67 protein-coding genes (1 of these 67 cut by a window edge) are annotated in these 53,660 nt (G+C 55.2%); 19 read left to right on the forward strand and 48 right to left on the reverse strand.

From position 1 onward, the window contains the following. Positions 1–274 precede the first annotated feature (274 nt). The 3 genes from BQ6873_RS06760 (at position 275) to BQ6873_RS06770 (ending at position 3,226) form a co-directional block, all read left to right on the forward strand. On the forward strand, positions 275–1,495 hold the full coding sequence (locus BQ6873_RS06760; protein WP_076591963.1) for an MFS transporter: 1,221 nt from the start codon (positions 275–277) through the stop codon (positions 1,493–1,495). Positions 1,496–1,580: 85 nt separating this feature from the next. Then, complete coding sequence (locus tag BQ6873_RS06765; RefSeq protein WP_076591964.1) at positions 1,581–2,045, forward strand: universal stress protein; 465 nt, start codon at positions 1,581–1,583, stop codon at positions 2,043–2,045. Between the two features lie 74 nt (positions 2,046–2,119). Beyond that, a complete protein-coding gene (locus tag BQ6873_RS06770; RefSeq protein ID WP_083664406.1) occupies positions 2,120–3,226 on the forward strand; it encodes a tyrosine-type recombinase/integrase in 1,107 nt (368 codons plus the stop codon). On the opposite strand, the gene BQ6873_RS06775 is transcribed toward BQ6873_RS06770, so the two are convergent. The 5 genes from BQ6873_RS06775 to BQ6873_RS06790 all read right to left on the reverse strand — a co-directional run bounded on the left by BQ6873_RS06775 (position 3,128) and on the right by BQ6873_RS06790 (position 5,618). Then, complete coding sequence (locus BQ6873_RS06775) at positions 3,128–4,255, reverse strand: GNAT family N-acetyltransferase (RefSeq protein ID WP_076591965.1); 1,128 nt, start codon at positions 4,253–4,255, stop codon at positions 3,128–3,130. The two genes, BQ6873_RS06770 and BQ6873_RS06775, sit on opposite strands and share 99 nt — an antisense overlap. After that, positions 4,252–4,404: a hypothetical protein gene (locus BQ6873_RS18110; RefSeq protein ID WP_173830587.1), complete on the reverse strand. Its 153-nt coding sequence runs from the start codon at positions 4,402–4,404 to the stop codon at positions 4,252–4,254. Before BQ6873_RS18110 ends, BQ6873_RS06775 begins: the two co-directional genes overlap by 4 nt. After that, complete coding sequence (locus BQ6873_RS06780) at positions 4,376–4,561, reverse strand: Com family DNA-binding transcriptional regulator (protein WP_076591966.1); 186 nt, start codon at positions 4,559–4,561, stop codon at positions 4,376–4,378. Before BQ6873_RS06780 ends, BQ6873_RS18110 begins: the two co-directional genes overlap by 29 nt. Before the next feature lie 306 nt (positions 4,562–4,867). Continuing rightward, a complete protein-coding gene (locus BQ6873_RS06785; RefSeq protein WP_076591967.1) occupies positions 4,868–5,167 on the reverse strand; it encodes a Gp49 family protein in 300 nt (99 codons plus the stop codon). A gap of 61 nt (positions 5,168–5,228) precedes the next feature. Continuing rightward, on the reverse strand, positions 5,229–5,618 hold the full coding sequence (locus BQ6873_RS06790; protein WP_076591968.1) for a hypothetical protein: 390 nt from the start codon (positions 5,616–5,618) through the stop codon (positions 5,229–5,231). Positions 5,619–6,170: 552 nt separating this feature from the next. Between BQ6873_RS06790 and BQ6873_RS18335 the strand changes: the two genes are divergently transcribed. Beyond that, positions 6,171–6,305, forward strand: a complete 135-nt coding sequence (locus BQ6873_RS18335) for a hypothetical protein (protein WP_269457233.1) — start codon at positions 6,171–6,173, stop codon at positions 6,303–6,305. A 1,147-nt stretch (positions 6,306–7,452) separates the two neighbouring features. On the opposite strand, the gene BQ6873_RS06800 is transcribed toward BQ6873_RS18335, so the two are convergent. From BQ6873_RS06800 to BQ6873_RS06975, 36 genes are all read right to left on the reverse strand, one after another. Beyond that, entirely contained in the window at positions 7,453–8,643 is a 1,191-nt protein-coding gene (locus BQ6873_RS06800) for a hypothetical protein (protein ID WP_076591970.1), read from the reverse strand. Between the two features lie 3 nt (positions 8,644–8,646). Continuing rightward, the gene (locus tag BQ6873_RS06805) at positions 8,647–9,222 is read right to left on the reverse strand and encodes a YmfQ family protein (protein WP_076591971.1); all 576 of its coding nucleotides are present in this window, start codon (positions 9,220–9,222) and stop codon (positions 8,647–8,649) included. Continuing rightward, positions 9,222–10,286 (reverse strand): baseplate J/gp47 family protein, encoded by a 1,065-nt coding sequence (locus BQ6873_RS06810; protein WP_076591972.1) that lies wholly within the window; start codon positions 10,284–10,286, stop codon positions 9,222–9,224. Before BQ6873_RS06810 ends, BQ6873_RS06805 begins: the two co-directional genes overlap by 1 nt. Next, a complete protein-coding gene (locus tag BQ6873_RS06815; protein ID WP_076591973.1) occupies positions 10,286–10,636 on the reverse strand; it encodes a phage GP46 family protein in 351 nt (116 codons plus the stop codon). The genes BQ6873_RS06810 and BQ6873_RS06815 overlap by 1 nt, the downstream gene beginning before the upstream one ends. 52 nt (positions 10,637–10,688) lie before the next feature. Continuing rightward, positions 10,689–11,309: a phage baseplate assembly protein domain-containing protein gene (locus tag BQ6873_RS06820; protein WP_076591974.1), complete on the reverse strand. Its 621-nt coding sequence runs from the start codon at positions 11,307–11,309 to the stop codon at positions 10,689–10,691. Continuing rightward, entirely contained in the window at positions 11,309–12,421 is a 1,113-nt protein-coding gene (locus BQ6873_RS06825) for a phage baseplate assembly protein (RefSeq protein ID WP_076591975.1), read from the reverse strand. Before BQ6873_RS06825 ends, BQ6873_RS06820 begins: the two co-directional genes overlap by 1 nt. Continuing rightward, positions 12,418–13,662: a DNA circularization protein gene (locus BQ6873_RS06830; RefSeq protein WP_076591976.1), complete on the reverse strand. Its 1,245-nt coding sequence runs from the start codon at positions 13,660–13,662 to the stop codon at positions 12,418–12,420. The genes BQ6873_RS06825 and BQ6873_RS06830 overlap by 4 nt, the downstream gene beginning before the upstream one ends. A 9-nt stretch (positions 13,663–13,671) precedes the next feature. Continuing rightward, positions 13,672–15,417, reverse strand: a complete 1,746-nt coding sequence (locus BQ6873_RS06835) for a phage tail tape measure protein (protein ID WP_157889140.1) — start codon at positions 15,415–15,417, stop codon at positions 13,672–13,674. A gap of 152 nt (positions 15,418–15,569) precedes the next feature. Continuing rightward, positions 15,570–16,163: a hypothetical protein gene (locus tag BQ6873_RS06840; protein ID WP_076591978.1), complete on the reverse strand. Its 594-nt coding sequence runs from the start codon at positions 16,161–16,163 to the stop codon at positions 15,570–15,572. A 2-nt stretch (positions 16,164–16,165) separates the two neighbouring features. Next, positions 16,166–16,552, reverse strand: a complete 387-nt coding sequence (locus BQ6873_RS06845; RefSeq protein WP_076591979.1) for a hypothetical protein — start codon at positions 16,550–16,552, stop codon at positions 16,166–16,168. A 53-nt stretch (positions 16,553–16,605) separates the two neighbouring features. Continuing rightward, the gene (locus tag BQ6873_RS06850; protein WP_076591980.1) at positions 16,606–18,024 is read right to left on the reverse strand and encodes a phage tail sheath subtilisin-like domain-containing protein; all 1,419 of its coding nucleotides are present in this window, start codon (positions 18,022–18,024) and stop codon (positions 16,606–16,608) included. Positions 18,025–18,079: 55 nt separating this feature from the next. Further along, complete coding sequence (locus BQ6873_RS06855; RefSeq protein WP_157889141.1) at positions 18,080–18,373, reverse strand: hypothetical protein; 294 nt, start codon at positions 18,371–18,373, stop codon at positions 18,080–18,082. Between the two features lie 8 nt (positions 18,374–18,381). Then, entirely contained in the window at positions 18,382–18,993 is a 612-nt protein-coding gene (locus BQ6873_RS06860; RefSeq protein ID WP_076591982.1) for a phage protein Gp37, read from the reverse strand. Beyond that, positions 18,990–19,475: a gp436 family protein gene (locus BQ6873_RS06865; RefSeq protein ID WP_076591983.1), complete on the reverse strand. Its 486-nt coding sequence runs from the start codon at positions 19,473–19,475 to the stop codon at positions 18,990–18,992. The genes BQ6873_RS06860 and BQ6873_RS06865 overlap by 4 nt, the downstream gene beginning before the upstream one ends. A gap of 124 nt (positions 19,476–19,599) precedes the next feature. Then, complete coding sequence (locus BQ6873_RS06870; protein WP_076591984.1) at positions 19,600–19,806, reverse strand: hypothetical protein; 207 nt, start codon at positions 19,804–19,806, stop codon at positions 19,600–19,602. 89 nt (positions 19,807–19,895) lie between these two features. After that, complete coding sequence (locus BQ6873_RS06875; RefSeq protein WP_076591985.1) at positions 19,896–20,819, reverse strand: major capsid protein; 924 nt, start codon at positions 20,817–20,819, stop codon at positions 19,896–19,898. Between the two features lie 60 nt (positions 20,820–20,879). Beyond that, complete coding sequence (locus tag BQ6873_RS06880) at positions 20,880–21,227, reverse strand: capsid cement protein (protein WP_076591986.1); 348 nt, start codon at positions 21,225–21,227, stop codon at positions 20,880–20,882. A gap of 43 nt (positions 21,228–21,270) precedes the next feature. Beyond that, positions 21,271–22,398, reverse strand: coding sequence for a hypothetical protein (locus tag BQ6873_RS06885; RefSeq protein WP_076591987.1), 1,128 nt, complete (start codon positions 22,396–22,398; stop codon positions 21,271–21,273). Positions 22,399–22,649: 251 nt separating this feature from the next. After that, complete coding sequence (locus BQ6873_RS06890) at positions 22,650–23,024, reverse strand: Mor transcription activator family protein (protein ID WP_076591988.1); 375 nt, start codon at positions 23,022–23,024, stop codon at positions 22,650–22,652. After that, positions 23,017–23,460, reverse strand: a complete 444-nt coding sequence (locus BQ6873_RS06895) for a gp16 family protein (protein WP_076591989.1) — start codon at positions 23,458–23,460, stop codon at positions 23,017–23,019. Before BQ6873_RS06895 ends, BQ6873_RS06890 begins: the two co-directional genes overlap by 8 nt. After that, positions 23,457–23,696: a hypothetical protein gene (locus BQ6873_RS06900; RefSeq protein WP_076591990.1), complete on the reverse strand. Its 240-nt coding sequence runs from the start codon at positions 23,694–23,696 to the stop codon at positions 23,457–23,459. The genes BQ6873_RS06895 and BQ6873_RS06900 overlap by 4 nt, the downstream gene beginning before the upstream one ends. Then, positions 23,693–24,382 carry a DUF2786 domain-containing protein gene (locus BQ6873_RS06905; RefSeq protein WP_076591991.1) on the reverse strand — a complete coding sequence of 230 codons (690 nt, stop codon included), beginning with the start codon at positions 24,380–24,382 and terminating at the stop codon, positions 23,693–23,695. The genes BQ6873_RS06900 and BQ6873_RS06905 overlap by 4 nt, the downstream gene beginning before the upstream one ends. Continuing rightward, entirely contained in the window at positions 24,375–24,818 is a 444-nt protein-coding gene (locus BQ6873_RS06910) for a hypothetical protein (protein WP_076591992.1), read from the reverse strand. The genes BQ6873_RS06905 and BQ6873_RS06910 overlap by 8 nt, the downstream gene beginning before the upstream one ends. 1 nt (position 24,819) lies before the next feature. Further along, entirely contained in the window at positions 24,820–25,221 is a 402-nt protein-coding gene (locus BQ6873_RS06915) for a hypothetical protein (protein WP_083664408.1), read from the reverse strand. After that, the gene (locus BQ6873_RS06920) at positions 25,218–25,478 is read right to left on the reverse strand and encodes a hypothetical protein (RefSeq protein ID WP_076591993.1); all 261 of its coding nucleotides are present in this window, start codon (positions 25,476–25,478) and stop codon (positions 25,218–25,220) included. Before BQ6873_RS06920 ends, BQ6873_RS06915 begins: the two co-directional genes overlap by 4 nt. Beyond that, positions 25,475–25,996, reverse strand: coding sequence for a host-nuclease inhibitor Gam family protein (locus BQ6873_RS06925; protein WP_076591994.1), 522 nt, complete (start codon positions 25,994–25,996; stop codon positions 25,475–25,477). The genes BQ6873_RS06920 and BQ6873_RS06925 overlap by 4 nt, the downstream gene beginning before the upstream one ends. Positions 25,997–26,028: 32 nt before the next feature. Further along, positions 26,029–26,484: a hypothetical protein gene (locus tag BQ6873_RS06930; protein ID WP_076591995.1), complete on the reverse strand. Its 456-nt coding sequence runs from the start codon at positions 26,482–26,484 to the stop codon at positions 26,029–26,031. Between the two features lie 9 nt (positions 26,485–26,493). Continuing rightward, positions 26,494–26,820 (reverse strand): hypothetical protein, encoded by a 327-nt coding sequence (locus BQ6873_RS06935; RefSeq protein ID WP_076591996.1) that lies wholly within the window; start codon positions 26,818–26,820, stop codon positions 26,494–26,496. Next, positions 26,820–27,128, reverse strand: a complete 309-nt coding sequence (locus tag BQ6873_RS06940; RefSeq protein WP_076591997.1) for a hypothetical protein — start codon at positions 27,126–27,128, stop codon at positions 26,820–26,822. The genes BQ6873_RS06935 and BQ6873_RS06940 overlap by 1 nt, the downstream gene beginning before the upstream one ends. Continuing rightward, entirely contained in the window at positions 27,109–27,321 is a 213-nt protein-coding gene (locus BQ6873_RS06945; protein WP_076591998.1) for a hypothetical protein, read from the reverse strand. Before BQ6873_RS06945 ends, BQ6873_RS06940 begins: the two co-directional genes overlap by 20 nt. A 97-nt stretch (positions 27,322–27,418) precedes the next feature. Then, positions 27,419–28,603, reverse strand: a complete 1,185-nt coding sequence (locus BQ6873_RS06950; protein WP_076591999.1) for an AAA family ATPase — start codon at positions 28,601–28,603, stop codon at positions 27,419–27,421. A 35-nt stretch (positions 28,604–28,638) separates the two neighbouring features. Next, positions 28,639–30,396: a DDE-type integrase/transposase/recombinase gene (locus tag BQ6873_RS06955; protein ID WP_076592000.1), complete on the reverse strand. Its 1,758-nt coding sequence runs from the start codon at positions 30,394–30,396 to the stop codon at positions 28,639–28,641. A 6-nt stretch (positions 30,397–30,402) separates the two neighbouring features. Then, complete coding sequence (locus BQ6873_RS06960; RefSeq protein WP_076592001.1) at positions 30,403–31,308, reverse strand: hypothetical protein; 906 nt, start codon at positions 31,306–31,308, stop codon at positions 30,403–30,405. 14 nt (positions 31,309–31,322) lie between these two features. Then, the gene (locus BQ6873_RS06965) at positions 31,323–31,634 is read right to left on the reverse strand and encodes an IclR family transcriptional regulator (protein WP_076592002.1); all 312 of its coding nucleotides are present in this window, start codon (positions 31,632–31,634) and stop codon (positions 31,323–31,325) included. Further along, positions 31,631–31,852, reverse strand: coding sequence for a hypothetical protein (locus tag BQ6873_RS06970; protein WP_076592003.1), 222 nt, complete (start codon positions 31,850–31,852; stop codon positions 31,631–31,633). Before BQ6873_RS06970 ends, BQ6873_RS06965 begins: the two co-directional genes overlap by 4 nt. Before the next feature lie 95 nt (positions 31,853–31,947). Further along, positions 31,948–32,136: a helix-turn-helix domain-containing protein gene (locus tag BQ6873_RS06975; protein ID WP_076592004.1), complete on the reverse strand. Its 189-nt coding sequence runs from the start codon at positions 32,134–32,136 to the stop codon at positions 31,948–31,950. A 116-nt stretch (positions 32,137–32,252) separates the two neighbouring features. Between BQ6873_RS06975 and BQ6873_RS06980 the strand changes: the two genes are divergently transcribed. From BQ6873_RS06980 to BQ6873_RS07050, 15 genes are all read left to right on the forward strand, one after another. Further along, positions 32,253–32,759, forward strand: a complete 507-nt coding sequence (locus tag BQ6873_RS06980) for a helix-turn-helix domain-containing protein (RefSeq protein WP_076592005.1) — start codon at positions 32,253–32,255, stop codon at positions 32,757–32,759. Between the two features lie 23 nt (positions 32,760–32,782). Continuing rightward, positions 32,783–33,187, forward strand: a complete 405-nt coding sequence (locus BQ6873_RS06985; RefSeq protein ID WP_076592006.1) for a hypothetical protein — start codon at positions 32,783–32,785, stop codon at positions 33,185–33,187. Between the two features lie 178 nt (positions 33,188–33,365). Beyond that, positions 33,366–33,893 (forward strand): lysozyme, encoded by a 528-nt coding sequence (locus BQ6873_RS06990; RefSeq protein ID WP_076593988.1) that lies wholly within the window; start codon positions 33,366–33,368, stop codon positions 33,891–33,893. Next, positions 33,886–34,152, forward strand: coding sequence for a hypothetical protein (locus BQ6873_RS06995; RefSeq protein WP_076592007.1), 267 nt, complete (start codon positions 33,886–33,888; stop codon positions 34,150–34,152). Before BQ6873_RS06990 ends, BQ6873_RS06995 begins: the two co-directional genes overlap by 8 nt. Further along, positions 34,149–34,370 carry a hypothetical protein gene (locus BQ6873_RS07000; protein ID WP_076592008.1) on the forward strand — a complete coding sequence of 74 codons (222 nt, stop codon included), beginning with the start codon at positions 34,149–34,151 and terminating at the stop codon, positions 34,368–34,370. The genes BQ6873_RS06995 and BQ6873_RS07000 overlap by 4 nt, the downstream gene beginning before the upstream one ends. Then, positions 34,367–34,981, forward strand: a complete 615-nt coding sequence (locus tag BQ6873_RS07005) for a hypothetical protein (protein ID WP_076592009.1) — start codon at positions 34,367–34,369, stop codon at positions 34,979–34,981. Before BQ6873_RS07000 ends, BQ6873_RS07005 begins: the two co-directional genes overlap by 4 nt. Beyond that, a complete protein-coding gene (locus tag BQ6873_RS07010) occupies positions 34,978–35,400 on the forward strand; it encodes a hypothetical protein (RefSeq protein ID WP_157889142.1) in 423 nt (140 codons plus the stop codon). The genes BQ6873_RS07005 and BQ6873_RS07010 overlap by 4 nt, the downstream gene beginning before the upstream one ends. Then, positions 35,393–35,701 carry a hypothetical protein gene (locus tag BQ6873_RS07015; RefSeq protein WP_076592011.1) on the forward strand — a complete coding sequence of 103 codons (309 nt, stop codon included), beginning with the start codon at positions 35,393–35,395 and terminating at the stop codon, positions 35,699–35,701. The genes BQ6873_RS07010 and BQ6873_RS07015 overlap by 8 nt, the downstream gene beginning before the upstream one ends. 5 nt (positions 35,702–35,706) lie before the next feature. Continuing rightward, complete coding sequence (locus BQ6873_RS07020) at positions 35,707–35,913, forward strand: hypothetical protein (RefSeq protein WP_076592012.1); 207 nt, start codon at positions 35,707–35,709, stop codon at positions 35,911–35,913. Further along, complete coding sequence (locus BQ6873_RS07025) at positions 35,913–36,431, forward strand: DUF3486 family protein (protein WP_076592013.1); 519 nt, start codon at positions 35,913–35,915, stop codon at positions 36,429–36,431. Before BQ6873_RS07020 ends, BQ6873_RS07025 begins: the two co-directional genes overlap by 1 nt. A gap of 100 nt (positions 36,432–36,531) precedes the next feature. Next, positions 36,532–38,088, forward strand: coding sequence for a hypothetical protein (locus BQ6873_RS07030; protein ID WP_197685173.1), 1,557 nt, complete (start codon positions 36,532–36,534; stop codon positions 38,086–38,088). Continuing rightward, a complete protein-coding gene (locus BQ6873_RS07035) occupies positions 38,085–39,650 on the forward strand; it encodes a DUF935 domain-containing protein (RefSeq protein WP_083664409.1) in 1,566 nt (521 codons plus the stop codon). The genes BQ6873_RS07030 and BQ6873_RS07035 overlap by 4 nt, the downstream gene beginning before the upstream one ends. Continuing rightward, a complete protein-coding gene (locus BQ6873_RS07040; protein ID WP_076592014.1) occupies positions 39,628–40,497 on the forward strand; it encodes a phage head morphogenesis protein in 870 nt (289 codons plus the stop codon). Before BQ6873_RS07035 ends, BQ6873_RS07040 begins: the two co-directional genes overlap by 23 nt. Beyond that, on the forward strand, positions 40,487–40,999 hold the full coding sequence (locus BQ6873_RS07045) for a phage virion morphogenesis protein (RefSeq protein ID WP_083664410.1): 513 nt from the start codon (positions 40,487–40,489) through the stop codon (positions 40,997–40,999). The genes BQ6873_RS07040 and BQ6873_RS07045 overlap by 11 nt, the downstream gene beginning before the upstream one ends. Before the next feature lie 592 nt (positions 41,000–41,591). Beyond that, complete coding sequence (locus BQ6873_RS07050; RefSeq protein WP_076592015.1) at positions 41,592–41,963, forward strand: hypothetical protein; 372 nt, start codon at positions 41,592–41,594, stop codon at positions 41,961–41,963. A gap of 132 nt (positions 41,964–42,095) precedes the next feature. On the opposite strand, the gene BQ6873_RS07055 is transcribed toward BQ6873_RS07050, so the two are convergent. The 7 genes from BQ6873_RS07055 to BQ6873_RS07085 form a co-directional block, all read right to left on the reverse strand. Then, positions 42,096–42,347, reverse strand: coding sequence for a hypothetical protein (locus BQ6873_RS07055; protein WP_076592016.1), 252 nt, complete (start codon positions 42,345–42,347; stop codon positions 42,096–42,098). Between the two features lie 183 nt (positions 42,348–42,530). After that, positions 42,531–42,926 (reverse strand): YMGG-like glycine zipper-containing protein, encoded by a 396-nt coding sequence (locus BQ6873_RS07060; RefSeq protein WP_076592017.1) that lies wholly within the window; start codon positions 42,924–42,926, stop codon positions 42,531–42,533. Between the two features lie 265 nt (positions 42,927–43,191). After that, positions 43,192–44,355: a L,D-transpeptidase family protein gene (locus BQ6873_RS07065; RefSeq protein WP_076593992.1), complete on the reverse strand. Its 1,164-nt coding sequence runs from the start codon at positions 44,353–44,355 to the stop codon at positions 43,192–43,194. A 95-nt stretch (positions 44,356–44,450) separates the two neighbouring features. Next, entirely contained in the window at positions 44,451–45,608 is a 1,158-nt protein-coding gene (locus tag BQ6873_RS07070) for a nuclear transport factor 2 family protein (protein WP_076592018.1), read from the reverse strand. Between the two features lie 287 nt (positions 45,609–45,895). Further along, positions 45,896–49,660, reverse strand: a complete 3,765-nt coding sequence (locus BQ6873_RS07075; RefSeq protein WP_076593993.1) for a hypothetical protein — start codon at positions 49,658–49,660, stop codon at positions 45,896–45,898. 172 nt (positions 49,661–49,832) lie between these two features. Beyond that, the gene (locus BQ6873_RS07080) at positions 49,833–51,944 is read right to left on the reverse strand and encodes a hybrid sensor histidine kinase/response regulator (protein WP_076592019.1); all 2,112 of its coding nucleotides are present in this window, start codon (positions 51,942–51,944) and stop codon (positions 49,833–49,835) included. 8 nt (positions 51,945–51,952) lie between these two features. Beyond that, on the reverse strand, positions 51,953–53,660 hold the 3' end of the coding sequence (locus BQ6873_RS07085) for a trifunctional serine/threonine-protein kinase/ATP-binding protein/sensor histidine kinase (protein WP_231949293.1). 3,302 nt of this gene lie beyond the right edge of the window; only the last 1,708 of its 5,010 coding nucleotides appear in the window; its start codon lies beyond the right edge, outside the window; the stop codon is at positions 51,953–51,955.

A 53,660-nucleotide genomic window follows, 5' to 3' on the forward strand; every position in this document is an offset into this window, starting at 1 on the left:
TCTCAAATTCCTTACTTATTCATGCAGCAAACAGCCAGTTTGAGCAGGATATTGGCATCGTAGCGGTACCGTGGAATCCGCCATATAGGACAGCAACGCAACTTCGTGTAGGAAAAGATGAAGAAATGCAAACATTTCCCATGAATACGGTATGTCCAAGATAGGATGGTCAGCTTAAGCGGAGCTTAAAAGAATGCCTTAATGTTGATTCCTGCAAATAATATGTATGAATTTCCTGTACGCTTCGTTCTTCAGGATTAAATTGAAATGCACCATGTCTGACGGCTCTTCTGCGCAATCCGCACCTTCCATCCCTGCACTCGCTATCCCTGCCTTATCGCTTGCCGCCTTCGGTAGCGCGATTTCGCTGCGTGTTACGGACCCCTTACTACCGCGACTGGCACAAGAATTCGGCATTTCCCTGGGGAATGTTTCTTATGTCATTACTGCTTTTTCCATCGCGTACGGCATCTCCCAATTGTTTTTTGGCCCGGTTGGTGACCGCTTCGGGAAGTACTTCGTCATTTCCTGCGCATGTGTAGCCTGCGCCTTGACCGCGCTGCTATGTGCACTCGCGCCCAGCTATCCCTTGCTTCTTGTCGCCCGTCTGCTGGCAGGAGCCACTGCAGCGGCCATCATTCCCTTGTCCATGGCCTGGATCGGCGACGTCGTTCCTTATGACGAACGCCAACCGGTACTTGCCCAGTTCCTGATCGGGCAAATTGTGGGCATTTCTGCCGGTGTATTGCTGGGTGGTCTGGCCGCCGATTATTTCAGCTGGCGTGTGCCGTTTTTCGGCATTTCACTGTGTTTTGTCTTGATCAGCCTGACACTGTTTTCCTTCAATCGACGTCTGCCAGCTTATGCACTGACCACGCACAAAGCTGAAGGCGCCGTAGTGCCGCGTATGATTAACGAGTTCCGACAGGTATTGTCGAAACCGTGGGCGCGCATCGTGCTGATCACCGTGTTCCTGGAAGGCGGCTTCTTGTACGGCGCCTTTGCATTCATTGCCACCCATTTGCATCACAAACACCAAATATCACTGACGAATGCCGCTTCCCTGGTCATGCTGTTCGGCCTGGGCGGCTTGCTGTATGCCAGCACTTCGCGCAAATTGGTGCGCAATCTGGGTGAAAAAGGTTTGGCTCTCTGGGGCGGCATTATCATCGCCGCCTCCTTCCTGACCATTGGGCTGGCACCAAGCTGGTGGTGGGCAATCCCGGGCTGTTTCGCTGCTGGCCTTGGTTTTTATATGCTGCATAACACTTTGCAGATCAATGCCACACAAATGGCACCGGAACGACGTGGTGCAGCCGTTTCTGCCTTTGCCTCCTTTTTCTACTTGGGCCAATCGGTAGGTGTCGGTGCTGCAGGCTTAGGCATTGCCTATCTGGGCACCAGTGTCGTGATTACCATCGGCGCCATCGGTGTCCTGCTGGTCGCCTTGAATTTTTCTCGACTGAAGTCAGCGCACATGACAGGCAATTCTTGAATTGCACAAGAACAAGCTATTTTCTTGCTCCGGGTCCCGTTAGCGATATACTGATATTGCACACTATCGCTAATCAGGAGGCTATATGTATCGCAAAATTCTGGTCGCCTACAATGGCACACCCGAAAGCCGTTCCGCTTTGCAAGAATGTGTAAGACTCGCCCCCGGCCCCACCACTGAGATCCATTTGCTGGCCGTCGTCAGTCCTCCTCAATCCGTCGTCATCGGTGAATATGCGATGGTGGCGATGCTTGGTGTTGAAGAAGAAATTGCGGCCGAAAAGCAAAAAATGGCAGATGAACTCGCTGCCGGTCATGCTCATTTGCGCGAAGCCGGTTTGACCGTACACCCACACCTCGAAATGGGTGAGCCGGTGCCCATGATTGCAGACATGGTCGAGAAATTGGGTATAGAACTCGTGATCGTCGGTCATTCGCGCCTCCAATCACTGGCGATGCGGTGGTGGCGTGGCTCTACCGATGCCCTGCTCGTTGAAAAGATACGCTGCATGAAGCGCGCCGCGATAAATAGCGGCTTTATCGCGAGATAAATGCCTTTGTTAAACATTTCGCTGTGTGAAAGATAATTACACCGCAAGGAAATCGCCGATACTCCGTGGTTTCTATGAAACCCACCCCTCGTCTCCGCCGTCTGTTCGTTCCTACCCTCGCAGCAATCGTCAACCGCTACCTTCTAGAAGTCTCCGCAGCCAAGAAAGGCGCGGCCGCTGAGCGCTCCATTGCGCGCACCTGGCTCGGCACTAGGCTGGCTGGCCGTCCCGTTGATCGCATCCGTAATACGGACCTGATTGAAATCCGTGACGCTTGGCTGAAGGATAAGGCCGCGTCGACCGTCGTGCGCCGGCTGGCTTTCCTCTCCCATGTGTTCACGGTGCTGCGTAAGGATTGGGGCTGGCACGAGCTGGCCAACCCTGTGCAGCTCGTACGCCGGCCGGCTGTGAGCGATGCCCGCGACCGTAGGCTGTTCGATCAGATCAAGCTGCGCGGCATCTCTGAAGACGAATGCCCGCCTGGTGAACTGGAATGGATCATGCGGTCGACGCGGTCGGCCGAGCTGCCTACCATCATGGTGCTGGCGTCTGAATCCGGCATGCGTCGCGGCGAGATATGCGGCATTTTGCGGGAGCGTATAGATATGGTGTACGGCGTGGTTCACCTGGTAGATACGAAGAACGGCACCTCTCGCGAGGTACCGCTTACGCCCAAGGCGAAGGAAGAGTTGCGCCTATTCTTAGTCGGCCGCCCATTGCGTGGCCGTGTGTTCACGATGTCGCCGGGCTCGGTAACGCGGGCCTTTATACGTGCGCGCCATCGCGCCAGAGCCAAGTATGAGGCGTTATGTGCCCGACTCGGGCGACGCGCCAATACGGCCTATTTCCGCGATCTGCGGCTTCACGACTTGCGCCATGAGGCGACATCCGTGCTGGCCCCGATCTTCGAGCTGCACGAGATGGCGAAAATCAGCGGTCACAAAGATACCCGAATGCTCTTGCGCTACTACCACCCACGCGGGCGAGATTTAGCGCACAAGCTGGCGCGCAGCGTGGTCGGCCGCCGCCAGTTGGCAGAGCTTCGCGCGCAGCGCGCCCTGTACCGCGCCGTGCAAGCGGATTTAATCGCCGTCGCCCATGTACCGGAAGCCTTGCACGGCTCGGAAGTGGCCGCCATAGCCGGCCTTGCCGATCGCGCCGGCTCCGCTTCGCTCGGCTGACTTGGCCATCGACTTCATGCATCGCACTTTGTCAGCGCCGACGAGATTGGCTGATACCTGCGTCCAACGAGGGTTTCGCCTGAGCGCGGCCGCCAAGCCCGGATGGCTGGTGTGAAACAGCGTACGCATCGGTTTGCCGTAGCGGTTCTCGCCACGCGCCCACAGGTCGCACACCGCGTCGAGGAAGCGGATGCCGACGCCTGCGCCTTGCCACTCGGGCATGATCACCAGTCGAGATGCGCGTGCCTCAATCATTCCGGGTCTAGTAGACACACCGACGTGTCCAACGAGATGGCCATCGACCGTGGCCACGTAGTTGGTGGCGGCGATCATCTTTGGCATCTTCAGATAATGATGCGGCTCAAAGCGTGGCCAATGTCGCCAGTCTGTCTGCCACAACTGGACGTCGATACGCGGGCTGGGCCGATCCCACCCCCGAGAAAACTCGCCGGTACCGGAATCGAGAACCCAATCCGGCTTGATCCAATCGAGGATGTCGTAGTGGCAGGACAGCAGGACAATTTGTCCTTTGCCGCGTCGCCATGCTTTGGCAAATGCGCCGGCTCCGACTTGGGCAATCTGACGGTCGACAACGCTGGTGAATTCGTCCAGTACTGCGCGCTCCGGTGCCTCGCTGATCAAGCGCGCCAGGTTAGCGCGGAACTGTTCGCCGTTCGACAGTACCGCGTACGGCCGCAACCATGTCGGCACGCTACCGAGACCTACCGATGAAAGCGCGGACGTCACGTCGTCAAAACTGCCTGCAGGCGCGATCGCCTCGATCACTGGCGTGTTGGCTGGCCATGTCGGCCGGTAGATCGCACCGTCGCCCCATATTGCTGAGCCGATGCTGGTCTTGCCGCTGCCGCTAGGGCCGACGACAACGCCGATCTGCCAGTCGTTGGCGTCGATCGGCAGATCTATATCAAGATTGAAGTTTGCGCCGCTGTCGACGTTGAATAGCGACTTGACGCGTGATGCGCGGTAGCTGTCGAAGTCGTCGCACTGGTGACGGATGGCGATCTTCATACCGTCACCACTTTCAGCTTGTAGCCCTTGCTGGCCAGCGCGGTGAAGACCGCCTTTTGATGCTTCTCGTCTCTGCAGTGAACGACGATGCCGAACTGCTGCTGATAGATAAACCCGTTCTTACCTGGTTGTTTCTTTGGCGCTGTCATGAGTGACTCCCGGTGCAGGCGCTCGATGGCGTTCTGGTGCGGGACTCATGGCCCTCAATTGATTAATGACCGCGCAGCGCGGGCACTTAATTATCAGGCGGGTAAAGATACCGACGCCTAGTTTCTTGTTGCAACTGCCGCAGCGAATCTCCTGCATTGATGTTTCTCCGTGCTAATATTCGCCCGCCTCCGTACGGGGTGGCAGGGCCTTGGCGGAGCATGCAGTTCTTTTGCGTGCAATGTGGCTGGCTGGAATGTTGACGCATTCCGAAGGTCGCCTTGTCTTTTTTTCGTACCTGGTGATGCTTGAATTTTGTACAGAACGGCGGACATGTGTCCGCCGTTTTTCATTGGCTCAATGGGTTTGCAAACTTGCGCAATTTCGCAAACTGCCTCTCGGCGGCGTCATTTCTTCATCGGCTGCCCTCCATAAAGTTAGCGTGATTTCCAGCACACGCCAGCGTTAGGTTATCGATACGGGCTTTACGGCCTCCGCCATGCTGCGGTAGATGTCCTCCTGCAGCAGATAGCCTTCCAGCTCCCAAATTTTCTCGACCGCAGCCTCGCGGGAATATTGCTGGCCAAGGTCTTCCTTGAAGTTGGCCAGGTCAACGCAGCTCGACTCGCCGCGCACCGTAAAGCCGTTCCGCAGCGTGAGCTCACAGATCATTGTCTTGCCGCTGGCGGTGCGTATAAATGATTCGCCGGTGATCTTGGCCTTGATGCCGTCGATAGTTACCTTGTTCGGAGGTGCTGACTTCATGATGTACTTTCATTCAGTGAAAAAGACTTTCGCAGGATGCTGCGGCCTAAGCCGCCTCTGATTACGGAAGTTGCTCTGGTTCTGGTGCCGGCTCTGGCACCGGCGCTACGTCAGTCAGCCAATCGGGTACCGGGCCGCCGCCGTCATAGCTGGCCGGCGTGCCGTCCACGTCCACCGCCGTTCCAAACTGGTACACATCGAGCACGGCCGGCTTTGTTTCAGTTGCCGGCGTTTTCACGTAGTACAGCGTGTCAGCGCGGTGGTCTTCAACAACTTCCCATGCGGCACCAACGCGACGTTGAATCATGCCGGCCGGAGCTTCCGGCGCAAGGTCTGCGTACGCGCGATACGGGATGTTGAAAAAACCCGGTGCCAGAGCGAGTTCGTTGGCGGCCGTGCGGAACTGGAAAAAACCGAATTGGTCGGTTTGGTCAACAGGGATGGTATTCATATTTCTCCTTTAAAAAGTATTTGCACTGCAAATGCGAGAGCGCTCGGTAGCTACAAATCCGACACTCTCAGGAGCCACGGTCACCCGTTGCTGGGCCGCGCTGACTTGTCCGCCGGTGGCGCAAACGGTGCCAATTGGATTGCCGGCAGTAGTGGCTACGCGACCGGTAATACAGGCACCGCTGAAACTGCTCCGAAGCACACGGCTTATCACCCTCGCATTCATGCTTAGGCTGTCTGCCCCACTGCAAATGCGAGGGTGCTTGGTAGCAAGCAAGTGGCCATTGCTAGGACGGTGCTCAACACCTCTACAAGTGACTACACTTCCGCGCCCGGCGGCAATGCGTTTAACGGTCCGCGCCTTGCGCAAAACTTGGTTGCCGGGACAATCGCGAACACGACGCAGATTCACGGCGGTTCTGAAACACGTCCGAACAACGTTGCATATCACCCGCGCATTCATGCGTAAGGTGTCTGCTCCACTGCAAATGCGAGGGCGCTGGGTAGCGGACAGCTCGATGCCTTCCGGGCTCATATTCACGGCACTCCAAACGTGCTTAAAGCAGGGAGCGTGTACTCGACTGGCGCGACAGCGGCTGGCATGTCTCTTTCCACACAGACAGAGGCCGCCGGTGGCGCTGAAACGCGCAGCGTCAACGTCGCTTATCACCCGCGCATTCATGCGTAGGCTGTCTGCCCCACTGCAAATGCGAGAGCGCTTGGTAGCAAGCAGCTCGACGCCTATAAGTTGCATAAGCACGACGCGTGGTCGCGAGGAAACAATACAAGTGCTGGTGGTAGTACCTACCTTTCTCCTTCTGACGTTGTCAGCCCAACGCCAGCAAAAAACTCTCTTTCTATTGAGCCTTCTGGCGGCGCGGAAACGAGAGGCGTCAACGTCGCCTACCATCCGCGCATCCATGCTTAACGTGTCAGTGTCACTGCAAATGCGAGAGACTTGGGAAGTAGGCAGCTGCAGCAAGTTCAGTCTCACGGTCACAGTCTCGAAGTCAACGCTTCCGCTGGCGGCGGCGCTCGCCTCGCCTCTGGTACAGGAACGACTGGGAGCGGAACCCTTCCGGTCAACGCTTTTGGTGGCGCCGAAACGCGCCCGAGAAACACCGCATACCACCCGCGCATCCATGCGTAAGCTGTCTGCCCCACTGCAAATGCGAGAGCGCTCGGTAGCAAACAGGCCGACGCGCTTAAGGCTCACTCCCATGCCAACGTCGGAGGCAAAGATGGTCCGGCTGGCGGCGCGAATAGTTACGCCGGCAGCAGTTCGGGCGCAACTGGCAGCACTGGCGGCGCAGAGACGCGAGGCGTCAACGTCGCTTACCACCCTAGAATCCATGCGTAGAGTGTCCGCTCCACTGCAAATGCGAGAACGATGGGCAGCGTGCGCTTGGATGCTCTTCAGGGCCATCATCACTCGGCTCGTGCCGCTAGCTCTGTCGGCGGGGACGACAACCGGCACTGGCCCGGCGGTACCGGCGCGGCCACTACTGGTCTTGCTTGGAACATTACGGGCCCGATCAGCGATGGAATCAATGGCGCGCCGAGGCTTGGCAAAGAAACTCGCCCGGTTAGCGTCGCTTACCACCCGCGCATCCATGCCTAAGCTACGCATGAATGCGCGGGTGGTAAGCCGTGTTTCTCGGACGGGTCTCAGTTCCACCTGTCGCTTGAGTGGCACCGCTAACAACGACCTGACCCAAAGCACCAGTGCCGGCTTGAGCGGTCGAGTTCGCTTCAATGCTGGTGTGGGCGTGGGACTTAAGATCTTCAACTTGCCTACTCCCAAGCGCCCTTGCATTTGCAGTGGGGCAGACAGGCTAGGCATGGATGCGCGGGTGATAGGCCGTACTTTTAGGGGCCGTCTCAGCTCCGAGCCTTGGAGCGCCATTAGATCCATCGGATATTGCCGTTTTGATGAACGCTTCCGTGTTGGACTTGAGCGTGTTGCCACTGGTGGCAGGCCAGTTGCCGGGACCGGCCACCACGTTATTGATTTGCCGGTCGTTTGTGACCGTAGTGAAATGCGCGTGCCAGTGACCTTGAAGCGTGTCGCCTTTGGAGGAGCCGAGGGTTCGCGCATTTGCAGTGTCAGCGTCAGTTCCGGTATATCGCCAGAACATATTGCGCAAATCAGGCGCTCTGAAATAGGTCGCGTCCACGTCAACAAAGTAGTGAGCGCCAATGTTTGCGTCCCATACGGCTTGGGTAACCACTAAGCCATTTTCCTGCGCGTATGCCCATACCCGCGCGTAAGCAGCTTTAGGCAACAAACCGCCTACGCCGTCAAATTCACTGGCCAGTGGTGTTGCCGTATGCCCTTGGAGAGGCCGCCCGCAAAGCGGCGATCGGTAACCCGTGTAATACGCGGATGCTGACCAAATCCAGACCTCGCCGGCTTCGGCCACCGTGATCGGCCCCACGTTCGCGCCAGGCAGTGCCGAGATAGATGCAACCCGCGTGTACCGTGCATCAGCGGCCGCTTGCGACATCGCTTGCGATGGAACGATAGAGCTGATGTAAAACTTGTTGGTTGCCGGATCGCGTGTCGCGGTGATCATTGCGCCAGCCGTCACGTCGCCGACCGCTAGTGCCGAGCCATCGCTACGCACCAGGGTCAATGCGCCGCCGCCGGCATTTAACGTTGGCGCAACTATCGTGCTGGTGTTGGCTGCCTTGAATTGCACTTCGATCGCTTTAGCCGGGTATGCCGTGATCGGTGGGTCCATCGCGACCACATAGGCATTTGCGGCACCAGTGTCGATTGCGTAGTCGCCAACGCGCGCCTCGATCAGTTTATTGAGTGACCGCGTAAACCAGTCAAAATCATTGTCGGCCGGTACCGCTTCACCAGCGGCTTCCCGCGTCCGTGCCAATGCTTCTTGTACGTGATTGAAGAACAGCGCGCTACCGTAGGTGGCGTCAGCCATGCCAGGTACGGACGCCTTGAAGCCGTCCTTGCCGGCACCGAACAGGTCAATCGCGCGGTTTGATGTATTGATGCGTTTCATTGGTTATGCCTCATAGTTGAATATCAAATCACCGTCGGCCGGCTGCAGCTTGAGGAACAAGCATTCCAGCGGCCCTTGCTTGTATGCGTCGATAGGGTCTTCACATGACGACTCAGCGGTGAATTTCCGATAGACGGTTTGTTGTCCTGGCACATTGACGCGCCACGCAAAACGGTCCGACTCCGACAACAACTGCGCCTCGCAACTCATCTCGCAGTTCCAGGGCTTGAACGACGTGATGGTTACGTCGGTGTAGCCAAGCGCTGCCGCCAGCGATAAAAAGTAGTCACGGGAAATGCCGCCCGTTTCGGCAACCTTTGCCGCCAGTCGTAGCCGGCGGTCAACAATCGTGTCGGCCGCTTTGCGGCATTCATCCGGCAGACCGTAGACGCGTTCGTGGTCTTCCAATAAATAGCTGGCCGAACGCGGGTCCAGTTCGCGCGGCAGCGCGGCGACATCCTCTGCAAACCTGTCAAGCTGCGCGCCTTCCGCCTCGACCAATACGGTCAACCGCTCGTCGGCGCGCTCGTAAGCAACGGGCGGCAGCAGCAGCTTGAATAGGTCGGCGTGCTTATCCATCAGGACTCGGTCAGGGTGACGGCGCCGAGCTTGCCGATCTGGACGTGTGTTGCGTCGACCAGCGTCGTGACGTTGGCCGCCGGTTCGCTCACGGTGTAATCAATCACGCCCGGAATGTTGGTGAAGATGCTGCGGATGCGCGCGAGGTAGATCGTGTCGCCTGGCTTCAGCGTACTGAAGTACTCGGCCAGTGCCGCCTCTGCCAAAGCGAGAACGGACGACAGCAATACGTCGTCGCGTAAGACCAGAGACGCGGTCACCGCGATGACGATTTGTTCAGGGCCGACTATCATGCGATCGCCGTACGGCGGTGCCTTACCGTCCACATAGGCGGCTACCGCTATACGCAGTGACTCAGTCGGCGGCTCGCCGTTGGACATGACCGCAATATCCACCGTGCCGGAGCCGCGACGTTTTGGGTAACACCAGGCCGCAGTTACGCCAGGCACTTCCATCGCCCAGCGCACGTGGTCGGTAGTATTGCCTCCGGCTGGCGGGCTGCGCAAAAACTCCAGTACGCGCGACAATAATTTGGTGACGGATTCCGCAGGCGCGCCGCCGCCCATCTCAAGCAAAGTCGCGTTAGCGTCAATACCCGGTGGCGCTTCCTGCAGCGTGCACGGCATGTTGTTTGGTTGATTGCCTATCACGCCCGCGTTAAGTGCTTTGGCGGCTACCGTGGCGTGCCCGGTGCCGTCTATCGTGCCGATCGCGGTCGTGCGGTACTGATTGCCGTCTGAAACCGCAGCAATAGTCCCCGCAGGAATTTCTGCGTCGACGACGCCGGTTAAGGCGATAGCGCCGATTGCATTTGAATCCAGCACGATCGGAATGTTGCGCGCCCTGGCGAACCGCTGCAAGTTGTCCAGGTCGGCGGTGTCCGGGAAGATTTGATTGACGCCCCAGCCCATGTATTGGTACAGGCCTTCGACAGCGCTAGCGATCCCGCTCGATCGGATGTAGTTATCCGATGCCTCGCCCGTATCCATGTCGGGGTCGAGATTACGCATACCGGCGAGCATGTCGTCACGGATTTGCGGGAGTTTGCGTAGTGGGAATGGCATCAGGCGACCTTCACGAAATCTTTGAAGATGCCGACCAGGCGATTGTGTTGAAACACTTCGGCGGCCAGATATAGGCGGCCGTCATGATTCCACTCCGCTATGACATTGATCTTGTCGGCACGCTTTGAATCAAGCAGCGGCTGCAATGCCTGCTCGGTGTATTGGATTGCCAGTGTCTTGTTGCGCTCAAGGTCTTTAACGCGCCGCAGCGTGTGCAGTTTGCTGCCCAGCTTTTTATCGAGCGCGTAGCCACCGAGCGGCGTCGTGATGCGAAAATAGATCTCGTTGCTGAGATCTATAATGCGCGTGCCGTCGTAGCCGCCAGTCTGTGGGTCAATGCGAGAATCCATGAGCGGATTCTCCCCGCGCGCGTGAGGCGCGGTAACTAAAACGTTTTAGTTATTACGCCTGCGGAGGATCGGTGATGTCGCCGTTTTCAGGATGGCGGTGTTCGCCAAGAGAAATGTCACCGGAGCTGATGTCGCCTTCAGCGTGAAGACCGCCCGCCAGAGTCGATGCATCCGCCGCTGCGGACGTGACCGACAGGGTCAACGATTTTGCTTGCTCAGCGACCGCCAGATTGTGCGTCATGTTCACAATCGGTGTGTCGAAATTTACCGAAGTTGCTACCTTGAAGTTGAGAACGTCGCATGTGATCTCCATGATTTTGCCGTTACGCAAAACGACCGAGTTCGCTACGCCGTCATTCTCATTGAATATCGCGCATTCGCCGTCTTGCAAGTCGGCGATAAACAGTGCGCCGTTACTCATGGCCACAACGACGCTGTTAGCGCTCCTGCCGTTCATAGGTAAGATGACCGCGTCCATGCTGGCTAGCGGCATGGCGCGATAGCCCGGCATCTGGAAATGCTCGGTGCTATTGAACGGCTCACCTTTTAACCCGTCCAGTTGCAGCACGATCACGCGCTTGCCGCCGACCGCGCGTTTGACTTTGCCCTTCAGTGCAGAACGCACGCTGTTAAGAGCAGAGCCGATCATTTCCTTGATGCGTTTGCTGTCCATTATTTACTGTCCACGTAATGGCCTTTTTTCTTGCCGGAATCCTTGCGTCGGCTTGCTTTGACGAACGGAATGTTCAGCAGCCAGACACTGTCAGGTACGAAATAGAGGTCAGTCCCGCGCGCGCCGGCCTTGTTTAAAGTGAAAACGCGTCGCGTCAGAAAATACACAGCGTTGATTCCGTGCGGCTCCGACAGGATGTGCACGCGCATACCTGGCGCCCACGGTGGGTTGCCGCCGTCGCTCTTTATAACGCGATGGCCTTCAACCTTGATCGCTATACGCTCCCGCGCAAGACGTCCATCCGCCATCAATTTATTAGCGCGGCGCGTCGCCAGCTCGTCTGAGTCGCAGTTGCCGTCAACCACAACTTTCGGGCGATACACCGGCATGGTGTCGTCTTTGGCCACGCCCTTGATGTTGTGCTGGCCAGCGTCGCCGTCGCCCGATGATTGACCGAGTACTGTTATTTCAGAGTAGCTATCCTTGATGCTGCGCGTGCGCTGCAAACTCTGGATGTTGTTGCCTTTGGCGTTAGGCCGGAACCGCATCACCAGATGCGCGACTGGCGGCGTTGTGTAGTCTGGCGCGCCAATAATCAATTTGCCGTCTGGCGAAAACCACGGCCATACCTGGTTCACTTCACAGGCCGATTGCAACCATTCCCAGACGCTTTGTCCCGGCTCGGTTTGTACCTTCTTTTGCGGCGAGGCGGGTTTAGCCTGGTACACCACATCCTTGATACCAAGCTGCGCCACGGCCTTGGTGACCACTTGTTTCAATGTGGCCTGCTGCATAGACATGATCGGCGCTGAGCAGTCCAGCAAAAAGCTGGCGCGATCGCGTCCGGACAATTCCATTGTGCGAGAGGTCTTGTTAAGAGGTTCGTCCACGTCGTCAACCAAGCCGGTCATGATCAAGTCACTGCCCAGCATGATGCGCGCTTCAGCCCCTTCATAAATATTGTCCGGGCTGGCGGCGTTGGCATCGATTGCGCAGGTGAGGCTCCAGGCGTCGGCGGGCGTCATCAAATCGCTATCGATCCGATATCCCTGCCAAGCCTGATGCGCCTTGCCGCCGATTAATACGCTGACGGGGTCGAGTCGGTCGTTCATACAGCGTAAGCCCGTAACGTGCTGCCGAGGCGAATGAAGTTCGGGTTGGTAATTTGTGGGTTCAGACGCAGCAGCTCGTCGGCCCGCGCGTAGTCGTCAAACCAAATGTGCGCCAGCAAATGCAGATTGCCTGGCGTTTCCACCACGCGGTCGATCAACGGCGGCTTGGCCATGATCAGCTTCTCGGCCGCGTCAGACACGGACAACGCAAGACGCTTGAGCGGCTCCGTGATCGGGCGCGATTGAACGATGTCCGGGTAGGTGGCCACGACAAGTGCGATCGCAACGTTGAGCGCGGTACGCGTGTCGGCCGCTACGGTCTCGATATCGTTCGGCGTCAATACGTCAGCGTCGAGCGCGCGGTCGAACAACTGCGCCGCGCAGCCGGCCACTGCCACTGCTTGCTGCACACAGACATGCGTCACCAGGACCGGGTCAGTAGCGGCCACATCGGTCACCGGAATAAGCGGCCGCTGAATGTCCGCAACCGGGCCGGACCAGACCGAGCCTATGCCGTTGTACGCAATCGAATCGTCGCTGCTACTGCCGAGACGCAAGTCCATCGGCGAGAACAGCGCTTTGATTCGTGACACCATGCCGCCAGTGAGTTCATCGACAAACGCGGTCGGGTTGGCCAGATAGTGCAGACCGGACACGACGAACTCCCGCGCGTCGAGCGCCAGAGACGCATAGTCCTGCAACTTATCCATCACGCCTAGCAGGTCAGACGAAAGCTGCTCGCGCAAAAGCGCCGGCAAGCTTTTGCTCAATATGTCCCGCACAAAGCGTTCGCCTGCGGCCAGCGTCGTTTCATCAGCGGCTTGGTTGATGGCCTCGATGGTTTGGATCGGCAGCACGCGGTCGAACAAGATTCCGCCCAGGCTGTTTTCCAGAAACTCCAGTGTGAAGCGGCACTGATCGGGTTCGGTAGCTTCGTGCGGGAAGCCGGCGCGCACGAACTGCGCCTCTATCACGCCAAAGATCGGGTGCACCAATGTGCCGGAGTCGGCCTCATCGAGCTTTGCAATCAGCGTCTGGAGTTCAGCCTCGTAGTTGTCGCCGTAGATAATGGACGTGATGTAGGTACGGCGGCCAAACCGGCCAAGGTCTTTTGTGTTTGCGCCGTCAACGTACGCGTATTCGTCTGCCACCACCGAGCGCGCAATGTCATCGAATATGCGTACTACCGGAAATTCAATGCCCTTGAACGATGCAGGCAGAAGGAGTTTTTCCCAGGACAAAATCTTCTCCTATTGACGGCGCGAATCGCGGCCGTTGGCTTTGTTGACCGCTGCGGCCACGGGTTCGGCGTCGATATGAACCTCGATTGGACGATCGTTCATCTTCGCGATCTCGGCGATCATTTTTTCAAGTAGCGCTTGTTGGCGATCGCGCTGTTTCTCAAGACCGGCCGCCATTGTAGGATCGCCCGCTTTTACAGTATTAATGCGACGTTCAAGCTGCTCGATTTCCAGCTTGTAGCGGCGTGCGTTGGCTTCTTTTCCAGATTGCGACTCCTGCCATTTTTTGCCGGCGTAAAGCGCTACGAGTGGCGCGGCCACAACGGCAACCGCTGCGGCTGTCGTGGCAACGGACGCGCCGGCTGCCACAGCGGTTCCGGTTGTTACGGCTTTGCCTGGCAATGTGCTCATGAAGTCGGACGCCTTACGCGGGCCGCCCATGCCGGCGGGCCAGTTCGTTACCATCACCGGCATGCCGGCCTTGCCAGCCGCGCCAAGAATCTTGTCCATCGGGCCGCTACCGCCGCCAGTAACGCGCTTCCACAACAAGCGGCCAGCGACAAGTGCGGCCGCTCCTGCGCCGATGGCAGTTCCTGGATTTTCAGCGGCCCAGCCTGTCACCGAAGCGCCAGCCGAAACCGCAGACTGCGCGCCGTCTGATACTTGCCCCTTGGCCTTGGTGATTTCCATCTGTTTGAACTTGCCGTAATTGCTGGCCATGATCTCGGCTTTATCACGTCCGACCATGTCATCCAGCGCGGCCTTATCGCCTTCAACCATCGCGGCTTGAATTTCCGAGTGATATTTCATCATCTGCCGCCAGAACTTCTTGGTGTACATGTCACGGAAGCCGGCCTTATCAAGCTTGAACGGGTCTTCAAGGCCTTTCTCTTTCATCTCAGCGGCCAAGTCCATTGCGCCTTGTACTCCGCCTTCTCCGTAGAACTTGCCACCTGGCATATATTTTTTGACGTCGATGCCGGCTTTGCTTAAACCCTTGACGTAACGCTCACTGGTGATGTGGCCAAGACCGTGCTCCATGAAAGTCGCGACTTCGCCTGGCTGAGTCGATGGCGCAAGTTTCATTTGAATCTGCGTCATTGCGCCGGTGAAATTTAAGCCCTTCATACCTGTGATGCCGACACTGGCCACGCTGTTCAGATACTTCGGCGCTTCCATCGCCATCGGTGCCGCCTCATAGCGGCCGCTCTTGGCGTGATACAGCAGCATGTTGTGCGCGTCCTTGATGTCCTTAGGGTCAAGGTTCAGCTTGTCCTGCAGATCGAAGTCGAGGTTTGCGATTTGTTCGACGGTCGAGCGGAACGCTACTGCGGCTCGCGCGGCTTCATCGATCGACGGCTTGATTTTGTCGAGCTTCATACCGGCCTTGGCAAAGGCGTTCATCCCTTCCGCCATTTCATTAGGCAGCGCCATGTTCCCGGAGGCGGCGTCGATGGCAAGCCGGCGCATCGCTGCCGCCTCCTTCACCGTCATTTGCGCGGTCTGCTTCATGTCCAGGAGCGTTTTCTCGAACTCCAGATTGCGGCGCAATGCGTCGGTCAGGAGCGAATAGCCACCGGCCGCGACGGCCAGCTTGCTGATCATCGAAAAGCCGTTCATGTGGTGATAGGCGTTTTTAAAACTTTGCCCGATACGATTGGCGTAGCCGACCGTATTGTTGGCAAAGGTGGCGACATCGCGGCTGCCAGCGCGAAGAGTCGATGCAAGCTGACTCCCGTTGGCGGTCAACTGCATCTGCAAACTCATCGACTGGTTCACTGGTGTACCCTGTGGTTATGACCTACTTGATTATTGTGATGGCGCTGGCGATGGCCGCCCCACTTGTTATCCGCGTCTGCGGCGTTGCAATCCTTTGCGCACTTTTTTTGATGGCGGGACTGGGTCGTTTATTCGCCGTGATGCTCGACGTGTCTGCCCGTCTCCTTGATCTTCTTCACCTGCGGCTTCGCTGATCGCGATCCCGAGGATAAAGAGCCACTGGCCTTCTGTGAGATCGATAGCTGGTCGGCCAAAGAAACTATGAGCTTTCTCAGCCCATCGCCACTTAAAGCGATCAACCGTGGCGTCGCGGGATTTTTTTTTACTTCTTCCAAAAGCTCTTCAAATTCCGCTTCGGTCAAGTTACGGCCGGATGGTGAAAACGTGCGTTCGTGATCCAGGTACTTTTCGCTGATCAAGTCGCGGTCAGCGCGTATCAGAATCGACCGGGCTTCGTCGGCGTCCTTGAACGCCGGCGCTTTGGTTTCCGGGTCGAGCGCGGCCAACGTGATGAGCTGCAGTGCCTTCTCAGCTTCAAAGGTGTCTGCAGTAGACATCGTCAATTCGGTTTCATGCTTGATCAGCATCGCGTCGGCCGCCAGCGCGGCGATCTGATGGTCCTGCTCAGTCAGAACGCGCAACGCGAGCTCGACGCCGTTAACGGTCACCGGTGCGGTGGCGTCACGGCCTAGCTTCAATCGTTCAATCAAAGATAAGGTCATGATCAAACTACCTGCAAGTCCAGCGCGTGCAGACTGATGGAGCGGACGGCTTCTTTGCCGACGGTGTAGGCTGATCCGACTTCTTCAGTGGTGCAACCTGTGTAAATTTCGCGCTTGCCGCCTACACCGCATGCCGGGTAAATCGTCATGGTGGCATTGCGCATCTTGATCCAGTCCGGCTCCGACTTGTCGAGCGGGATCGCCGCTTCAATCTTCAGGGCAATCTCGATAACCCCACACGAAGAGCCCAACGCGCGGCGCTTGCTGTTCATCGTTTGCACCGTTTTGTTGCCGGTCTTAACGTTCGGTGTGACGGAGACGACGTCATATTCTTGGCCGTCAATTTCCAGAACGATGGTGCCGCAATAATCTTTGTTCTTGATACCCATGCTGTGTGCCTCTTAAATTTGATAATCGGTCGGTGTGTCTAACTGGCGGCGCTTTACAGCAGCAGGTCGAAACGTTCGGCGATGATGTGCAAGTTGTTCACGACGTCGACCGGGATGCGTTCATTGACACGGCTAACGTCCTGCAGGTCGCGCTCAACGATGTAGTCGTCCAGGTTGTCATCAACGGCCTCGATGATTTCCAAATCTTCGAGCATCTTCAGCAGCACAATGCCGCGATCGCGCATTGCCGCAATGCGGCGGTCCGTAATTTTGCCGCCGAGGTATGTACGAGCGCGGTCTTCGATAAACACCTTGGCCACATACTTCATCGTGCGCGGCGTGGTGATATCCAGCCATGCGACATCCGGTACCGCAGCGGCGTTAACCGTGTAGGTAGTGACAGCGCGAACAATCTGCACGCGCTCACCGGGGCCAACACTCAACGGTGCGAGGCCGTTGTAGAGCGCGCTTTCTTCTTCAGTACGCGAGGTGCGATCAATCACCAGCGGCACCGCAATGCCTTTGACTTCGACGTTGTCGTAACCGAGCGCCGGATCTTCGTTCGCGGCGATCACGGCGGCGTAAGCGGCCGCAATCTCCATCGTTGGCGTGGTGGTGTTACGGCACCAAGGATTGTTGATGAAGCCGTGGCCGATTGAAGCAGACAAAGCCATCGCGGTCGCAAAAGAACCGTTTGACCCGACAAAGCCAAGAGCCCAGCGTTTCTCGGCCGGGTCGCTAACGGCGTCAATGTGGTTGCGCAATGCCACTACGTTCGGCGCGTCTTTGTAAGCGATCACAACCTGGTCATGCCCGCCAATGAAAGCGGCGGTCAAGGCGGCGGTGATATCAGGATCAATCGTGCCTGGCACTTGCGCGCCGACAGACAACGTAATGCCTGGCGTTGTGCCCGCAACCGTCACCTTGAAGGCGTTGGCCACGGTGCCTTTGTTCTTCGCCTCAATCGTGGCAACGCCTGCTTCGTTTTCCGCAGAAAATGCCAGCTCGGGGCGGCTGGTGATGGCGGTGACAATCGCCGCAGCAATCGTCGTAGGCGTGTCGGTGGTAGCGGTAGCGACCTCGATGATGTCGTCATTCAACGCCAGGCTGAATACGCCGCCGGCCGTTGGTACGCCGGCGACGGTGATAGGCCAGCTCGCGGCGACACCAGCGGCGTCAGCCAGCGCCATGATCGAGATGTTCGAGTACTTGTTGGCCTTCAGCGTCTTCAATACCATGCGGTGAATCTGCGAGCCGTAGCCGCACAGTTGCGCCGCCTCGACGTCCGAGAACACATTGGTCAGCGTCAGCGCGGCCAGTGATCCGGCCGCAGTTTTCTGGCCGATGATCAACGTGGTTTGACGATTGCCCGGCAAGCCGCGCGTCGCCATGCGGATGTTGAACTCTGCCAGCACGCTAGGCTTGCGATTGCTGGAGCCGATTTTTTCAAATGCAATGTTTTGAGAAGCCATGATTGATGTGCTTTCGCTATACGTAAAAAGGTTTTACTAATTTGCCCTGGCTAAATCAGCCGGCGCTTTTCTTTGCGGCGCGTTCTGCGGCGGCGATGGCCTTCTGTTCAGCGGCAAGCTGCTGCTCGGCTGCGACTGCGGCCGCCGCTGCTGCTTCCTCCGCTTTTGCGCGTGCCTCCGTGAATTCCTTCTCGGTCCGTTCAACCAGGTCACCGTCCGATATCGCCTTGCGGTAATAGTGGCTGGCCTTGACAGGCTCGATGTCTGTGCCAGTGATGTAGACACGCGGGTTGCCTTCTTTTGGAACCTTCAAACCGGTTGTCGCTTGTACGTACATAAGAATGCTCATGGTTTCCTCTATGGATTAGGTGCGTGTTCGGTTAATGCCGTAAGGTCGGCGGTGTCGTCGCCAGGCTTGATATAAAAAGTCTGACCGGTGCGTAGCCATTCGTGGGCGGGTGAAACAATTTCCGGCACACCGCCATTGGCGCATTCAGGCAAAGCGGCTTCCCATACGAACGAACATTCAAAGCCGACAGCCAGAATGCTTTCTGATTTCGCCCCGTCCGATTTGCGCGAGACAAACAGCGTGTCGATCTTGGTGTGCGTCAGTGCGCGGTGCATCGGCATACCGAGGCTTTGATTTTCAAGCAGCGCAATCATGTCTTCGGCCAACTGATAGCTGCCGACCTCATGCGCGCTGCCTTGACGCCGTGACCGCTCGTTACGGGCGTTACGTGTGCAGACATACAGCACGAGATTGACGGTGCACAGTCGGTCACGTTCGCCGAATGCTTTCTCGGTCTTCATGTTGACGAACGAGACAAATACGGCCGGAAATTTAAAAGTCGCCTGGGCGCTGTCGTCGATCTGGCCGCCGTATGAGTCAATCGTTGGCAGGCTGTAAGGCAGCGCCGGCTTCAGCAGCTCGATGCGCGCAACAACCGCGTCTTCGAGTTCGCCGATCACTTTAGGCGACCCATGTAGTCATGCAATCTGTCTGAAGTGAACATTCGGCCCGCGCCTTCAGACTCAGCTTCGCCTGCGGTCAGGCTGTCAGGCTGCAGACCTTGGCCGCCGCTAGCGATGCCGTCACCACTTTGCGCGCAGAGGATGATCTTGCCCGACATGATCATTTTCAAATTGCCGTCCGCTTCCTTGTATCGATCCTTGACCTCATCGGTAGCGGTAACGCCGCTCGATCCAGTCATGCGATACCGGGCGATATCCATGCAGAGTTGTTTCAAAAAGGTCGCCACCGCTGGCGTGTTGATTACCAACGGCAGCGCACAACGCTGGCCGGCCGAGAAATCAATCTGGTCCGACGCGCTGTCTAGTGCAAGCTGCACCTTTGCAAGGTCGACGTCGCCCGTGTCGTCAGGGTCAGCGATCGCGAGCATTTCGCGTTCACCGTACTGAGCGATCATGTCTTGGGGCGTTGCGTACGTCATGTTGATTTCCTTGAAGTTAGGTGCTGCTTATTGATCGTGCTTGACGTCTCGCCTCACGGCTGCCTGACATCTTGCGTCTGCCCCACGTAGTCGGCACTACGCGGCATGTCCATCACGTTTTCGTTTATTTCTTTGCTGCGGTCTTGCCGCCGACAGCAACTGGCTCTACTGCGACTTCGTCCGGTACGCGGATCGCTTTGATACCCACCAGAATTTCGCCTTCGGTATCGTCCATCGTGATTGGCGTACCTTCAGGCAGCGTGGTGAACTCACCTTTTTCTTTACCTGGTACTTTCAGCGGGGTGACGACCACGTAATTTTTATTAGCCATGATTTTTCCTTCAATGCGTTATTGGGTTGCCGATCGGCGGCCCCGACAATTCGAGGCCGCCTTTAGCTCTTCGGGCGGTGGGCTATTTCTTAGAACGCGTTTTGGATCAAGTAACCGGCGCCTGCGCCGGCAATGACCGGGACGCGCTCATGCTTCACGCCATAGACCCATGAATCGCGGTTTTCATCGCGGTATGGTTGCTTGACGTTCGGGTGGCCCTTGAGCTGGTATGTGTAGCCGAAAGACGGCGCGCGCAGCGTGCGGAAATTCGTCGGCACGTATGCCAGCACGATGTCATTGCCCCACACGTCAACCAGTGTCGAAGCGTCTGGCGAGTAGACCGCGTTGCCTTCGACAACTGTTTCGACTTCAAAGTAGTTAGCCAGCGCTTGCGCAGTAACCGATTGTGAGCTGGTGAACTTCAGACGATCACGAACATCCGCGTGACGGTCCAGCTTCGAGATGCCCATAGGCGGCAGGATCATGACGTTAGGCTTTTTGCCGGTCGATGCGCGGATTGCGGCAATACCCGCCGTGACGTCCAATTTCGGGGTGCTTGTCGTCGCGCTCCAAAGCGTGGCGCCAGACAACGCGACCTTGTTAGACGCCGCGTAGTTTGCAGCGTTACGAGCCGTCATTGCGCGTTGATATTCCAGGCGCAGTTGCATCGAGTCGAACACCAGGCCCACGGCTTCCTGCGACAAGCTGATACCTGGCACAACGGATGCGTCACGATCGTTTTCGTCTGGCACCAGCGCCTCGAGCCCGTGGTTTTCTACGGCGTAAGGCTTGCCCAAGTAGCCGAACTCCATACGAGCAGTACTGCTGCCTGGAGCACGCTGCGTGGCGTACAACATAAAACCTTCTTTGCCGAATTCGATAACTTGGCCGCCGGAAGCGCTTACGTCAACGTTTGGAAACAGCAGTTGACCGACATATTCGTTGTTGGTGTAGCCGCGAACGAAGGTGGATAAAATTGGGTCAATGACCCGCACTTGCTGGTTATTCATCATGAGACTGCTCTCCTAAATTACTGTGATTGAAATTGCGTTTGATCCGCGAGCCGGGCCGCGTTATACGGCCGGGGTCAGCAAGACTTCGACAAACTGCCCTGCGGCACTCGCTGATTCGCCTGGCACCAAACGGCCCAGGCAAGCTGCGGCGGTACCGCCGACAATTGCGCGGCCCACGCCGTCCGCAATAACGTATTTGGTGCCGACAGGAATTGCCGCGCCGGCTTCCATTGGCGTAGTGCCGATCACGTCGACCGGCACCACATCACCGATAGCGCCGGATGTGTTGGCCACGCCGTAAATGTCTGCCGCCGCGTGTGCACCGGCTGCCGTGACCGCGCGGTGTGCGATCAAGGCCGCGCTGGCGATCACTGATTTGGTAAGTAACGAAATTCCCTGTTTGCTCATGTCCTGCTCCTGTTCGTTGAAATGGTTTGAAACTATTCCGCGATTAGGCTGCGGCTTCGACTGCGGTTGCGGCGGCGATAAACGAAGTACCTGGATGCGCGTCCATGTAGGCGTTGATCTTGCCCAGTTGCAGCAGTCCTTCTTGATCGACCTCTTGGCCAGCCGGCGCGGCGAATTCGGCAACGCCTGCGCCGTCACCACCGGCCTTGCTGACGCGGCTGAATTCCACTTGCTTCGGTTGTACGCTCAAGAATTCTTTAAACAGCGCCGCGCCTGTCTTGCCGTGGTGCTCGGTGCCTTCAGCAAAATCTGCGACTTGATCGGCGGCGTCCAGTTGGGCGATGATTTCCACCACCGCATCTTTGTGAGCCGGCAGCAGCAAGCCGCCGGCCACAAGCGTTTCAGCAAAATCTGCGTGCTGAGTTTTCTTTAACGCTGCCAGCTGCTTTACTAATTCGGCTTCGCGGGTTGCGACCGTTTGTTCGCGCGCTTCGAGCGCTTTTTGTGCTTCAGTAGTCACTTGATTCTCCTGTTGAATAATTGGGGCTGCAAAGGAGCGAACGGTGTCGCCCTCGATTTCATCGCGGGTGGCGCTGGACTCCAGCGATTCGATATCCCAGTTCGGCAATACGCGATCTGTTTTTTCAACGCCGAAGGTTTCAATCATGAATTCACGCAGGCTGCGGAACATGCGAACGACCAGGCGATCTTCATACGCAAAGTCTGCGATGCCTTCTTCGCCTTCTGAAAATTCAACCGATGCCAAGCCTTTGACGGCCGGCGCGACGCCGCCGAGAAAGCCGATATGGCGGATGTAGTGTTTGCCTGGTGACGGGTTGCCTGCGGCGTCTGGCTCATAGATCGATGCCGAGACCTTTGGGTAATGCTTGTCGGCGACGGCTTGTGCAAACTCTGGCGCTACGTCCGCGCCTTCGGCACACAACACACCGGCATCGTTGATAAACAGCCTGGCGGCGTGGCCGTATCGCGGCGAGGTGAGCTTCGGGTGGCCGACAACAAACGGCGCGTCCGCAAGCTTCGGATCGTAGGAAGCGGCCATATCGGCGACATCGGCGGCGGTGTACGTGTACCGCTTGCCGTTCATCGCGACATAACTGCCTGGCTTGAAAATCTCGATTGGCTTGGTAGCCGGGGTTGTTTTGGTATCCATGCAGCGCAGTATCCGCATCGCGCGACGCCGAACTTACTAAAACGTTTTAGTAATTGCGAAGGCGCTTTCGCATCTGCGGCTGCAAGGAAATTAGGGAGAAGTCGGGCGAATCTTTCTGATTCTCAAGAAAGTGCCGAGGAGTAAGGCATGTGTTGCGATTTACAACCGTTTATAAACGCCGCAGGCGACGTTCAATTTAATTTTGCGCGGCTTCTTAGGTCGAGCGCTGCTTAAACGCCTTAGAAGCCGTTTTATTCGGTCGCGAATAAATTCTGTTGGCGCTTTGCGCGTTCGTAATTGCCGACCTTGGTAACGATCTGCCGGATGCGCATTTCGGTAAGGCCGTATTTTCGCACGAGGATGTGGAAGTTGTCGCCCTTGAAGTCCTTATAAATTTCTTGTTCGCGCAGGCTTGCTTCGTAATGCACGCCTTTCGGCAAATACAAACCAACGCCGCCGATATTCTTGCGGACGTGTTCGCTAACCGACATGGCGATCTCGGCCGCGTCCTGGTGCTGAAGCTTGATCTTCGGGTGCACCTTCAGATGCGAGTACACCTCACGCGCGATATCGGCCAGCAACTCTGGGTAGGAATCGTCGATCATCAACGAGCTGGTATCAGACATTTGTTTTCTCCTTCTTCTCTACGCGGGCAATCCATTTTTTCAAACTCTCGATAACCGTCTGAGACTGAAAACTGTTCACGAATGCGAAGTCCGATTTCTTCGTCATGCGCTCGACATAGGCGCGGACCGCGTGGTCGGTATCGTGCGCGATCGCGCCGAGCTTGTGCAGCTCTGTCCACAGCACGCGCACCTTGCGATACTCCGCATCGTTGGCGCTCTTGTTGGCCGGGCTACTCTTTACCTTGAAGCCGCACGCCTTGAAGTGGTCGAGCACCTTCTTGCGGCCGGTCCAGTCCAGATCGGTCGCCGACTTCACGCGCGCCAACGCCCACAGCAGATCGCGGTAGGCGCTGTCTTCCATGTTCAACTCGCGCTGCGCGATCTTGATCAAACGGATCTCGCGCTTCTTGATGTCGTCGGCGTTGGCGGGTTTCATTGATCGCCCTCAGTGACAAGCTCGATTTCTTTTGGCGCAACGACGAATGTCATTCCGTCGCTGCGGCCTTCATGCGACACACCGATCGAGTAGGCGAGTTCTCCACTGAATAACTTTCTAACGATCACAATGTCACCGACCTCGGCGCAAACGCCTCCAGGTGTATCGCCGCTTGGGTATTCGACGATAACTTCAAGCACTCGCACCTTTTGCCCTACTTGGAAGTTATGTTTCATGCGCCGATCCGTTTCTGTTCGGCTTGGCCACCGACGCCGCGATTGAGTTCGGCATTGCGGCCGGAAGCGCGGCCGGCTTCTACAGCGTCCCAATCTTTGTCGCGCAGATTTCTATCGGCGTTGCGGTCCCGCGTTGCCAGTTGTTTCAGCGCTGGATAAGTCCTGGTCAAATATGCCGCGATGGCAGGCGCGTCATTCTCGGCTCCCGAAAATGCGGACAGCTTCGCTTCCACAGCATGAACCCACGCGTCGCAGAACAGATCAGCACGACGTGTGCGGCTGGCCGGCACCAAGCGCTTGCATTCCCGCTTGGCGAATTCCGAACGGCTTTTCTTGACCTGCCGCAGCAATACCTCAAACGCGTATTTTGCGACTTGAGGATTCGCGCCTACGCCGATGAATTTCCAGTAGCCGCTTTGGAAGTCACTCGTGAAAACAATCTGGCAGCCGAATGCGTCCGACGTTAAATTTGCCAGCGCGCACTCCCACGCGACCGGCTTGGCGCGGGCGCCGGATTTTGCTGCGGCTTCCGACACGCTGAAGGCCAGCAGGTCAGTCGCGTCCAGCCGATGCTGACGCATGAGCGCTTGTGCCTGGCGCAATGCGGTTGCGGCCTCGTGTTCGTTGGCTGACTTCGACAGACGCAGGCACTTGAGGATTTTAGCCAGGGCGGATTCTTTATCCATGATTGTGCTCGGTAAGGCCGACCTTTTTATTGGCGTCAACGATATGGCTCGACGATAGAAACGGTTGAAAGGCGCGGCTGATGCAATCTAAAACATCGGCGACACATGTCGGTTCAAACTGTTTGAACGCGGCCTTGATAGCCGCTTGAAGCGGTGTCAATGGGCGTTCGGCACCGTCCGCAATAGTCGCGTCAATGAACGCCCGAAACAACAGCGCCTCACGTGCATAGTCGACTGCAGGAGAATTGGCACTGTCATAGTTACGCACTTCGTCAATCGCCTCAAGCGCCTCTAATCCGGTCAGCACTTCATTGGAAGGAATACGGCCGATGAAAAGCCCGGAGCGCGGAAAGTTGTTTTCGATATCCTGGTTGATCAAGAAACGCAGGCGTTCGGCATCGATCTTATTGGCGTCAATGATTTCGTTATTTTTCATGTCAGTGTTTGGTAGCATAAACGGGAATCGGATTCCAGCCGATCAGCAGGCCTTTGAAAGGCAGTGTGTGTTGGCTCTCGAAGTAGCGCATGAATTGCGACGCGTCCGTGAAGCCGTCATTGCGCGCGAGTTGCTCGATCTCATACTGCTCCAGCGGACGGCCACCGAGCAGGACGTGATACACGTTGCCGGCACTTGGCTGAATCATGATCTCGGTGGCGTACTGGCAAGGCTCTGCGGCCAGTAGGCGGACGGACTTGGTGCGCAGGCCGTAATACAGATGCAGCGTGTCGCCTGGCTCCGGGTCTTTGCCGTCAGTACGGAACGCACGGATCGTGTGCGGTTTCTGTCCGGCTTCGATCATCGGCACGAACGGCGATTGGAAATTCAGCAGGCGGATCATTGCGATTTCTCCCCGGTCAAGCCGCTCATGACTGCGTCCGTAAGTGCCGATCGTTCGCCGACCAAGCGCAGGTCGGCGACATTAACTTTGTGACGCGCGCCGGATTTGGTTTTGACGATGGCAATGTCGTCGCTCATTTCCAGCACCGTGCCGGTACGCGTTGAGAAGTTGATATTGCACGACCGGGCGCGGGTCACTTCCTTGTACCAGGTGAACGTGACCGCATCGCCGACGGCAATTTGTTTTGCGCCGGTCATTGCGTGGCCTCTTGCTCGAAAGGCTCGATGACAAAATCTTCGACACCAGTCACGATGCTGATGCCAGCGATCCCGCGCACCGCGTCCTGCTCGTTGAGAATGGCGTCCTTGTTGATCTCATCCTTGGTACGGACGAAGCGGCCCAGCGCCAGTTTCTTGAGTGTTTCGATCACGCTGTCGGCACCGCGAATCGTGACCGACGGCGGGCGCTGTCGCCACATGATGTTGCCGGTGATGAGGTTGGCCGACTTGGTCTTACCGCTGTTGGTCAGCTTGTCACGGTTGGCTTCGCACCATACTTGCACGCCGCTCTGCATCGATACCAGGCGTTCCTGCTTGGGCGCGATCAGCTCCTGGTACTTCTGCGTTACTGCCGCGATCTCGTCATTCATGTTGGCGGTCAGGCGCGATACATCGCGGCCGACTTCACCAATCAAGCGAATTGTCGACGCGGCGTCATCCTGTGATTGCGCAACCCATTGTGATGCGGCTGCTTTCATACGTTGTTTGCTGGCCATGCTGATTTCCTTAAACGGTTGGTGGTGATGGATTAAGTGAGCGCGATGAATGCGCGAAGTGCTCTGGATTGATCGGCCGCCAGTTCGACTGTGCGGTTGTTGGCGGACAGCGAAATATTTCCTGCCTTCCACTCTGTAATCTGGAAACCGCCGACTGACAGCGACGACATAACATCGTCGTCAAGCTTGACGATGTCACCGGCGACGGGAGATTTCGGGCCGGCAAAGCGAGGGATTTCGACCTGGTCTTTTTGCGTCGATCCGGGTTCGCGCCAGCCCAGATAAGTCGGGTTGAGGCTGTAGACCATTTTCTTGCCGCCGCCAGACGCGGGAACCTTAGCGGCAAGGAGCTGGCCCTTGTTGGCCAGATCGTTGAGATGGCTCTGAATACGATCTACGTCGATGCCAGTTTCGCTTTCGATCTCGTCTGCGGTAATGCCAGGGCGTATTTTCGCCAGGTGCAGAATGGTTTCGGTTGTCGTTTGCATGTTGTTGCCTTAGGTGTTGAGGTGAAGCTGGCCGAGCAATTCCGGCAGCGTGGTTTTTCGCATACGCGATGCGACATGAAGTTGGTGCAGGCCGTGCTGTTCGAGCAGCTTGCAAGTGGCGTCTACTTCTTCCGGCGTCTCTGCGATGAAGTAGCCGATCTCTGGGCTGCCGCAAACAGCGATCGCGTTCTCGCGTAGCTTCAGCACCATTGCGCGGACCGTGCGCGGCTTGACGCCAAGCTGGCTGGCCAAGGCCGGGCCGCCGATACTGTTACTGCCACCGATGTGACTGCGTGACAGGATTTCTAGCAACTGGTGATGGCCAGCGGCGCGCATTAGGCGGCGCTCCGTGCCGACGAAATACCCGCGTCGACAGGCAGGTAGAGCATCGCCGGGTCGATGACGCCGGTGTCGAGAAGCAGCACCACCAGCAAACCGCCAATGGCCACGGCCCACATCAGGCGATAAGCGACGTTTTCCTCCGGCGAATACTTTGCGCGCAGGCGCCCGAATAATTTCAAATAGCGCAGATCGTGTTTGGCGCGAACGCATGACCAGCGATAACGTAGCGCGTGGAACTTGCGATATGTACGGCCGCGCAGACGCTGGAACATCATTTCAAAATCAAGTGTTGGTAACGGCATTTGAATTCCTTTCCCTGTATTGATGGCTGTTGCAGGTCGCGCTCATGAACACGTACCAGCCGTGCTTGCCACAAGTGCGTTCGGTTTTGTCCTGGCGTTCATTGCGCGCGCGCTTCTCGAACTTGCAGTTGCCGCAAATCGGTGTGGCTTGGCGAAATGCCACTACGCTCTGGCCGTTTTGAATGGACGACATCGTTAATCTCCCGTCACAAAATGAATTGCCAGTAAAAAAAGGCCCATGCCGGCGTCGCCAAAAAACAGCAAGGCGAGACCGGCGATGCCGAATACGATCACACGGCCTCCATGACGAGTTCGGCGGTGACCTTTGGCTCCGCGATCGCGGCGGCGTTGTTCATGGCGCGCGCGATCAGGTTGTTGACAACCAGCGGGTAGCAGATGGATTTGGTTTCGTTAGGACGGCCGCGTGCCGACTGTGTCAATTTGGAGCGGATCGCGTCCACTGCGTCAGCATCGAATACATCGAGCAGCTTCTTGCCGACTCGCTGCAGCTTGTGCGTGATGTAACCTTCCAGGTGGCGGTCAAGCGGCTCCAGTTGGACGATCTCGCAGCGCTGCGCCACCTCTCGAACTTCCGGGCTGTGCGCAGAAAGTTTGATGCCCAGCTCCGGCTGGCCGATCAATTGGATGCCAAGCAGGCGGTGGAAGCCGTCTTTCAATTCGCGGAACCGTTTCAAGTGCTTGAGTGTTGCGGTCGGCAGGCAGTGCGCCTCTTCGATCAGCAGAACGTGGGTGTATCCGTTTTCACGCGATGACACCAGCAATCGGTGCAACTGCTCGAAGCGCGCTTGCGGCTGATTCTTTGGCGTCTCTGACGGGTCGATCGAGCGGATCAGATGCTCTGCAATTTGCGACGACTTGAGCGTCTTGCCTTTTTCATCGTTGACTTCCATTGCCAGCACGTACGGCTCGGCAACGATGACCTTTGCGCCTTCGCGCTTGATGCGATCTACCATCTCTTCGCGCAGTGTGCTTTTGCCGCTGCCGGACTCGCCGATCAGTGCGCAGAAGCCGCCGTTCTTGGCGACATCCCACATCGCCTCGCGGACATAGCGAATGTCAGGCGACAGGAACACGTCTTCGACGCTGTGCAAATCCTCGGCGAACGGGTTGGTGACAAGTCCGAAGTGCTTGCGCGCCTGCGGTGTGAGCGTTACGTTTTGCAATAACATGGTTTCCTCCGGTTCTGGCTGGGTTGGTTTCGGTGATTTCTTGCTTTTTATTTTTGGCGCTGCTTCGCCTTCAACAGGCTTTTTGAATGTCAATGCTTCGATGGTTTCCTCCGGTGTCGCGCCATAGAGGCCGAGGAACTCGACAATCTTTTCGCGGTAGATTTCTGGTTTGCGTTTTGGCCAGATGTCGTGCGTGACGATCAGCGAGATCGTGGCCGAACTGGCGACGCAGTAACGCGCCAGATCGTTCTGTGATTTGTTCAGTTTTTGCAGTAGTGCTTTCATTCGGGTTGCTCCTGAGTTAAGGCTGAGTTACGGCGTTATGAAACTGCGCGCAGGTTGGGTCTTGCGACCAGGCGTTGTTCGAGCGTGTCGATCTCTGATTCCTGCACGCCGTCCGGGTACCACTGCTTGATCAATCGGTTGCGCTCCGGCGTCATCACCACACCGCGACGCACCAGGGCGGTTGCTGCCTTGGTGTGCGACCACGGCTTCGATTCAACTTGTGGGCTGGCGATATCCATGTCGGTGCCGCTGCGGGTCATATAGGTGGCGACAGTGGCGGTCTTGAGATGCGTGATCGCGTCGACATCGGCGAACGGGCGAACCTTCGCGCGCTTCTTGGCATCGACCGCTTCCAGTGTTTCGACGCCGTAGGCTTCCATCTGGCCGGCTTTGCGCGCGGTATCGGACCGCGTATCGGCGACAGACTTGTGCGCCTCGCCGATAACGACCGCCGCCTCGGTGTAGCCGTAATCGTTGACCGCCAGCGGCTGGCACTCGAAGAAGATTTCCTTGCCGTCCGCGCCGACCTCGATCACGTTGATCGCGGGGACCGAGTACGGGTTGATGCAGACGGTCAGCTTTTCCCCGATCAGGACATTCGGCACATGCGCCACCGAGTACTTGAACGACGGCTGGCCTTTCATCGCGTAACTGATACGCAGGCTGTCATCGACAACGCGGGTTTCCGGCCTGGTGGATAACAGCAACTGGCATATCTCACGCGAAGGCGCGACGCGCAGTTGCGTTGCGTTGATGGTTTGCCACAAGGCGTAACGCGTATGGCCGTGGCGGGTGTGCTTACGCGCCGAGTTAAACCAACGCGCCCACACATCGGCCAGAGCGTTGAGCTCGTCTAGCGATTGCACCGGCTTGCCAACGCCCAGGCGGGACTCGAAATAACACTCGACCAAATTCTGTGCGCGCTCGACCGAGCCTGACGCGCGCGGGTTACCTGGTGCATGCGTGATGTGGCGAACGCCCAGCCGGTCCAGCAAGTTGTTAAACAAATGGCTGGTGTTCGCGCTGCCCGCGTCGTCCATGAGGATGAACGGGACACCGTGGATAGGCTCCTGATTACTTTCTTTCTGCTGGATGCAGTGGATGAAGAAGTCGGCCAAATTGATGCCGGTTTCTGCGCCCGCGTAATACCGCACTTGCACCGTGCCGGTCGTGTGATCAGTGCAGGTGTAGCGGATGACGCGGTCGTTCTCAATTTTCTTGAAATTCTGGGGCTTGTTTTTGTAGAACTCCTTGTCGCTCATTACCTTCATGCCTTGTTTCGGCAGGTAAAAAAGCACACAAACAGACGCGTCAATCTGCCAGGCGTGATTCGGGTGCAGGCTGGCCAGCTCAACGTGCGGCGACGGCCGCTTGAGTTGGTCGGGGTGCAGACCCAGCTCACGCATGACGCGGTTGACTGTGTTCGGCGTCAAGAATGTGATCTCGCCATCGGCGCTGATTGACTGCGCCTTGATCATGCTGTTGGCGCGCAAATCGACCAAGGCCTGCTCGATGCTGACGATGCGCTTGCCGGTGGCGCGGGTGCCCGCCATCAGGTAGGCCGATATGGTCTGCGCCTCTTCGCGGGTCAAGCTGCTGTCGCCCTTGTCCGTGCGCTGCTTGCGGCCGAAGTCGAAGCCCAATTCCTTGAGCTTGCGAAAGATCGTGGCTTTCGACACGGACAAGTCCTTCGCGGCGCGCTCAACCAGCGGCGTGCCCGTGCCGTGCTTGGCCGACTGCAGCGCCCGGCCGAGGGCGCGCAGCGTATCCTGAATGGCGAGATCGTTGCTCATGGTGGGTTAGCCTTGTTGCGTTTGACCGGGCATCCAGGCCGGCGTCACAACGCCGTCCAGATCGACGTGAATACCGAAGTCGTTCTGGATAGCCACCAGTGATTTCATGACGCCGACGAGTACGGCCTCGCGTACCGCGTCCACATCCTCAGGTACGCCGCTGCCTTGGTCGCCGTGCTCTTGAATATCCAGGAACGCTTTGCGCAGTTCGGTCTGGATGAAACTGGCTAACTGCTCACCGGCGTCAATTGCCGACTTGCGGAACGGCGCCCACTCCCATTCCGCCTCTGGCGTCTCGGCCTTGCGGCGTTCCAGCAAGCGTTCGACCTGGTCAATCTTTTTGTTTTTACCGGCCAGCACGCGCTCGGTGGCTTCTTGCGTTGCGTTGGCTTCGCGCAATGCTTCCTTCAATTCGCGGGTGGTCATCTGGTCGATAGCGTCCAGATTCAAGCCGTTGATGGTGCCGCCTGCGGCGATTTCGGCAATGGTTTCGTCGTCCATCACCATCAGTTCGTACAATTTGGTTTTGCCCAAATACGAAAGCGCTTTCGCATTTGACGCAATTGCCGGGTTGCTCAGATACTTGGCGGCGGCCTGCATCATCTTCTGCACCAGGCGCACGTCCATCCCTAGCTGGTCTTGGACGACTTCCAGAAAGGCGCCGTGGTTTTCGTTCTCCTTGAGCAGCAAAAAGCGCTTGCCTGCTTCCAGCATTGCTTCGGTTGAATGCACCAGGTAAAACTTCGCTTCTTGCACAATGCGATCGCGGTCGTACGGCAGCGTGTAACCGATCAGTTCAGATACGGCCGCCGCGTTTGCGGAAACCTCGACAAGTGATTGCGTGCCTTGCGCCAGCGCTGCGTGGTCTGCGCTGTCCTGGCTTGCTACTGCTGCTTTTTCTTTACGTGCCATTTTTGTTTCCCCTGTTAGTTGCTGCGTGAGAATCGATTGCGTGCTTCTTCAACCTTGCGCGTGGCGCGGTCGATAGATGACATGACGTTGACGCCGAGCGCGCCCGGCTTGGTGCCGAGCAGCCAGCGTCCGGTTTCTTCTTGATAGACGGCCCAGCCTGCGGTTTTTAGGTTGTCCAGGTCGCGGGTCACATAGGACGCCGGCACGTTGAGCGCCTTGGCAATCTGCGCCGGTGCAAGGCCGGTGATGACGTCTTCGCCAAGCAGCATCACAACCTTGAGCAGGCGTTGCTGGGCTTCGTTGGTGTAGTCGGCCGCCTTACTCATACGGCCGCCATTGCGGGTGGCACGACGAGTTTGCGTTCGTTGATCTTGAAGCTGGCGCCCGTTAACGAATGGCCGTCGCGTACGTGGCGGGCGTGCGCCTTGACCAGGGCTTCCGGGTCGCTTTCGCCGACGATGCCGCGATAAACCGCAGTCGCTTCTTTGAATTGATTGCCCCGCTCTGGTGCCGGGAATGTTGCCGTGATCTTGTACAGATGCATGCGAGTTGCTCCTTAAATTACTTTGTGAACCGAGGTGGTGATTTCGCCTTCTTTTAAGCCGAGGCGGACGGCGTAATTTAGTTGCCGCATCGCTCTCACGATTCGGCCTCTTCCGTTTTCATCCCGAGCGCAACTGCAACGTCGTGCGCTACGCCGAAATTTCCCTTGATGACGCCGCGAACTACTCCGCTGACGATGGGGTAAGGGAACCCGTGTTCTAGCGCCCACGCAGTCAGCGTGACGCCGCGCGAACGCAAATTACGCTTCACGTCTTCTCCGCTCATATGTTTTTTCCTTGGCATCGCGTACACTTATTAAATTGATTTCAATTGATTAGCTTTGATTATGGTGGATATTATCCACCTTGTAAAGCATATTTTTGCGGATTGTCCACTTACATATGAATGCCACAGAACAACTCGATTTATTGATGCGAGCACTAGATATTCGGCAGAGCGACCTAGCAGAAAAGCTAGGCGTGGAAGTCCAACGTTTGAAAGATATTCAGCGCGGCAAGATTAAGAAAATGCCCGCCGACGTATCAAAGGCATTGGTGGATATATTCCACGTTAGCCCCGAATGGTTGGTGACGAAAGCCGGGCCGGTATTTAAGACAGATATCGCGTTTGCGAAAATTAGAAAAGCGACGGACGCGGCTGTTGAAATTGCGCTACGCTTTACTTCAGTAAGTCATGGTCTTCTGATGGATATGCAATCGACCGCGTTTGAAGAACAACTATCTGCGGATCAACTACTCGAACGTTTTAAGGACAGGCTGCCAAGCAAAGGCCTGCTGCCTGATGAAATGGCTTTACTTGATAACTACCGTACGGCCGGGGCCGAAGATAAACACACGATTGACCGCATGGCCGCATTGGCCGCGCAGTCGGGGCGCAAGAATAAGTGAACGCGTTACATGGAGAAAATAGAATGAGAATATTTTTGATAGCGGCAGTTTTGGCCACGGGGTCACTGAATGCTCAAGGCGCGCCGATCCTTTGGGACGCAGCGCAATCCCGAGAAAATGCCCAGGCGGTTGTGAAGTCGATCAGCTCGGCTCACAAGGCAATTTCGGAAGGACGAATGGATGCGGGCAAAGCCTACCTGCCGACACTGGACCGGCTCGAGGCAGGTTTTAAAGATCAGCAGACTTTTAAGGACGCGCCGACAGCAAGATACGGCTCTTGCCTTGACGCCCTGCAATCTTTCCGACCTTATCTGGTTGAATCCTTGAAAGAGCGAACCGAATGGCGAGCTTCATATTTGAAGAGCGCGAAGAAAATATATACCGGTGACGTGCAAGCATGCAGGCGGACCGCGTCAAAAGAGTTATAGAAACCGCTTAATCCTGAAACCAAAATCTATTAGGCGAATTCTCTGTCGCCTAGTACCAATAACTAAAACGTTTTAGTTATCCCTCGTCACGCGCGCGCGTAATCTCGCGCCATGACGAGCACTTCCATCTTCTTGCAGCCCGCAAGATCAAGTGCCGTCGCCACGTTGCGAGACGCGCTTGAACGACCACCTACGCATTTCACCAGCAGGCCTTGCCGTTGAAAAACGGTATGAAAAAGGCCCGCCAAAAATCTCCCCGCAAGGATTCGCTAAGCGAAAATATTTGTGCGACGCCGGCAAGCCAACAATCGGCTGGGGCCACGTCATCCTGTCAACTGGCGACTATATGCACAACGTTGAGATCGACGAGATCACGGCGGACAAGCTGCTTGCCCAGGACAATCTTAGATTCGAGAACGGCATCAAACGCCTGGTCAAAGTTGAACTCACACAAAACGAGTTCGATGCGCTGGTAAGCCTCACCCTCAATATCGGGCTTGGCAAAGCTGACGGCGTGCCTGGTGATTTCGCCGATTCCACATTACTGCGCAAGCTGAACGCCGGCGACAAAAAAGGCGCGGCCAACGAATTCCCGCGCTGGAATAAATACCGCGATCCGAGCTGCGGCTGTCTGAAAGTTGCGAGGGGCCTCGTAGCCCGTCGCGAAGACGAGCGCGCGCTTTTCTTGGGGGTGAAAAATGTCTAGCATCCGTCGTAGCTTTCTAGCCGCTGCCGTGATGCTCGGCGCATTTTCGGGCGGCGCAATACCGGTACGTGAGCTGCGTATGCGGCCGTCAATCTCAAGCAAAGTCAAACGCGGTTTTTTTAATGACCGCGTTCTTCCAAATGCCGCCGCGCTAGTCGGTACACGCGGTGCGTCTGTGTCCGTTGCGCACATGAAGCGTGTCGCCGTCAAACATCGCAATCGCCAGCGTCATAAAGCGGCATCGAGAGGTGCGCGATGAAGAAATGGTGGAAATCAAAAGTCGTTTGGTTCAACTTTATCGTGACGGTTTTATTACTGGCCGAGGCGAACGTGGAAAAACTGCGCGGGCTGCTGCCGGACGACAAATATCAACTCGCCGCGTTCGGTTTGCCGATCATCAATCTGGCCATGCGCTTCATTTCGACGCAAGGCCTGTGCACGAAATTGCCCGGTCAATCTAGCGAGGTGACCAAGTGATCGCGCGGTTTCAAAAATGGGCGCTGTGGATCGGCGTACTGGCGGTCATTGCGGTGGCCGCGCATTGGGCCTTGAACCGATACGAGGCAAAGTTCGACGCCGAAGGTTTTGTACGCGCTGACAACATGCACAAGCTTCAGAACGCCAGCGATGCCGCTGCGCGATTACTGGCGCAGAGTGAGGCCGACGCAGAAGCGAAAGCCAAGCTGGACAGCGAAGCCGCAAATGTGCTGACTCTGTCGAAGCAGTTGGTCACGGCGAATCGGGTGATCGATGTTCAGACTAAAAAATTAAATGAAAGGGCGAATGATGTTTCAACTCTCTACCGTGCAGCGCCAAAAGCTGAACTCACTCCTGTGCCTGGTTGGATTGTCACTAATGGCTGGGTGTGCGACTACAACACGGCCATCGGCTACGGCTTCGCAGAAGACGGCACCGCTGTCGGCGGAGATGACAACCCGTCATGCGCGCCCGATGCCTTTGGCCGCAGCGAAGTCAAAGCTGCCGACATCCTCACCCACCACAACGAGTACGGAGCCTACTGCCGAAAACTCGAAAAACAAGTAGATGCGCTGCTCAACCACACGGTGTTTATCGAAGGGCAGAAATGATGAACACTTCAATGGTGATTGATTTGGATATCTGGAAATTGTTGGGGCTTGTATTCACGCTGGTCAGCGCGTTCTGGGGCGTGATTATGTTGACGGTGCGCCAGTTCAACAACAGCCTGTCGCTGAGATTTGATCTGCTCGAAAAGTCGCGTGCTGAATCTGATACGCGGAGCAACGATCGATTTGAGCAGATCGAAAAATCACGCGCTGAATCTGATGCGCGGAGCGACGCGCGTTTCTTGCTACTGGAAGCGACCCAAAAACAATCCGAGCGAAACCTGCTCGAAATGAAAGCGGAGCTACCTGATAAATATGTCAAGCGAGAAGATGCGATCAGATCAGAGACCACATTGCACGCTAAGTTTGACGGACTTGCGAATACCATCCATGCGTATTTAAGGGGAAATAAAAATGATTAAGCTTGACCTCGATAAGGCGCGCCGGGAGACGCACCGCTGGATGATTTTGCAGTGCCTGCAATGTTCACGCCCGATCGGCGCGGGCGAAGCCCTCATCATCAGCGCGTTGCAGGATTCGGTTCCTGTAACGCAGCAAGAGCTGCGTCGCGAGCTGGACTACCTGGAGGCGCGCAACTTGGTCGAGCTGAGCGGGCGTAAGAGCCTGCAGTGGCACGCAAAGCTATCTCGGCATGGAGTAGACCTCGTCGAGTACACAATCGACTGTGATCCGGGCATTGCGCGGCCAGAAAAATACTGGTGATCGACATGGGCCAACGACTTAACGATATCTGCCTGAAGATCAAGCGCGCGCCGTCCGTGGCGAAGGACAACGCATTTGCATTTGCCTGCACAGTACTTATGCCGCTTTCCACTTACTGCAAAATCTGCAACATGCTGCGCGGTATGGGAATCGGCTTCTTGCTGGGTGTGGCATTGACGGTTGCCGCGTTCTACGCGCTGGGGAAATTCTAATGGCACGCCGGTCTAAAGTCGTGGCCCTACCAAAGGCCATCAAGGAATGGCTTGATAAAGCGCTCCTGGACGGCAATTTTGCCGAATACGAATTACTGACTGCGCAGTTGAAGGAGAAAGGTTTCGACATCAGCAAGTCGAGCCTGCACCGATACGGTTCGCAGTTTGAAAAGAAAATGGCCGCCATCAAGATCGCTACCGAACAAGCGCGTGCGATCGGTGAAGCCGTGCCTGATGATGAGAACGCGATGGGCGACGCCTTGCTGCGCGTCATTCAGGAAAAGACGTTCTCGATGCTGATGAATATGGAAGAAGACCCAAAGATCGGATTCGCAAAACTGGCCAGCATCGCGATCGACTCGGGCTTCTCGTCAACCAACATTAAAGAGTTCCGTAGCAAGGTCAAGAATAAAGCCAAGGACACTGCGACCGAAGTCGCGGCTACAGCGCGCCAGGCTGGGTTATCTGATGAAATGGTCGCGGAGATCAAACGCAAGATTCTCGGCATAGCGGATTAGTGATGACAATTTTCAACGCGATCATCACCGGCATTGGCTTTGGCATGGGTATCTCTATCTGGCAAACGATTGTTTCAGTCGCCAAGAAAGTGCGCGCCAAATGAGCGACCTCAACGAACTGGTGCCGGCTGCGTTGCGCAAACAAGCAGAAGATGGTGACTATAAATTTGGCATTCGTACCCCCGGCGTTTTACTCGGCTATCAGCAACGGTGGGTTGCTGATCAATCACAGGTAAAAGTGGCGGACAAGTCGCGTCGTGTTGGTCTCACCTGGTGCGAAGCGGCTGACGATGTACTGCTTGCGGCTAGTACCACTGGCATGGACGTTTGGTACATCGGCTACAACAAGGATATGGCCATTGAGTTCATTCTCGACTGCGCACAATGGACCGCCCACTTTGGCGAAGTAGCCAGCGCGATTGAAGAAGGCGCCGAGATTTACAAGGACGGTGACGAGCAAAAAAGCGTACTCACATACTCAATTAAATTTGCCTCAGGTAATCGCATAACCGCGCTGTCATCTCGTCCATCCAATCTGCGCGGTAAGCAGGGTAAGGTCGTGATTGATGAAGCCGCATTCCACGGCGAGCTTGGCGAGCTGCTTAAAGCGGCGTTTGCGTTGTTGATTTGGGGCGGGCGTGTCGCTGTCATTTCGACGCATAACGGTGTCGACAATCCCTTTAATGAATTGATCCTGGACATAGCCGCTGGCAAAGTGCCGTACAGCCATCACCACATTACTTTTAGTGACGCTTTAGCCGATGGGCTGTATGAACGCGTTTGTTTAAAAACGGGCAAGGAGTGGACCGCAGAGGGGCAACAAAAATGGCGTGACGACATCTACGCGGTTTATCGCGCCAATGCGTCGGAAGAGCTGGATGTTATCCCGTCGAAATCGGGCGGCGCGTATCTGTCCAGTTCGTTGATTCAGTCGCGTATGGATGCGTCTATTCCTGTATTGCGGTTTAAATGCCCAGAGCATTTTGAGCAACGCGGTGCGGAAGAACGAGAGTCCTTCACTAAGGATTGGATAGACGAAAATCTTGCGCCGTTGATGGACGCGTTGCCGAAACACAGCCGCTCATTCTACGGCTTCGATTTCGGACGCACTGGCGATCTGTCTGTTTTGACGCCGTTGATTGAAGGTCAGCGATTGCACAAGCGCGCGCCATTCATGATCGAACTTCGCAACGCCCCATTCAAACAGCAGGAGCAGCTCTTGTTCTGGGTCGTACGTCGTCTCCCGCGTTTTTCCGGCGGCGCAATGGACGCACGCGGCAATGGTCAGTACCTGGCTGAAGTTGCTATGCAAGAGTTTGGCGCTTCAGTGATTCATCAAGTCATGTTGAGCCGGCCGTGGTACCAGGAAAACATGCCAAGAATGAAGGCCGCATTTGAAGACAATGAAATTACGATCGCCAAGGACGCTGACGTACTCGCCGATATGCGCGCGATTGTTGTCGACAAGGGCGTGCCAAAGATACCCGACACGGGCCACACGGTCGGCGCTGATGGTGGCCAACGCCACGGTGATGCTGCGGTATCCGTCGCGCTTGCCGTATTCGCTTGTAACAACCCAGGTGGGCTAATTGAATTCGAGTCGATCACCGATGAAGTGATCGGCAGCGGCAACAGAGACTATATGAGGATGATATGACAACGGCACCTAACTCGTTGATTGACACTAGTGTTGGAGCGGAAGGCGACGGCACCCTGACGCCGGTATTCAATGAAGTATCGATCATCGCTCGGCAACTTATTCTAGGAAACTTTGATCGCTTACTGCCATCGGATGACACGTTATTGACGCGTGGCGGCGGCTCGGCCAACGGGTTAAAAATCTATGACGAACTGGAGCGCGATGCAAAGGTTTGGGAAACGCTACAAAAGCGCAAGCTTGCGTTGACTTCACGCAACTGGACAGTGACGCCGCCTGAAGGCGACTCGTCACGCGTCGCAAAAAAAGCCGCAGCCATGGTCAATGCGCAATTGCGCGGATTGGGCTTTGACCGTCTTTCCAAAAACATGCTTGATGCAACGAACAAAGGTTTGTCGGCGCATGAAATCATGTGGCGAAAAGATGGCAATGAAATAGTTGTTGATGACGCGCTTGATATCGAACCTTGGACACTTCAGTTCAAACTAAATCCTGACGAGGATGAATACCGATTTGGCCGCTGCGGCGTACGCCTGCTGACGCCAGGCAATTACAACGATGGCGAAAAAGTACCACATCGGAAATTCATGCTTCATCGCTTCGGTGAGAAGTACAACAACCCGTGGGGACTTGGCCTCGGCACCAGGCTGTTTTGGCCGGTCTTTTTCAAACGCCAGGGCATTCAATTTTGGCTGGCATTTGCTGAGCGCTTCGGGACACCGGTCCCGGTCGGCAAATATCCGAACGGTGCCACGGCGGCTGAAAAATCCACCTTAAAAACAGCTCTTCGCGCTTTTCAGCAGGAAGGCGCGATCATGGTTCCGGCGGGCATGGAAATAACTTTGCTTGAAGCCGCTCGCTCTGGTATCGATACATACGAGCGCCTTTGCAAATACATGGACGATCAAATTGCCGGGATTGTATTGGGCAAGTCGGGCGGCATTGGCTCGGGTGGCCAGCTAGCGTCTGCGATCAACATCGAAAACGATGTTCGTCTTGAGCTGGTGAAAGCCGACGCTGACCTTTTGTCCGAAACAAATAACGCACAACTGGTGAAGTGGATTGTCGAATACAACATGCCGGGCGCGCCAATACCTAGCGTTCAGCGCATTATTGAAGAGCCGGCCGATACCGAAAAAATGGCGACGACCCGTAAGTTGTTATTCGACATGGGTTTCCGTCCTACATTAAAAAGTATTCAGCAAGACTTTGGCGGTGAATATACCGAGATCGAACAGCCGAAGCCAATCAGCGCGGTAGTTAATGCCGCAAACGATGGCTCGACCGCTGAATTTGCCGAACCGGAAACACCGGCAGACCAAGCGGCAGTAGACGCGCTACTAGCGACGTTAGCGGAAGACCAATTGCAACCGCTAATGGTTAAGATTCTTACGCCAGTAATCAAAGCTGTCCGCGAATCAAAAAATCATGCAGAAGCGCTGGAACGACTGGTCGACTTGTTTCCAAATGTCCCGATGGACGACTTGCAACAGTCGCTGGCACGCGCAATTTTTGCTCTCGACACATGGGGACGCTTGAATGCCGACGCCGATCAATCCTAAACTGGCGCAAGACGATTTGCTGGCGGTGTTCAATATGCCGCCTGCGGATGCGATCGCTTTTTTTGAACGCAAGGGCTTGAAAATATCGTGGGACTGGCAGGAAGTCTGGCGCCATGCAAACACGCACTCATTCACGGTCGCGAAGGTGACTAAGCTCGACGTATTGACCGATATCTATAAGGCGATCGGCGACGACTTGAAAGAAGGCGGCTCGTTTCCACTGTTTCTGGACAAAATGCGGCCGATTTTGATGGCAAAAGGATGGTGGGGAAAGCGCGAACAGACCGATAAGTCGACCGGAGAAATTCGCACCGTAACTTATGGCACGCCATGGCGGCTCGAAACAATCTACGAAACCAACATGCAGAGCGCCTACATGGCCGGCCGCTACAAAGGAATGATGGCCGCGACGCAATATGCGCCCTGGTGGGAGTACTCCGCAACGATGGATAACCGAACACGGCCACAGCACGCGGCATTGAACGGCCTTGTTTTTCGATATGACGATCCATTCTGGGCGACATGGTATCCACCGAATGGTTATCGCTGCCGCTGTCGCGTTATACCTCGCACGGATATCGCAAAAGATCGCGGTGATTTTCAAACGTCTAGTGGCGAGGGCCGCATGGAAACTGTGCGGCACTCGGTCAAGAAAGCAGACGGCACGATCGCCGATGTTGCGGTCACCGGATATAAGAATCCGCTGACCGGAAAAGTAGCTACACCGGATATGGGCTTTGATTACAATCCCGGCGCTGGTGCTGAACGGTTAGACAAGTTTTATCGAGACAAACTTCAGGCCGCACCAGCGGCGTTGCGCGACCGGGCGAAAAAACATGATCAGTAATAATTTGATTGGCATCAGAATTGTCGATGATGCAGTTCAGCGCAAGCTCCAGTTGATGGCGGCGCATGCTACGAACACAGCGCCCGCTATGGCCGGTATATCGATGGTGATGCTCGGCGAAGTAGAGAACAACTTTCGCGCCGAAGGCCGCCCGACTAAATGGAAAGCCCTGACTGCATCGACGTTGGCCACCAGAGCGGCGCGCGGGACATCAGGAAAAATTCTGCAGGCCAAGGGCCACTTGGCTAGATCAATAACGCCGTTTAGCTCTAACAATGTCGGCGGTGTCGGCACTAATGTTCCATACGCGCCAGCGATGAACAATGGCTCAAAACCACATGTCATCAAAGCCAAAAATAAAAAGGCGCTTTACTTCGGCGGCCGCTTCGCCAAGAAGGTAAATCATCCTGGTACCGCGCCTCGGCCGTTCATGGTTTTAACTGATCGCGGCCAGTCGGACTGCTTGAAGGTCATGGCAGCGCACATCGCTTCGGGTGGCTAATTGATGAAACGGATTGTGGCTAAGATCGAGAGCGCGGCTGGCACGGCGCTTGGCGGCATAGCAGGAATTGTTTGGGTCGCTTGTTCGCTTGGCCGTCAGCATTGGCGGCGGATGTGCCGACGACTCGCTTCTCGTTTTGGGCGTTGATATGATTCGCACCTGCATCCGTCTCGCGGCGACATTGACCGGCTATTTGTTTTGGCTTTTGTTTTTTTGCGGCGAGGTTGAGTTCAACTGGCCGAATTTTTGAGCCTGATTTTCTCGCGGCCTTTTTATTACTCTGTGTGTAACGTTCTTACAGTCTTGTCCCGATAAGTCCCGTTTAGTTTGGGCTAGTCCCGGATTTATCTTATCGTTCCCGGTGTATTTATCTCATTCCCCCTCAGCTGCAGTCTTTTGGTGGCAAGCGATCCGAATTAATATCGAATACATCAGCATAGAGAAATCACAGTAGCTCGTACTTTTCTCTGCAAGAAATATGGCTTTGTTGTCTATTCATTAAGCGATACATCTTGTTACAGGCTTTACCAATTAGCTGTGGCTGATTGAGGCAATTAGGCGTTAAATACAATCATCACTGAGTGAGATTGCCATGAAAAAAATTATTACCCTTTCCCTTGCCGGCTTGGTAGCAAGTGCAGCCTTATTGGCTGCTGCGCCAGCAATGGCAGGCGGTCACTGGTCCGTCAATGTGGGTGTCGGCCTTGGCGGTTACGGAGGCGGTTACTATGCACCACCTCCGATGTACTATGCGCCGCCGCTTAATAACTATTCAAATTATTACGCGCCACCTATCGTTTACGGCAATAACATCCCGGTCTACCAACCACCGCCACCTGTCGTTTATGTGCCGCCTCCAGTAGTTGTATATGGCTCAAGTTATCGCCCATACTACGGTCCTCATTATCATTCTCCCCGCCCGTATTACCGTGGGCCACGCGAGTATCGGGACTATCGTCGTTAATTTTTAAAGTGTCATAGGCGCTAAACACTGCGCCTTGATGACGATACGATTATTCTCATCACGATAAAAAAATGGCTAGCCGATACAGGCTAGCCATTTTATTTTCCGACTAAGTTCGTCATCAACTATCGCTTATCTCCAACCGCGATGGCCATGACCGTAATAGCCGCGACCACCACCTCGGTAGTATCCAAAACCCAGACCTATACTAACCGGTGGGCCGACATAGACCGGAGCTGGTGCTGCATAAACAGGGCCGCCAACATAAGCGGGCTGATCGTAATAACCGGCGTTGTACGGCACGATCGCACATCCGCCCAATGCAGCCAGCGCCACTAGCGAAATGGTAAGGCGTTTCGCTACGCCTGGATTAAATGATTTCATCGCAACCACCTTTCTTCGAACAATTCGTTAAAGGAACAAACAGCGAATCACCTCTGATTCAAACCGCTGCACTCCTTTTCCGATAATTCAAACCTGCTCCAACATTTTCTGCTGAGTACATCTTTTCTGTTCATCTCGCATCGACACTATGGAACTGTGTCGATGCCCTCAAAAATCTGAGTCCTAGCGACGATAATCGCCGCGACCGTATGGCTCGTAATCAACGCGACGTACATCTCTGTACGACTGATTACGATAATCGTCACGCTGCGCATAGCTATCGCGGTAATACGGTCTTGCATAAGCAGGAGCGGGACGATAGTAATTAGGAGGTGCTTGGTAATAAGCTTGCGGTTGACGACCATAATAACGATCACCATGACCGGAAGCGCTTGCACCCACTGCAGCGCCCAGCACGCCACCGACAATCGCGCCATTTTGTCCACCGACGCTATTACCGATGACTGCGCCAACTACGGCACCGAGTGCTGTGTTGATACCGCGGTTATCTGCAAAGGCAGTCGTTGAAACTGCAGCAGTCGCTATCAGAGCAATGCCTATCCATTTTTTATGCAACATGATCGATTCCTTTTTGCCGTCGCGAAAACCAGATTTGGCTTCATTAATCGCTTCGGTATGGAATCACTATATAGGCTGCATGCGTAAAATCCACGAGAGAAATAGTCTTTTACAATTGTAAAGAAGTATGAAGACAGGCCTGCTGTATCAGACGGGGAATGATGTGTAGTGCTTGAGCAATATTGCTAGATGGGTGATGCATGTATTGCATCCGTATCCGATTCGGGAGAACTACAGAATCGATGTGATAGCCGGATGCAATTTACTAGAGATTAACCTCGGAAACGATTTTCCATTGCACGCCTTCCTTGGCCCAATACTGGCGCTTGCGTGTAACGTGCTTCCCTTTGCCGATCACAGCTTCTTGTGTGAAAGCTGCAACGATCAATTCTTTCTGGTCCTTCTGATCTGGATAACGGAACAAAGTCACATCACGTAAAGTGACGTTGATTTTGCGCGCGCCCAAATTAGATTGCTGTACTTTATCCAGCCAGTTATTCAGGTTCTGCCCGCGCATCGCCTTGAAGTTGCGTGAATAATGACGACGCAGCAATTCAGGATCTGTGGTTTCCAGATCGACACGCCATGCTTCCAGCATCTTGTTTGCAGCAACGCGATCTGCTTCCCATTTTGTCTTCGAGACAAATTTGAGATCTTCGCTGATGATCACCGGCGTATTACCGATTTCAACCGATGCAGACAATTCTTTCAAATCAGGATTCGTGAGCACCACACAACCATCTGAAGACAAAGGTGGACGGCTGTAACTATCCGATGGCGTGCCGTGCAGCCAGATACCAGAACCGCTGCGGCCGTTGGCCTTGTCCCATTCATTCGGGTAATTGATAGGCAAGGCACCCGGACCATAAAATTCCGGCAAGCGTGCACCAGGCAAACGCGCGGTAATGTAATACACACCGAGCGGCGTCTTTTGGTCGCCTTCCTTGAACTTGTTGACGCCGAGCTTGCCCTGGCTAATGTAGTAATCGCTCACCAGTTTGAAGTTGCCGTTGACACGCTCATAGACATAAAGACGTGAACGTTTGGCATCGACCAGCAGAATATTTTTCTGGTCATCGCGCATTTGCAGAATTGCACGCGGAATCAAATCCGGATCAGGTCGCTCACGCAAGGACTTCAAGCGTACGATCGCTTCATCGCGCAGATTATTGAGACTCTCGGCAGGCGCATTGGAAGCAGCGCCGAAAGTTTTAATCGGGCGCGTATGCAATAGCAACAAATCGCCACGCACCAAATGACCAAGACGGAAGTTGGGATAGGCCGCGACCAAGGCATCCGCCTTGGCCTGCGCATCGCGCAAGCGATTAGCCGACAATGCCTTGTAGACATCGATCAGCATCACTTCAGGATCAAGACGTGCAGGAATACCCGGCTTGCTACCGTTGGCAAAAACTGGCGTCGACGACATGATGCCGCCGGCGATCAGCAACCCTAAAGCAGTTGTACTTGCCTTATTCCCGAGACGACGTGCGATTAATCGCAACTGTGTACACAAACAAACCATTAGCTACCCGAACGCTCCTGCTTGATATGCCATTTGCCAGCCTGCTTGGTCATGACCAGCGTTTTGCGGCTATTCGCTTTGGTGCGATCTGAATCGTAAACCTGGCGGAATTTCACGGTGGCAGTATTGCCGTTCACGCTCACTTGCGGCGTTTCGATTTTCACGCTGATGCGTCCTTTGTCTTCAATACGTGCACGACGTTCATCCGCCCATGCTTTGCGCGATTGTCCGGCAGGCAAATCAAAGTCATTGGAATAAGCACTCAGATACGCTTTGACGTCACGTGCGCTCCAAGCCTTGGCCCACGTATAGACAGCGGCCAGAACCTGATCACGCTCAGCATCAGCTGCGGCATTGGCTTTAGCCTTGGCTTCACGCTTGGCGTCGGCTTCTGCTTTTTGCGCTGCCTTCTGCGCCGCTTTTTGTTCGGCTAATTGTTCTGCCTTAGGATCGTGTTTAGGCTCAGGCTTGACTTCGGCCTTAGGTGCTTCCTTGACGACCGGTTTCTGCTCAACTTTCGGCTCTGGTCTGACCGGTTCTACTTTGGCTGGCGCTGGCGCAGGTGTTGCCGCTGCAACTACAGCTACTTTCGGGTTTGTGCCGCCGGTCGTGTTGCCAACCAAGGTACGCACCATCGTCAATTTGGATTTTGCCGCGGTATTGCTGTTATCTAGTTGCAGTGCCTTGTCGTACGCCTGACTTGCCAATTTGGCATGCACATCACCCAGATTTTCATAGGCAGTTGCGTAAGTCGGGTTGGTACGTATCGCCATATCCAGCGCTGTGCGTGCCTTGTCGTATTGACCACTGGACGCGTACAAGACAGCCAGATTGTTATAAGGCTCAGGCAAGGTTGGATAATCTTCCGTCAACTTGCTGAAGATCGCGATCGCTTCTGTCGACTTGTTTTGCTCGGTCAGAATCACGCCTTTCAGGAAGCGCATTTGCGCATCGCGCGGATTCTTGCTCAAGAAAGCATCGGCCTTGGCCAAAGCTTGTGCATGCTGCCCTGCGCGCAATAATTGCGACACATCCGCCAATTCATCGGCCATCGCCGGAGAAACACAAAATCCTGCTACCAAGCTGATTGAGATCAAGGCCCGGCTCAGCGCTTGGCGTAAGCCTGAATGTGGAGTGCGGCGCGACGCAAAGAACATGGTTTTCCTTATTATGGTTGTAGGGTAAATGCGCACACCCGATATAGTACGACAAACCGCCGCCCTTCCCCAATCGATTGCTGTATCAAAATGTGGCGGGATGACTACGTTTTTCAGGGATGTGGCACGGTTGGATAGCGATTTCCGTGCTCGGCGGTGATTTTCCGAGATTTCGCTAGCGCTCGCAAGCGCGCATCGACGGATGAAATCCGATATGACGATGGAATATAAGACTAGGGGATATGCAGCTAGCGTGCTGCATATCCCCTTGATTTATTGGTGCGAAATTACTTTGCCGATGAGGTATTGGAAGTATGTGCAGCGGAAGAACTTGCTGCAGGCACCGACATCAGCGCATACGACATTTGCAAATTAGCGGCAGGAACCAGTGCCGGCAATTCAACTGGTGCACTAGCAATGGTCGGCGCGACTGCGACTTGTTTGGCTGCTTGCGGTGTCAACAACTGCATCGCACCACCCTGTACAGCCCAAGCCGCGACACCTGCGCACAAAGCCAGACCGACCGCGACCGAAGTCCATACCCGTGCATTCGATTTACGCGGCAGTGTGACGGTCGACTCTGCCAAAACGGCTTCAGCCCGCATACGCCATTCTTCGTTTTGTTCGCTTTGCTCACTGATACGCAGCAACAGCTCACGTGCGACGAGTTGTGCTTCTTCTTGTTCGCGATCCAGTCGTGCCTGATTGGCCTTGGATAATTCCAGCGCCGCTGCAGCAAGCTTGGCTTTTTCTTGTGCAATCGCCAATGCTTCGCGTTCTGCTTCGAGCTGCGCTTCTTGTGCCAAGCGTGCCTCGGTTTCCAGTGCCAGGCGCTGCGCGGCCAACTCTGCTTCTTCCAAGCCGGCGATCGCACATTGTTCGGCTTCTGTGCATGCGCGCTGTTCTGCCTGGAGCTTCTCTTGCATTGCAAGCAAGGCGATTTCACTTGCTTCAGCACGTTGCAATTCCAGCTGTTGCTGCTCTTCCAGCATGCTCACTGCTTGTTGTTCTGCACTGATGCGTTGTGCTTCAATCTCAGCCAACTCATTTGCTTCATGCGCCTTGCGTTCGGCAAGCTCTGTCAAGATGCTTTGCGCTTCGGCTTGCTGTGTTTCTTTTTCCAGCAATGCTTTTTCCGCCATGGTTGCGGCTTCGGTTGCTTCACGCAAGGCTGCTTGTACTTGTTCCCGGCTGCGCAAAATACCGGCTTGTTCTTGTTCAGCACGCACACGCGACTCGGATGCAGCCAATGCTGCTTCTTCTGCCACGAGTTTTTCCTGCGTTGCTTGCAATAATGCGGTCGCTGCATGCGCACGTTGCTGCTCGACTGTCAGCTTTTTCTCAATCGCATTCATGGCTTGCTGTTCCAGATTGGCGCGTACACGTTCTGTTTTCGCCAATTCAACCGCTTGCCGTGCCTGAATCTCTGCCGCTTCTGCTGCTTTACGTTGCAATACAACTTGTTGTTCTGCCGCTTCCAGCATTTGCTTTTCTGCTGCCAGACGCTGCGCACTCGATGTACGCGACACTTGCTCTGCTTCTGCACGTGCCTGCAGCGTATTGGCCTCTTCGTTTTCCAAAAGAATGCGCGCTTCGGCTTCTATCCGTGCCTGCTGCTCCAAGGCCAGCTTTTGCTGCACAGCTGCCAATGCTTCTTGTTCTGCCAAACTGCGTGCTTGTTCCGCCTGTGCCAATGCCAACGCTTCTGCAGCGCGCTGTTCTGATGCCAATGCAGCAGCATGCTGAAATTCTGCCTTGGCTCTGGTTTGCTCCAATGTCGCACGCGTTGCTACGCATTCTGCTTCGCTGGCCTCGCGGATTTTTCGTTCGGCCAGTTCACGCTCACGCAGCATTTCCATATTCTGCAATTCAGCAACCGTACGCGCTTCTGCTTCAGCTTGCGCTGCTGCTTCGATCTGGCATTTTTCTTCAATTGCCTGTACTGCCAACTCTTCCGCTTCTGCACGCTCACGCTCGGCACGTGTCAGCTCGACCATTTGACGTGTTTTTTCCAGGGCTGCGCGTGCGGCCTTGCGCTGCAAATCAGTCTTGGCTTTGGTTTGTGCCAGCGCATGTTGGTTGGCAACGCATTCTGCTTCACGTGCAGCGCGCAATTCTTGATCAGCTTGTTGTTGCGCTTCCATCAGCGCAGCGTGCTCCTGATTCGCACGTGCACGGGCTTCTGATGCTGCTTGCGCTTCCTGTTCTTTTGCGATTTTCGCTTGATTGGTTTGCAATTCTTTTTGCACAGCATCGGCGTGTTGGCGTTCCGCGGCCAGCTTTTCCTGCATGACTGCCAGCGCTTTTTGTTCAACCTGCAAACGTTGCTCTTGCAGTTTCGCCAGCTTCACTGCTTCATGTGCTTGAGCCAAAGCGGCATCCGCTGCTGCGCGTTTCAAGTTCGCTTGCGCTACCGTTTGCTCCATGGTGAGCTTGATGGCTGCGCTTTCTGCTTCCTGTGCAGAGAGATTATTTTGCTCGGCTTGCTCTTGCATACGCAGCAATGCGGTCTGCTCTTGATCAGCTTCTGCACGTGCCTTAACACTAGCCGAGACTGCCTCTTCTGCCTGCGTCTTTTCCTGCAATGCGACTAATGCACGTTGCTCCGCCGCTGCGCGCTCACGTTCGGCATTGGCCAGCGCCAATGCTTCTTCTGCTTGTTGTGATGCAGTTTCAGCCATCTGCTGTTGCAAACCGACGCGCTCTGCTGCTCTGTCGAGTGCAATTTTTTCGGAAGTCGCACGTGCTGCGGCCATTGAAGCGGCAGCGCGTTCCATCGTTAAACGTTGCTCAGCCAGTTCTCTGGCACGCAATTCTTCTTCAGCCCGTACACGTGCTGCGGCGACTGCCTGTTGTTCAGCAATCGCGCGTTGACGTGCTTCTTCTTCGCCTCTTGCTTCTACTGCAATACGGGCACGAACTTGTTCATCGGCTTGATGCTCGGCTTCTACGCGGGCGACTGCTGATGTCTGTAATTGCTTTTCAACCTGGATGCGTGCTTCGGTCGCAACGCGGATACGCTCTTCAGCTTCGCGACGTGATTGCGCCGCAACTGCGGCCATTCTTTCGACATGTTCGCGACGCTCTGCGGCAGCATGCATCTCGGCTTCGGCCTGCAAGCGTAGTTGAATCGCTTCCAGTGCACGCTGTTCGGATTCGATGCGCGCTTGTGCGGTTGACTGTTGTTCCTGCTCGGTTGCGGCACGCGCCAACGCATCTTCACGTGCACGCACTTCGGCAGGCACACGGTTAAGCATGGTTGCCAAAGCCTTGCTATCGGCTTCTTCGCGTTGCTGCGTCAGGATTGCTGCATCACGCTGCGCACTGATCAGTGACTTATTGGTTTCCAGTGCACTTTTCTCGCGACGTGCATGTTCACGCGCCAGATCGGCTACGCGTGATTCCAGACGCGCACGTTCGGCGGCATCTTCTTGTGCTGACTGCGTGGCGATTTCGGTTGCGGTGATGCGCTCGGCCACTTGGCGGCGCATATCTTCAGTTTCTTGCGCCAATTGTTCGGCGGCAGCAGCAGCGCGGGCGCTCAGTTCGCTTTCTTCAGCGATTTGTTCAATGGTGCGTTTGCGTGCCTGTTGCTCTGCTTTTGCACGACCAATCGCGATAATGCCTAGTTGCGTATCCGCTTCAGTGCGTGCGCGGAGTTCTGCGATTTCCTTATTGACGGCGATAGTACGGGCTTCGCTAGCTGCGCGTGCCTGACGTTCTGCTTCCAGACGAGCACGGCTGGCGGCAATGGCTTCTTCCGCAGCACGGGCATTTTTATTGGCTTCGGCGATGGCCGCAGCATCGGTTTGCACGCGGTCTTCTGCAAGAGAGCGTGCATGCGCTTCGGCATAAGCACGATTTTCTGCAGTGACTGTCGCCTTGGCTTCGGCCTCCACACGGGCGATTGCCTCACGTATCGCTTTGAGATCCATGCCTCCGACGCGAGCACCGCTTTTCGGCACATCAATTGTGCTGTCAATAACGTCGTCATTCTCCGCATCAGTCGCTTGCAGAGAAAGATTCTTACGCAGTGCTTGATTCGTTTCCATCATGGATCCCCGTTTGGATATCAGTTCCGGACGCTTTTTATCTACATTGGCCGGAGTTTCTTAATAGGCATTATCAGGGGCTGGGGCGCAAATCAGGCCTGAAAAAGAGGGGGAAAGCCGAGTCATTTCGGCGATATGGCAGGTAGTTTGGACAGGAATTAGTCGTATTTTGCTAATCCCGCGTGGCGGATAACTCCTGCAATATGCTGCTCAAACGCTCCATCCGGAACGGTTTGACGAGGAAATAATTCATCCCAGCGTCCATACAAGTTTGTATATCTGACAATGCACCAGCAGCCGTCAGCGCAACAATAGGCAGCGTCGATGCAGGTTTCGGCATGCTACGGATCGCACGCGTAGCAGCCAAACCATCCATTTCAGGCATGTGCATATCCATCAGCACAACATCAAAGACCTTGTTTTGCACGGCCAGCACCGCTTCATGACCGTTTTGCGCAATCTGTACCGTATGCCCGGCTTTCTTCAATAAAGCGACAGCGACTTTTTGATTGATCTCGTTATCCTCGGCCAGCAGAATATGCAATGCACGTTTCGTCTTTGGCGGAACGGCGGCAAGTACCTCGGACACTGTCTCCGTCTTTGCCGCTCGCACAAATGTCAATTCGAACCAAAACTGGCTACCTTGATCCAGCACACTCTCGACACCTATGCTGCCGCCCTGCATTTCTATGATTTTCTTGCAGATCGACAGACCAAGACCAGTACCACCAAAGCGCCGCGAAATAGAACTGTCTGCCTGCGAGAACGCCTGGAACAACAGAGGCTGTGCTTCCGGCGCGATCCCGATGCCGCTGTCTATCACGGTAAAGCGCAAACGAACATGCGCTTCATCCACGGTAAGTGCCTCTATCTTCAAAGACACTCCGCCTTGCTCAGTAAACTTCAAGGCATTGCTAATCAAATTCAGAAGAACCTGACGCAAACGACTAACGTCACCTACCAGCAGGCGCGGCACATCCGAGACGTAATCGACGCTGAGTGATAAAGCCGTATCGCAGGTCCTGGAAGACATCAGATTGATCACGCTATCGACAGTTTTGATCAAATCGAAATGTGTGGATTCAAATTGCAGATTGCCCGATTCCAGTTTGGAAAAATCCAGTATGTCGTTGAGTATGCTGAGCAAGGCTTCTGCGGAATACTGTGCGGTTTCCAGATGTTCACGCTGATCGCGGTCTGTGGTTTCGGCAAGTGCCAATTGCATCATGCCGAGCATACCGTTCATAGGCGTACGAATTTCATGACTCATTACGGCGAGAAATTCCGACTTGGCTCGGTTCGCAGATTCTGCCTCATCCTTGGCTAGCAATAAATCGCGCGTCCGCTCTATGACTTGATCTTCCAGATCATGACTGAGACTCACCAAGGATTCATACAACTGCACATTCGCCAGACCTGCTGCGATATTGCTACTCAACACATCAACCAGCCGTCGTTCCAACTCAGATAAAGGACGTTGCAGGGGCAACCACACCGCGTATTCGCCAGTGTCATTAAGCGAGCGTATATATAAACAAATATGATCGCTGTCGTATAAATTTCTTTGTGCATTGAGTGTCTGCATCACGGCTTCTTGCACCGCAGAAGAAAACGCTATCTGCGTACCGACTGATGCCAACGTCCGCAGTTCTGTGCTATTCAATGCGCGGCGCACCACTACTCCATCCAGCGGATGTTGAATCAATATATTGATTTGCTTCAGGATTTGCGTAGCGAACGCGTGTTCGGAAGGCGTTTGTAAAAAGATGCTGGCGGCATTGACCACTCGCTCCAAACCATCGCGACCTTTTTCCAGCCAGATGATGTCTTCGTACGAACGCAAAGCAGAGATGATGCAGGTCAGTAGTTTCTGCCGCGTTAATTCAGTCTTCGATTTGTAGTCATTAATGTCGTAATCAATCACAACATCACGTTCCGGTGCCTGTCCCGGTTGCCCGGTACGCAACACTATGCGCAAACGTCGATTGCGCATCTGTTCACGTATATGCCGCACCAGCTTCAAACCGGCGTTGTCATCTTCCATGACCACGTCGAGCAGAATAATCGCCGTATCCGGATGCTGTGTGAGTATGTCGCGCGCTTCTGCGGCTGAATAGGCATGCAAAAATTGCAGCGCACGCCCTTTGAACATCACATCGATCATCGCAACCGCAGTGACTTGATGCACTTCCTCTTCATCATCCGCGATGAGAATTTTCCATGGTGGTTCGATGTTGCCGGTCGCACCTTCTTTTTCTGGTGCGAAAGAAAAATCTTCAAACATGGCGCATCCTAAACATGGCGTTGCGAGGCATGACCAATGTCAGCATCGGGAGCTGCCGTAACCGGATTACGCGGAAAACGCAGTATGAATGTTGTGCCCTCGCCCACTTGGCTTTCGACTGTGATTTGTCCTTGCAGGCTATTGGTGACGAGGTTATGAATAATACTCAAACCCAGTCCACTGCCACCACGACCGCGCATAGTGGTAAAAAATGGATCGAATATTTTCGCCAAATTTTCCTGTGGTATACCTTTTCCATTATCAGAAAACCTCAGCTCGACCAAATCCGTTTCCTGTCCATTGGCATAAACACTACGCACCACAATCAACATCTCGCCGCGTACATTTTCTGGAAAGGCATGCAACAAGGCATTCATCATCATATTGGTAATGATCTGTGACAGCGCACCAGGATAGGTATCCACTTCTATCGCTTCATCGCAATTGACCGTTACTCTGTGTTCGGATCTGCGCAACATCGGGCTCAGATTCGACAAGACTTCATCGATATATCCCTTCAAGCGGAAAGTACGTCGCTCAGCGCTGGTTTGATCAACGGCCACATCCTTGAAGCTTTGTATCATGGTCGCGGCACGCTCCATATTGGATAACAATAATTTACTGATCGTCGTCGCTGTACCAACATAAGCATCGAGATCGGAACGCTTCATTGCACCGGTCTGAAACAAGGACTTCAAACGTGTCGTCTCTTCTGCTAGCGTAGATGCGCCAGTGACGCCGACACCCAGTGGCGTATTGATCTCATGCGCGACACCGGCAACTAGTTGACCTAGTGATGCCAGCTTGGCGGATTCCACCAAGCGTTTTTGCGTGTGTCTCAAGGAATTCAGTGTGTCATGCAATTCGTGATTTTTTTGACTGAGTGCTTGTGTACGCGCCTCGATCTTTTGTTCAAGATCGTTGTACAAGCCTGCGTTTTCCAGAGAAATGGCTATCTGCGTTGATAGCATCTGCAATAACTCGGTATGTTCCTGCGTAAAGGCATCAATCGCCAGATTATTCTCCATATACAGAACACCAACCAGTTGTCCCTGCTTCTGCAATGGCAAACACAAAATTGATTTCGGTCGCTCACGTTCGATATAAGGATCGCCGTTGAATTGACTATCATTCCCGGCATCACCCAATACGATTTTCTCTTGCGTGCGTTTGACGTAATTGACAACAGCAAGGCCGAGGTTGTTACTTTTTTCAACTGGTAAACCTTGTTGTACAACAATGGCACCATCCGCCGTCACTTCCGCTTGAATAAACAAACTGCCATGTTCCATCAATAATAAAGCACCTTTTTGTGCCCCTGCATTCTCGATCAACAAACGCATTAGTTGAGACAGTAATTTATCGAGTTGAATCTCACCCGATAAAGTTTGCGATGCCTTGATGACGGTTTGAATATCCATCTGCCGTTCACGCACATCTTTCAATTCGCGACTGTCAGCACGTTTACGCGTAATCACGCGTGCCAATAGAATTGGATAGGACTCTTCCATTTGCAAGGCTTTGGCATATCCACCCCAGTCCTCGTATCGTGCATGTGCCTGTTCCAGATGCATGCGCGCATTAATATCTTTTCCCTGACTGAGATAAAACTTCCCGGCCAACTCATGCGCTAATGCTTCATCGTTGATGAAGCCATATTGACGCGCACCCGTAATTGCATGTTCGTAGAATTGTTCCGCTAGTCTGTTCTTGTCG

Source organism: Herminiimonas arsenitoxidans, assembly GCF_900130075.1.
GTDB classification, from domain to species: Bacteria; Pseudomonadota; Gammaproteobacteria; order Burkholderiales; family Burkholderiaceae_D; genus Oxalicibacterium; species Oxalicibacterium arsenitoxidans.

Excerpts from the sequence above, each read along its gene's own strand:
- BQ6873_RS07040 (WP_076592014.1), top strand. The coding sequence starts at position 39,628 with ATGCCGACGCCGATCAATCCTAAACTGGCGCAAGACGATTTGCTGGCG.
- BQ6873_RS06870 (WP_076591984.1), bottom strand. The coding sequence starts at position 19,806 with ATGGCTAATAAAAATTACGTGGTCGTCACCCCGCTGAAAGTACCAGGT.
- BQ6873_RS06865 (WP_076591983.1), bottom strand. The coding sequence starts at position 19,475 with ATGACGTACGCAACGCCCCAAGACATGATCGCTCAGTACGGTGAACGC.
- BQ6873_RS06845 (WP_076591979.1), bottom strand. The coding sequence starts at position 16,552 with ATGGGTATCAAGAACAAAGATTATTGCGGCACCATCGTTCTGGAAATT.
- BQ6873_RS07025 (WP_076592013.1), top strand. The coding sequence starts at position 35,913 with ATGGCACGCCGGTCTAAAGTCGTGGCCCTACCAAAGGCCATCAAGGAA.
- BQ6873_RS07075 (WP_076593993.1), bottom strand. The coding sequence starts at position 49,660 with ATGGAAACGAATCAAGCACTGCGTAAGAATCTTTCTCTGCAAGCGACT.
- BQ6873_RS06950 (WP_076591999.1), bottom strand. The coding sequence starts at position 28,603 with ATGAAAGCACTACTGCAAAAACTGAACAAATCACAGAACGATCTGGCG.
- BQ6873_RS06840 (WP_076591978.1), bottom strand. The coding sequence starts at position 16,163 with ATGACCTTATCTTTGATTGAACGATTGAAGCTAGGCCGTGACGCCACC.
- BQ6873_RS06805 (WP_076591971.1), bottom strand. The coding sequence starts at position 9,222 with ATGGATAAGCACGCCGACCTATTCAAGCTGCTGCTGCCGCCCGTTGCT.
- BQ6873_RS06935 (WP_076591996.1), bottom strand. The coding sequence starts at position 26,820 with ATGCGCGCCGCTGGCCATCACCAGTTGCTAGAAATCCTGTCACGCAGT.
- BQ6873_RS06815 (WP_076591973.1), bottom strand. The coding sequence starts at position 10,636 with ATGGATTCTCGCATTGACCCACAGACTGGCGGCTACGACGGCACGCGC.
- BQ6873_RS06855 (WP_157889141.1), bottom strand. The coding sequence starts at position 18,373 with ATGAGCATTCTTATGTACGTACAAGCGACAACCGGTTTGAAGGTTCCA.
- BQ6873_RS06880 (WP_076591986.1), bottom strand. The coding sequence starts at position 21,227 with ATGAGCAAACAGGGAATTTCGTTACTTACCAAATCAGTGATCGCCAGC.
- BQ6873_RS07065 (WP_076593992.1), bottom strand. The coding sequence starts at position 44,355 with ATGTCGTCGACGCCAGTTTTTGCCAACGGTAGCAAGCCGGGTATTCCT.
- BQ6873_RS06900 (WP_076591990.1), bottom strand. The coding sequence starts at position 23,696 with ATGAAACATAACTTCCAAGTAGGGCAAAAGGTGCGAGTGCTTGAAGTT.
- BQ6873_RS06940 (WP_076591997.1), bottom strand. The coding sequence starts at position 27,128 with ATGCCGTTACCAACACTTGATTTTGAAATGATGTTCCAGCGTCTGCGC.
- BQ6873_RS07045 (WP_083664410.1), top strand. The coding sequence starts at position 40,487 with ATGATCAGTAATAATTTGATTGGCATCAGAATTGTCGATGATGCAGTT.
- BQ6873_RS06790 (WP_076591968.1), bottom strand. The coding sequence starts at position 5,618 with ATGAATACCATCCCTGTTGACCAAACCGACCAATTCGGTTTTTTCCAG.
- BQ6873_RS07055 (WP_076592016.1), bottom strand. The coding sequence starts at position 42,347 with ATGAAATCATTTAATCCAGGCGTAGCGAAACGCCTTACCATTTCGCTA.
- BQ6873_RS06920 (WP_076591993.1), bottom strand. The coding sequence starts at position 25,478 with ATGACCGGCGCAAAACAAATTGCCGTCGGCGATGCGGTCACGTTCACC.
- BQ6873_RS06825 (WP_076591975.1), bottom strand. The coding sequence starts at position 12,421 with ATGAACGACCGACTCGACCCCGTCAGCGTATTAATCGGCGGCAAGGCG.
- BQ6873_RS06875 (WP_076591985.1), bottom strand. The coding sequence starts at position 20,819 with ATGATGAATAACCAGCAAGTGCGGGTCATTGACCCAATTTTATCCACC.
- BQ6873_RS06965 (WP_076592002.1), bottom strand. The coding sequence starts at position 31,634 with ATGAGTAAGGCGGCCGACTACACCAACGAAGCCCAGCAACGCCTGCTC.
- BQ6873_RS06985 (WP_076592006.1), top strand. The coding sequence starts at position 32,783 with ATGAGAATATTTTTGATAGCGGCAGTTTTGGCCACGGGGTCACTGAAT.
- BQ6873_RS07020 (WP_076592012.1), top strand. The coding sequence starts at position 35,707 with ATGGGCCAACGACTTAACGATATCTGCCTGAAGATCAAGCGCGCGCCG.
- BQ6873_RS06835 (WP_157889140.1), bottom strand. The coding sequence starts at position 15,417 with ATGCAGTTGACCGCCAACGGGAGTCAGCTTGCATCGACTCTTCGCGCT.
- BQ6873_RS07035 (WP_083664409.1), top strand. The coding sequence starts at position 38,085 with ATGACAACGGCACCTAACTCGTTGATTGACACTAGTGTTGGAGCGGAA.
- BQ6873_RS06970 (WP_076592003.1), bottom strand. The coding sequence starts at position 31,852 with ATGCATCTGTACAAGATCACGGCAACATTCCCGGCACCAGAGCGGGGC.
- BQ6873_RS06810 (WP_076591972.1), bottom strand. The coding sequence starts at position 10,286 with ATGCCATTCCCACTACGCAAACTCCCGCAAATCCGTGACGACATGCTC.
- BQ6873_RS07000 (WP_076592008.1), top strand. The coding sequence starts at position 34,149 with ATGAAGAAATGGTGGAAATCAAAAGTCGTTTGGTTCAACTTTATCGTG.
- BQ6873_RS07030 (WP_197685173.1), top strand. The coding sequence starts at position 36,532 with ATGAGCGACCTCAACGAACTGGTGCCGGCTGCGTTGCGCAAACAAGCA.
- BQ6873_RS06975 (WP_076592004.1), bottom strand. The coding sequence starts at position 32,136 with ATGAGCGGAGAAGACGTGAAGCGTAATTTGCGTTCGCGCGGCGTCACG.
- BQ6873_RS06770 (WP_083664406.1), top strand. The coding sequence starts at position 2,120 with ATGAAACCCACCCCTCGTCTCCGCCGTCTGTTCGTTCCTACCCTCGCA.
- BQ6873_RS06885 (WP_076591987.1), bottom strand. The coding sequence starts at position 22,398 with ATGGATACCAAAACAACCCCGGCTACCAAGCCAATCGAGATTTTCAAG.
- BQ6873_RS06890 (WP_076591988.1), bottom strand. The coding sequence starts at position 23,024 with ATGTCTGATACCAGCTCGTTGATGATCGACGATTCCTACCCAGAGTTG.
- BQ6873_RS06765 (WP_076591964.1), top strand. The coding sequence starts at position 1,581 with ATGTATCGCAAAATTCTGGTCGCCTACAATGGCACACCCGAAAGCCGT.
- BQ6873_RS07070 (WP_076592018.1), bottom strand. The coding sequence starts at position 45,608 with ATGTTCTTTGCGTCGCGCCGCACTCCACATTCAGGCTTACGCCAAGCG.
- BQ6873_RS06910 (WP_076591992.1), bottom strand. The coding sequence starts at position 24,818 with ATGAAAAATAACGAAATCATTGACGCCAATAAGATCGATGCCGAACGC.
- BQ6873_RS06785 (WP_076591967.1), bottom strand. The coding sequence starts at position 5,167 with ATGAAGTCAGCACCTCCGAACAAGGTAACTATCGACGGCATCAAGGCC.
- BQ6873_RS06905 (WP_076591991.1), bottom strand. The coding sequence starts at position 24,382 with ATGGATAAAGAATCCGCCCTGGCTAAAATCCTCAAGTGCCTGCGTCTG.
- BQ6873_RS06850 (WP_076591980.1), bottom strand. The coding sequence starts at position 18,024 with ATGGCTTCTCAAAACATTGCATTTGAAAAAATCGGCTCCAGCAATCGC.
- BQ6873_RS06960 (WP_076592001.1), bottom strand. The coding sequence starts at position 31,308 with ATGGCACGTAAAGAAAAAGCAGCAGTAGCAAGCCAGGACAGCGCAGAC.
- BQ6873_RS06780 (WP_076591966.1), bottom strand. The coding sequence starts at position 4,561 with ATGCAGGAGATTCGCTGCGGCAGTTGCAACAAGAAACTAGGCGTCGGT.
- BQ6873_RS07080 (WP_076592019.1), bottom strand. The coding sequence starts at position 51,944 with ATGTTTGAAGATTTTTCTTTCGCACCAGAAAAAGAAGGTGCGACCGGC.
- BQ6873_RS06925 (WP_076591994.1), bottom strand. The coding sequence starts at position 25,996 with ATGGCCAGCAAACAACGTATGAAAGCAGCCGCATCACAATGGGTTGCG.
- BQ6873_RS07010 (WP_157889142.1), top strand. The coding sequence starts at position 34,978 with ATGATGAACACTTCAATGGTGATTGATTTGGATATCTGGAAATTGTTG.
- BQ6873_RS06945 (WP_076591998.1), bottom strand. The coding sequence starts at position 27,321 with ATGTCGTCCATTCAAAACGGCCAGAGCGTAGTGGCATTTCGCCAAGCC.
- BQ6873_RS18110 (WP_173830587.1), bottom strand. The coding sequence starts at position 4,404 with ATGACAGCGCCAAAGAAACAACCAGGTAAGAACGGGTTTATCTATCAG.
- BQ6873_RS06955 (WP_076592000.1), bottom strand. The coding sequence starts at position 30,396 with ATGAGCAACGATCTCGCCATTCAGGATACGCTGCGCGCCCTCGGCCGG.
- BQ6873_RS06760 (WP_076591963.1), top strand. The coding sequence starts at position 275 with ATGTCTGACGGCTCTTCTGCGCAATCCGCACCTTCCATCCCTGCACTC.
- BQ6873_RS06980 (WP_076592005.1), top strand. The coding sequence starts at position 32,253 with ATGAATGCCACAGAACAACTCGATTTATTGATGCGAGCACTAGATATT.
- BQ6873_RS07060 (WP_076592017.1), bottom strand. The coding sequence starts at position 42,926 with ATGTTGCATAAAAAATGGATAGGCATTGCTCTGATAGCGACTGCTGCA.
- BQ6873_RS06995 (WP_076592007.1), top strand. The coding sequence starts at position 33,886 with ATGTCTAGCATCCGTCGTAGCTTTCTAGCCGCTGCCGTGATGCTCGGC.
- BQ6873_RS06930 (WP_076591995.1), bottom strand. The coding sequence starts at position 26,484 with ATGCAAACGACAACCGAAACCATTCTGCACCTGGCGAAAATACGCCCT.
- BQ6873_RS06915 (WP_083664408.1), bottom strand. The coding sequence starts at position 25,221 with ATGATCCGCCTGCTGAATTTCCAATCGCCGTTCGTGCCGATGATCGAA.
- BQ6873_RS06820 (WP_076591974.1), bottom strand. The coding sequence starts at position 11,309 with ATGGACAGCAAACGCATCAAGGAAATGATCGGCTCTGCTCTTAACAGC.
- BQ6873_RS07015 (WP_076592011.1), top strand. The coding sequence starts at position 35,393 with ATGATTAAGCTTGACCTCGATAAGGCGCGCCGGGAGACGCACCGCTGG.
- BQ6873_RS06895 (WP_076591989.1), bottom strand. The coding sequence starts at position 23,460 with ATGAAACCCGCCAACGCCGACGACATCAAGAAGCGCGAGATCCGTTTG.
- BQ6873_RS06800 (WP_076591970.1), bottom strand. The coding sequence starts at position 8,643 with ATGAAACGCATCAATACATCAAACCGCGCGATTGACCTGTTCGGTGCC.
- BQ6873_RS07050 (WP_076592015.1), top strand. The coding sequence starts at position 41,592 with ATGAAAAAAATTATTACCCTTTCCCTTGCCGGCTTGGTAGCAAGTGCA.
- BQ6873_RS06775 (WP_076591965.1), bottom strand. The coding sequence starts at position 4,255 with ATGAAGATCGCCATCCGTCACCAGTGCGACGACTTCGACAGCTACCGC.